The following is a 43,345-nucleotide window of genomic DNA, read 5'->3' on the forward strand; positions in this document are numbered from 1 at the left end:
TGGGGGTTAATGCATTGGCATCAACATTTATGGCACACTGTTGAGTTCTCAAGAACCGGACGCACCCACCCCGACCACACCCCGAACAGGGCCAGCGGAATAGGGGCAACTTCCCCACCTTAACCGAACATCGGGCCAACCTGCAACCCAACCCCGATCAAGACCTCCGGCGCCACCCCCTCCGACGCGGACCACCCAAGCTCGTGAGCTCCGGTTTTCCGCCCCGCCGGGGCGACATCGAGAACATTACGCGGCTCGCGGTCCAGCACCAAATCGCTGGCCCCTCGCCGCCGAATCTCGTTGCACTGCAGTGGATGACGCCCCTCGCTGCCCTCCCGACGGCTGTGCCTGAGCGCTGCGAGGACCCTCGCGCGTCGATCGAGGAGCTGGTCAGAGCGGTGGACGAGGCGCTGGACCGCCGGAGCCGTCATCGACCGGGGGCGGCGACCTCGCGAGGAGCCACCTCAAGGTCGGGCCGCCGCCTGCCGAGACCCCAGGGCGGTGCCAGCAGACACCGGAACCCGTCCCGGAGGAGCCGTCGTGCCCACCCTCGCCGTCCACGGCCGCAGCACCGCGACCGCCCGTCACCGCGTGCGCTCCCTCGGGCGCGCGGACGGACCCGTCCTGCTCCTCGTGCACGGCTTCGGCGGCGACCAGCACTCGTGGAACGGGCTGCTGCCGGCCTTCCTGGCCACCCACCGCGTGGTCGTGTTCGACCAGGCGGGCGCCGGCGGCTTCGACGCGACGACCTACGACCGGGAGCGGTACTCCTCCCTCGACGGGTACGCCGACGACCTCCTGGCGGTGTGCGAGGAGCTGGACCTGCGCGACGTCGTCCTCGTCGGGCACAGCGTGAGCTCCATGATCGCCGCCCGTACCGCACTGCGGGCCCCGGACCGGTTCCAGCGGCTGGTGATGCTCGCGCCGTCCGCGCGCTACATCGACGACCCCGCCACCGGGTACGACGGGGGCTTCTCCGCGGAGGACATCGACGAGCTGCTCGACTCCCTGTCCCGCAACTACCTGTCCTGGACGGCGGACGTGGGGCCGATGGTCATGGGCGTCCCCGACCGGCCCGAGCTCGGGGACGAGCTGACGGCGTCGTTCCGCGCGCTCCACCCCGGCACGGCCCGCGACTTCGCACGCGCCACGTTCCTCACCGACTCCCGCGACCTGCTGACGCGACTGACGACGCCCACGCTCGTGCTGCAGTGCCGCGACGACGCGCTCGCCCCCGACAGCGCCGTCCGGGAGGTCGTCGCCCGCCTGCCTCAGGCCACCCTGGTGCCCCTGGACGCGTCCGGCCACTGCCCCCACCTCAGCGCCCCCGCGCAGACGGCCCAGGCGATCCAGACCTACCTCGACGGATCGGCGTGAGCACCTTCGAGGAGCTGTTCCAGCACGCCCCCTGCGGGTACCTGACGACCGACGACGACGGGCGCATCACCCGCGTCAACGACACCTTCCTCAGCTGGTCGGGGCATCAGCGCGAGGACCTGCTCGGGACGGCCTTCGGGCGGTTGCTGCCCGTCGGGGACCGGATCCTGTGGTCCACGCACAGCGTCCCCCGGCTCGGGACAGTGGGCACCACCAGCGAGGTCGTCGTCGAGGTCATCGGCGCCGACCGCGAGCGCCGGCCCGCACTGGTCACCGCCACCCGCATCCCCGCGCACGACGACGCCGAGGCCGAGGTGCGCCTCATCGTGTTCAGCGCCCCCGAGCGCCTCGCCCACGAACGGGAACTCACCGCCGCCCTCGAACGCGCCGAGGAGTCGGAGAACCGCCGCGCCGCCGCGGAAGCCGACGCGCGGCGCCGGGCCCTGCAGGACCCGCTGACGGGGCTGCCGAACCGGGCCGGGCTGGTGCAGCACCTGGAGTCCACGAGCGCCTCCGGACCGCTGGCCGTGCTCGTGGTGGACCTCGACCACTTCGCCGTCGTCAACGAGAGCCTGGGATCCGCCGCCGGTGACGAGCTGCTGCTGACCGTCGCCCGGCGGCTGGGGTCCGCGGTGCGCGGGGACGCCTTCGTGGCGCGCTCGTCGGCCAACGAGTTCGTCGTCGTCGACAACTGCGCCGACCTCGACGCCGCCGCCAGCCTCGCCGAACGGCTCCTGGCGGAGCTCACCGTCCCCGTCGTGCTCGCCGGTCTGGAGGTCGTCACGTCGGCGAGCATCGGCGCCGCGCACGCCGAACCGGGCACCGCGGAGCGCGCGCTGCGCGATGCCGGGGTCGCGATGCAACGGGCCAAGGTCCGCGGCCGCCGGCGGGTCGAGGTCCACGACCCTTCGCGCACCAGCACCGCCGCCGACCGGCTGCGCGTGCTCGGCGAACTGCGACGCGGGATCCCCGACGGGCAGCTCCGCCTCCTGTACCAACCGCAGGTCCAGCTGGAGGACGGGCGCCTGCGGGGCGTGGAGGCGCTCGTGCGCTGGCAGCACCCCGTGCGCGGGCTGCTGCCGCCCTCGGAGTTCATCGACGTCGCCGAGCAGTCCGGGCTCGTGCTCGAACTCGGCGCGTGGGTGCTCGACGCCGCCGTGGAGCAGGCGGCCCGCTGGGCGCGCGACCCGGCGTGCGCGACGATCGACGTGTCGGTGAACCTGTCGACGCGCCAGCTCACCGACCCCGGCCTCGTGGGCCTGGTGACCGAGACGTTGTCCCGCCACCGGCTGCCCGCGCACCTGCTCGTCCTCGAGGTCACTGAGACCGCCCTCGTCGCCGACCCCGACGTCGCCGCGGCCACGCTGACCGCGCTGAAGGACCTCGGGGTCGGGATCTCCGTCGACGACTTCGGCACCGGGTACGCGAGCCTGACGTACCTGCAGCGGTTCCCCGTGGACGAGCTCAAGATCGACCGCTCCTTCGTCACCGGGCTCGGGGCGTCCGACGGGGACACCGGGATCGTCCGGGCGTGCGTGGAACTCGCGCACGCCGTGGGGATCCGGGCGGTGGCCGAAGGGGTGGAGACCGAGGAGCAGCGGGAACTGCTCGCGGGGATGGGGTGCGACGTGGGGCAGGGGTACCTGTTCTCGCGGCCCGTGGAGGCGGACGTGGTGCAGGGACGGGTCCCGGCCGGCGCCTGAGCACGCCCGGGCTCAGCGGCAGAGGGCGTCGTCGATGAGCTGCGTCGCGATGTCCCCGGCCGGGACCTGCACACCCGGCTGCGGCACCGGGGAGTCGGTGTTGAAGGACACGACGACGCTGCGCCGGCCGTCGGGGGTGACGCCGTTGCGGGTCATGAACCCCTGGATGTCCCCGCCGTGCGCCCACATGCCGCCGCAGGACGTCGGGACCCACATGATGCCCAGGCCATAGCGGGCGCCGGGCCAGTTGCTGCGGAACTCCTCGCTGGCCGGGACCGTCGCCGTCATATCCACCCACTGCGCCGGGCGCAGCACCCGGCCGCTCACGAGGGCCTGGAGGAACGTGTTGACGTCGTCGGTGGTGCTGATGATCGCCCCTGCCGCGCCCGCCCACGACGGGTTCAGCTCCGTCGCGTCGATCGCCTCGCCGTAGCGGGGGTCCTCCGGGGTGGCGCCCTCACCGGGGAACCGCTCGTACCCGACGGCGTGCGGGCCGTGGATCTCCGACGAACTGCCCGGCAGCGTGGTGTGCCGCAGACCCAGGGGGCGCACGATCCGCTCCCGGACCTCGTGCTCCCAGGTGTTCCCGGTGACCTGCTCGATGACCATCCCGGCGAGCACGTAGTTCGTGTTCGAGTAGTTCCAGCTCGTGCCCGGCGCGAACGTGGGGGTCTGCGTCATCGCCAGCGCGACCGCGTCCTGCGCGGTGAGGTTGTCGAAGCGGTGCTGCTGGAAACCTTCCCCGCTGAACAGCTGCGGCATCACGGCCAGGTACTCCGGCAGGCCGCTGGTGTGCTGCAGCAGCTGGCGGATCGAGATGAGTTTCCCGTCGTTGCCGTTGCCCTGCACCAGCCCCGGCAGGTGCTGCTCCACGGTGTCGTCCAGCGACAGGCGGCCCTCGCCGACGAGCTGCAGCAGCGTCGCCGCGACGAACGGCTTCGTGACGCTCGCGATGCGGAACCGCGCGTTCCACGGGACGGGGGTCTGCGCCGCGACGTCACCGAACCCGGCACGGACGGTGAGGTCGCGGTGGCCGGCGCGGTCCAGCTCGGCGAGGACACCGGGGGTCCCCAGCGTCAGCAGCGCGTCGGCGTCCTGCTGCAGCACCTGCCGCAGGTGGGCGTCGTGTTCGCGCGGCGGGGTGGCGGAAGCGGGCAACGCGGTCGTCAGGGTCGCGCAGGCCGCGGCCACCGCGACAGCGGCGACGGTGCGGCGAGTGCGGGTGGTGGTTCGCGTCGTCGTCATGCCGAGGACGCTAGGGAGAACGGCCGTCGCGGCGCGTCCCCCGAGGCGGGCAACTCCCCCTACCCCCGCAGGGGTACGCCGGGGGTCCGGACGGCCGATGGCGGCCGGCGCGGGTGACGTGCCAGGCTCACGGACGTGCGGAGACTGCCCGGTCCGTCCCTCGTCGATCCGGCGCTCGCCGCGCTGCTGACGCTGCTCACCCTCGGCCCGCTGGTCCGCGCCGGGGAACCCCTGCCCGGCCTCGTGCTCGCCGCGCTCACCGCCGCGCCCATCGCCGTGCGCCAGCGGGTGCCGGTCCTGACCGCCGTGCTCGTGCTCGCGGCGGTCACGGGGCACCAGCTGGTCGTCGGCGCCTTCCCCGGCAGCGGCCTCGGCATGGTCGTCGCGATGTTCACCGTCGCCACCCTGCGCCCGCGGCGTACCGCGGCCGCCGTGTTCACGGCCGCGGTGGCGGTGGTGTGGCTCGGCGGCGCCCTCGGCTTCGACCCCGAACCGAGCTGGTTCGACATCGGCCAGGCCGCCCTCGTCCTCGCCGGCGCGTGGACGCTCGGGGAGAGCACCCGCCGCTGGGCGTCGCGCACCGAAGCGCTGGCCGCGCAGTCCGCCCGCGCCGTCGCCGACGAACGCCGCCGCATCGCCCGCGAACTCCACGACGTCGTCGGGCACCACCTGTCGGTGACCGCCTTGCAGGCCGGGGTCGCCGGGTACGTCCTCGACGACGACCCCGCCACCGCGAAGACCGCCATCGCCACCGTCGAGGACACCACCCGCGAAGCGCTCGCCGAGATGCGCCGGCTGCTGGAGGTCCTGCGCGCCGACGACGAACCCGACTACCTCCCCCAGCCGGGACTGGCCGCACTGCCAGACCTCGCCGAGCGGACCCGCGCCGCCGGGGTCGTCGTCGACGTGCGCACCAGCGGGGAGTTCGACGACCTCGGCGCCGGGCAGGGGCTGTGCGCGTACCGGGTCGTGCAGGAATCCCTCACCAACGTCATCAAGCACACCGCCACCACCCCGCGCGCCATCCACGCCCAGGTGCTCGTGGAACGCCGCGACGGCACCCTGCACGTCGCGGTCCACGACGACGGTCCTGCGGTTCTGGGACCGGTGCGAGAGGGGCACGGCCTGCGCGGGATGCGCGAACGCGCCGCCCTCTACGGCGGAAACCTCACCGCCGCACCGCGCCCCGGACACGGGTTCAGCGTCGAACTGCAGTTGCCCGTGGGGGCCGAACCGTGAGCGTCCACGTCCTCGTCGCCGACGACCAGGCCCTCGTGCGCGCCGGCCTCGTCGCGCTGCTGCGCGCCGCCCCCGGCACCGAGGTCGCCGGAGAAGCCGCCGACGGGCAGCAGGCCGTCGACCTGACGCTCGCGGTCCGGCCCGACGTGGTGCTCATGGACATCCGGATGCCCGTGATCGACGGGATCGCCGCGACCCGAAGGATCCTCGGTGCCGAGCGGGCTTCCGGCGAGGAGCCGCCGAAAGTGCTCGTGCTGACGACGTTCGACCTCGACGAGCACGTCTACGCCGCCCTGCGCGCCGGCGCCGCCGGGTTCCTGCTCAAGGAAACCCCACCCGCGCGGATCATCGCCGCCGTCGAAGCCGTCGCCGCCGGAGACGTCCTCCTCACCCCCCGGATCACCCACCGACTCGTTGAGGCGTTCCGGCCGCAGCGGGTCAGCGGGTCCGCGGTCGTGGACGCGCTCACCGCGCGGGAACGGGAAGTGCTCGTCCTCGTGGGGCAGGGGCTGAGCAACGCGGAGATCGCGGAGAGGTTCGTGCTGAGCGAGGCGACGGTGAAGACGCACGTGAAAAGGGTGATGGGGAAGCTGGGGTTGGCGAGTCGGGCGCAGGCGGTGGTGTGGGCGTACGAGAGCGGATTGGTGGTGCCGGGGGATGGCACAGCCATCTGACGGAGACGTCGCCTGTGCCTTCCGGTGGCCGCAGCGGGTGGGGCGAGCGCGGGATTCGTTCTTCGCGTCGGCAACGCGACGGAGGCGAAGCGCTCAGTCGCCACCGTCAGCAGCCTGGCAGTACATGGCCGCGACCCCCTTGGAGCGAGCGCTGTCGGAGCGGCGGCCGTTCCACTGGATCCGTCGACCACACGGCGGGCACGTGTCCTGGTTGCGCGGAGGTGGGCAGGGCAGTGACCAGGGTGGCGCAGGCCGCCGCGGCGACGGTAGTGGCTGTGCGGGAGTGCGCCGGATGGTGACGCGTTGTCATGCTCAGGACATCAGGAGATCTGATGTCCCGACGCGTCGTCCCCCTCGGTGGGTGAACTCGCCTACCTCAGCGGAGCTACGGCGGGTAGTGCGAACGGCTGATGACAGACGGACGATGTGGAAGGTCGAAGTCGAGCGAGGCAGATCGATGTCGTTCTCCCACTCCGCACTGCTTGACGACTCGTGCGGATGAGCTCGCGAGTGGATCGTCACCAGTGGCACACCAGTCCAACAGCACAAGAAGACCCGCTGACCAGACGACCAGTGAGTGATCTTCGGTCGATGCAGACGACGCCTACCGTCACTCGCACGGGCGATCGACAGCGCGGACCGGAAGTCCGATGAACCTGGTGCCTGCATCAGGCGACGAGCGGCACCCACCACCTCCCCGCCGTCCAGGAGCACGTCGACGGTCGAGAGGAGCAGCAGTGACCACGGGAACGCCTGTCGACACTCCGCCTCAGACGCTCGCTGCTCAGCTCCTCGCACTGCCTGTCTGGCGCACGCTGGGCGCCTCGGTGCTCGTCTCAGTGGCGGTGATCACCGTCAAGTCGGATCCGTCGGTGCTCGCGGACGTGCGCGGGCTCGTGGTGCCGACCTTGTTCGTCGGTCTGTTCACCTTCACGGTGGCGACTGCTGTGTTGTCGTCCCGCAGCGCTACCCACGCCTCCGGCAGGGAACGCAAGGCGGCCACAGCAGCGCTCGCTGTGGGTCTGGTGGCCCTCTTCTTCCCCTTCACGGATCCGCCGGACGCCGCTGCCCCCACGCCGCCGGCCAGCGCGGTCGCGGCGACGCCGGAACTGAGCACTCCGAGCAGCTCTACGCCTACCACCACCACCACGACTCCCCCGTCCGCCCCGACTGCCACTGCGACCGCCGTCGCGAACACCGCACCGGCCACCGCAGCGACCAGCGCCCCGACGTCGTCCGCGGCGACGACCGCGGCGACGACCGCGGCGACGACCGAGCCGCGCGACGTGTTCGCAGCCACGGTCCCGCCTGCGCAGTCCTCCACACCGACGACGTCCACGACCAGTGCAGCCACCGACCCCGGCCGCCTCTCCAACGACGACGTGCTGCGCGCCGACCCGGACTGCGTCGGAGGCGTGTGCACTCTGCTGGCGCGCGCGGACCTGGTGAAGGGTGGGGAGCGGTACACGATCGCCCTCGTCCGCTTCGAGGACACCCAGGGCTACCCCGACCCGTGGACCCACATCGGGTACCTGGGGGTCGACGCCCGTACCCGACAGCTGGTGAGCGGCAACGGCCCAAGCGCGACGGACGTGCAGGTACCGACCGCAGAGGACATCCACATCGACGGCCAGGGCAACATCGCCGTCATCACCCGCTCCGCCAGCTCCTACGGCACGGGCCGATTGTCGATCATGGTGGCCGGTCTCTCAGACGGATACCTGTCCAACAAGTCCCTCTCCTTCGCCTCCACGTCCCCGTCGTCGATCACCTACCTCCCGGACGACGAGAGCGGTCGCCTGCAGTGGAAGGAGACCGTCGACGACGCGGGTGGCAGTTCCGTCACCACGACCGTGGCGTGGGGCGGCTACGACTTCCAGGCCCAGTCCTGCACGAAGACCCGCAACGGGGAGACGGTGCAGTACCAGCCCACGAACGGTTACTCGTGCTGAGCGGGAAGGTGGACTCGATGAGGAACGTTCTCCCGTGGGTGCGCCAGCACCCGTGGCTCACCGGCAGCACGCTCGGCGCGGTCACCGTCCTGACGGTGACGCTCCTAGGGCCTGAGGGGCGCGCAGCCCGTGCCGACGGTGGGATCGGGCGCTTCATCGTTGAGCAGCTGGAGATGATCTCCGTCCTGCTCTCGCTGGTCGGTCTGGTGTGGTTCCTGGTCGAGCTGCTGCGGCGACGGCCGTCGTTGGAGCGCCGACCGCGGGCGGCGCGGCAACCCGTGGTGGACCGCTGGCACAACCCGCGGCCGGGTCACCAGTACGTTCCGGGACGGGCTCGACGTTCACCGGGCGAGCCGCGTGCAGCGCAGACCGGCGTCGGCGGCACGGCCACTGGTCGCGTCGGCACGGTCCACGAGGTCCCCGCAGCCGAGTCCGCAGTGAACTCGGCGCCCACCGCTGCTGGTACGGGGGTGGCGGATGACCCGTTCACCGGCGAGACGCACGCCGAGCGGGTCGCCGGCGACGAGCACCTCGCGGAACCGCCCACCAGACGAGACCACTTCCCGCCGCGTCTGGCGCTGCTGCACGTCGACCGGGAGGTCGTCGGTCGCGGCCTGCCCGTCGAAGTCACCTGGGCGTTCGAGAACGCCACGTCCGTGAGCGTGGACGGCGTCCTGGAGCACCCGAGCAGGGGTTCGACCACGATCGTTCTGCCGCACAGCCGGGCGATCGAGGTCGTCGGCCACAACGCCGCCGGCCGCACCGTGGCCCGCACCCGCCTCGTGGTCGTCGTGCCCGCACCGACCATCGAGACCGTGCGGTTGCCGGCACCGCCCAGCATCCGGTTGCACGTCGACGTGAGCAGCACGATCGACGCCGGCCGCACCGCCAGTCAGCACTTGGACCGCTTGTTCGCCGCCCAGGACTCCTTGCGACCCGTCGCGAGCGACGTCGTGGGGCCGATCGGTGTCCCCCGCGCGCTCATCAGCTGGCTGCGCGGCGTCAGCCACGACCTGCCCCCCATCCGCACCGCACCGGCACGGAACGTGCCGCACCAGAAGGGATCCTCGTCGTGAGGCGCCTGCGCAGCTTCCTGATCACGGTTTCCGGCGCCGACCGGAGGATCCTGGCCCAGGCACCGTCCGAGGAGGTGAAGCAGGCTTCCCTCGGTGGTGCGATCCTCATGACCGCCGGGTTGGGTGCACTGTCCGCCGCGGTGGCGATCCACATGGCCTTCGACGCGCCGTGGTGGCTGGCGTTGCCGATGGGCGCCGTGTGGGGCCTCGCGATCCTGAACCTCGACCGGTGGCTCGTGGTCTCCACGCCGCGCATGTCGAACTGGTTCAAGACCGTCCTCATGGCTCTGCCCCGCATCGGCCTGGCCATCGTCGTCGGTGCCGTCATCTCGATGCCGCTGACCTTGCAGATCTTCCACGACGAGATCGACGAGCACCTCGCCGTCCAGCACCGCGCAGATCGCGCCGCCTTCGAGGTGGACCTCCAGACCGACCCGCGTTACGCGAAACTCGACGAGAAGCGACAGCAGATCAAGGACTTGCAGAAGACGATCAACACCAGGGGCACCGACTCCCTCGTCTTCAACGACCCCACCGTGACCGAGCTGCGCGACCAGCTCGCAACGGTGACTGATGACTTCCAGCAGGCGGAGAAGGACGTCGCTTGTGAGAAGGAAGGAACGTGCGGCAGCGGCAAGGCCGGCGTAGGACCTGCGGCCGCCGACAAGGAGGCGCGCCGCGATCGGCTCGCCGTCGAGCGGGCGGAGCTGCAACGCCAGCTCGACGCGCAGACCGTGGCGGTGCAGAGCACGGCTCAGGAGGAACTCACCGCCCAGCAGGGTGACGCATCCGAGGAACTGGGGAAGCTGCAGGCTGAGGTCATGGACCTGGAGCAGGAGCGCGCGGATCAGATCGCCGCGCACGACGCCGCGGTCGCCGCCGACGACGGCCTGCTCGCGCGCTTCGGCGCCCTGCGGGACATGCAGCAGGAGAACTCGAACATCGAGTTGATGCACGGAGGCCTGTTCCTGTTTCTCACCGTCATCGAGTGCGTGCCGATCATCTTCAAGACGATGCTGTCCATGGCCAAGCCCGGCTTGTACGAGTGGGTGGGGGACAAGGATGCCGAGCACGTCAAGGACCGCCTGTTCCTGCGCCACGAGACGGAGTACGCCGAGGCGCAATTGCTCGCCGACTCACGCCTCGATGCCGCGAGGGCACGGGCCGCCACCGAGCTCGACGCAGAGATCCGCGCTGCCAACGTCGTCCTCGATGCGCAGGTCGGTTTGGCTGAAGCCGCTGTCCAGCGGTGGCGAGAGGAACAGACCGAGAAGCTCGCGGACGAGGTGTCGCAGTGGCTGCGGACGACGAACGGGAACTACGACGCGGCGTTCGGTTCCGGAGAGCCACTGCCGGAGGACGGCCGGGGCTAGTGCAGGAGTGCCTGGAAGCCGCGCTTCGCGCGAAGTCGATGTCTACCCGGCGTTGGTGAACTGCTCGTGCCTCCAGGCCAGCCGAGCTCGATCCGGCCGGTCGCTGGCACGCTTCGGCAACGTCAACACCCGACCGTGCATCTCCTGCAGGCCGTGCTTGAGCATCGGTCCATCCACTTCTTCCAGCAGTGCTTGGTTGATCTCAACCGTGCAGTCCGGCGTGATCCCGAGGAACAGCCGGTCGTAGGCCCGGTGGTGGAGCGTGCAAAGGCTCAAGCCGTTGGACACCGCGGGCTGCCCCAACGCCTCATGGCTGTCGTCCACGATGTGGGCCGCGTCCAGGAGCTCGCCGTGTGCGAGGGAGCAGACGCTGCACCTCGTCTCGTAAGCGCGGATGACGCGGCCGCGGAACTCGGGTTGATGCAGGCGTTGCTTGGTGACTCGCTCGGCGTACTTCCGCTCCGCCAGCGTCGGGTTCAGGGGGTCGTGGAGGAAGCGCAGCGACTCGTCGAGAGCGATGACGAACTGCCGTGCCGCCGCGTCGTCCTGAACGACGTACACGGGGAAGACGGGGACGAAGACACCTCTCTCGATCTTCCGCAGGAGGATGATGGGCAGTCCGAGCTCCATCGCACGGCGGAGCTTGGTGTTCTGCCCACGAGAGGATCCCGTACGGTAGTCGTACCGGAACAGACCGCCGTCGACGTCCTTGTCGTCATACGGCCCGTCCGATGACGACATGATGCTGAGCGTCGCAGCGAGGTCCTTGGGGTTCCAAATGCCGGCGTTCCGGTCCAGCAGCTTTCGGCTCTCGCCGGCCCCGAACTGGAACGCTGTGAGCTCGTCACGGGTGACGACACCGCCGTTGGTGGAGACCACCTGCGCCAATCGATCCATGATGCGCGCACGCAGGTCTTCTTCGATCGGGCTGACCGGTCCGCTCACGACGTTATCGCTTCGTCGAGAGAGTCGAGAGGGCGGTCAGCGACAGTACGCACAACTCGACGGTACTACTCGCTCCGTGAGCCGTCCTGACCTCGTCAGCGCTCCGTCGTCAGGACGAGGTCAACCGCCCGTTCACCCTTCGCCGCAGCTCTCCCCGGTGCAGGAGCAGTGACACCGCCACGTCGACCTCCGTATGGACCTGCGGCAGCGACTCACCCCACAGGTGTCGCCGTTTCAACGCTGCCGTGAGCGCCGCCTCGGTCACCGCACCGTGGTGGACGAGCTGTCGGACGGCGGCGCGGATCCCATCGCGGGGGACGTAGCGCAGACGTCGGGCGTTGGTCGGGGTCGCGGGGAGCACATGCGCGCTCGCCCGCGCCGGCCCACCGTAGGAAGGCGCGGGGGTCCTTGGTCGCGGCCTTGGAGCGCAGGACGGCGGCGGGGACAGGTCGACCTGGTCGCGTCGGCTGAGGCTGAGCTCGCCGAACCATGGCGGGTCGCCACCTCGCGGGAGGAACGGCACGATTCGCAGGTACGTGGCGGCCACTTCTGGGCGGTCCTGCGCACGGTGGAGATGTCGTCGCCGGGTGGTCGCAGGCGCTCGCTGGCTCCTCGGAGGATCATGCGGACGATCTGAGGGCTTTTGCCGCCGGCGTTGAGGTGCACTCTGGCCACGGTCAGCATCGTCCCCGAGCACGTTCCCTCGGACGGACGGAACGGGGAGTCGTCACCCGTCCTGCGGAACCACGCTGCCGGCTCGCACCTCGTCGGCCAGGTTCCCCACCGCCTGCAACAGCGTCTCGGGGTCGCTCGCCAGGTCCACCGTCCGCACGCGGACGATCTTGTCAGCGGCGGCGATGCGGAGGTCCTGGGCTGGGGCTTTCCCCGCCGCGTACACGAGCATCCCCTCGTCCAGCCCGTGGGCCGTGAGGTACGCCAGCAGTTGGTAGACGTCGGCGTTGGGTACGTTCCCGTTCACCCGCTTGTACTTGCAGTCCCCGACGAACACGCACCGGCCGCCGTGCCACCACGTGAGGTCCGGCTCCAACGGCACCCGGTGGTCGACGTCGAGCCACCGTCGAGGGCTCGAGCTACCGCTGGGGAACTTGCGTTCACCGACACCGAGAGCGTCCCGCAACGCGGCCCGCAGGAAGTCCTCGAAGAGGGCGTTCATGTCGACGAGGACGCCGGCGGCGGCGCGCGTCCCCGCTCGCGCTTCCAGGCCACCGGTGAGCAGGGTCGCGGCGAGGGAGACGGCCGGTCGGTAGTGCGCGTTCAGCCGCGTCCACACCGGCTCGGGCACGCGCCGCGGGTCGGGCAGCGGGGAGACGCCGTGCAGCAGGTGGTGCAGCCGGTCCACGGTCCGGCGCGACACTTCGGAGCGGGTGCGCAGCCGCCGCAGCCGGTCCACCGCGGAACGGAGGACCTGGTTCTCCAGCACGTCGGGGGTGAAGTCGTCGAACTCGACTTCGACGGGGAGAGCCGCCCCGCGTCGCCGGCTCACCTGGTCGGTCATCCGCACGCGTCCGCGGACGGTGGTCAGCGCGTCCTGCTCGCGGCGGTAGGAGTGCAGCAGACCGGTGCGGGTGGCGTCGTGGGTGAAGCGGGCGAACAACCCGATCAGGGCTTCGCTGAAGGTCGCGTCGGGCGCGAGAGCGGCAGCCGATCGCCAGGTCGGTGGGGACGATCGGTAGGCCAGCATGAACATCAGCGGCGCCAGGCCGACCTTGGGTCGCAGCTCCACCGTCAGGTCACCGACCTGGACGATGCCGACCGTCGAACCGCAGGACAGGCGGTAGGTGTCGGCGGAGCCGCGCTCGGGCGCCGCTGAGAGCCCGTCGACCGCTGCGAGCAGGGCGCCCCGCTCGTCGACGGACAGGGTCACCGGATCGCTGAGCTGGTGCTCGGTGAGCACCAGCAGCCGTTCACCCACCCGCGCGGAGCCGGTCCAGCGCGAACCGCTCCAGAGCGGCCGGGTCGCCGTAGAAGTGCTCCTCGAGGAACGGGAGCACCGAGTAGGTCCAGGCGCGTTCCACCGCCTCCTCCGTCGGACCGGGACGGAGGAAGTGGCTGGGGCCGATGGCGAGGTTCCGGTCGGCGAGCTCCGCGTTCGCTCGGTCGACGACGTCGGCCACCCACAGCAGGTCCGGCGCGTGGTCGGTGAGCCAGCGGCGCAGCACCTGATCGATCGGGGCGGTGTCCGGGAAGAACGGCATGAAGTGGAAGCGCCGACGCAGGGCCGTGTCGACGAGGGCGATGGAGCGGTCGGCCGTGTTCATGGTCGCGACGATCTTCAAGTTCGTCGGCAGGGCGAACGGCGTCTCGGAGTACTGCAACCGGATCTCCTCGTCGCGGTACTCCAGCAGGAACAGCAGCTCCCCCAGGATCTTCGCCACGTTCCCACGGTTCACCAGAACGCCGACTTCCGCTTCGACACGCGCTTCCGCGCGCTCACCGGGGTCAGCCGCGGCGCGTTGCAGCACCAGGCCGAGCAGGGATTCCCCTTCCTGCCGGCGGGGTGCTCCATCGTTCTCGACGAGGTGGTGCAGGACCGCGTCGTCACGAGCATCAAGCGCCAGCTCAGCCCGCGCACCCCCGCGCTCGTCAACGAGGTCCGGGCGCACCCGAGCAGCAGCATCGCGGAGTTCCTCAGCGCCAGCGGGCTCAGCGTGCGCGAACTGCTCGGCAGCAACCGCTCGTGGACGGACCTGCGCCGCCGCGCGGGGACGGAGACGAGGCCGAGCGGACCCGTGGAGACCGCGCTCCTGAAGCGGGTGCGTGCGGTCACACACGTCGACGACCGGCTGCGCCGCGACGCGTACTCCCGACTGCTCTCAGACGACGTCACCGCCGAGGCGCTCTCCCCCGTCGAACAGCACCTCGCGGGGATGCTCACCGCGTCGCTCTGGCCGTCCGGTGCTCCCGGCGACCTGTCTGCGGTCTTGGACGTCCTGCGACGCGAACCCGCGGTCCGGGACGAGCTGGCGCAGCTCGTCGACATCGCCTTCGACGACGCCCGTCACCCCACGACCGCGCTCGACGGGGAGATCGCTGACCTGCCGCTCATCGTCCACGCCCGCTACTCGCGCGACGAGATCGTCAGCGCGCTTGGCGTCGCCACCGCCACGCGCCCGCCGATGTCCTTCCGCGAAGGAGTCGTCTGGGCAGCTGAGCACCGCACCGACGCGCTGCTCATCACCCTCGCCAAGTCCGAAGCCGACTACTCGCCGTCGACGATGTACCGGGACTACCCGCTGACGCAGCACCTCTTCCACTGGGAGTCGCAGTCGCGGACGACAGTCGCTTCCGCGACGGGGCAGCGGTACCTGAACCACCGGACGACGGGGACTCACGTCCTGCTGTTCGCGCGCCAGCGCAAGCAGGGCGACTTCGGGGTCGAGCCTTACCTGTTCCTCGGGCCGGCTGACTACGTCTCCCACGAGGGTGAGCGACCCATCGGCATCACCTGGCGGCTGCACCACGCGATGCCGACGGACTTCTTCAGCGAGGCGTCGCTCGTACGGGCAGGCTGACCGTCACGGACGCGTGTCGTACACGTACGCACGCCTCATCGGATGTACCGGCTCGCGCGCCGCTGACCGGATCGGATGGTCCCGTCAGAGGTCGTGCAACCCCACGTGGTGCACCACGAACCGCGCCGGGTCGCTCTGGTAGGCGAAGTAGATCCGCCCGCACTCGCTCCACCGCTTCGCGTCGCCGAGCTTCACGTGGGGCACGCCGTTGAGCCGCGCGCCCTCGAACTCGAAGGACGCGCGACCGGACTGCGTCAGCGCGAGGTCGGTCGTCGCGACGTCGAGGCCGAAGCCGTCGCGGAACCAGTCGGTGAGGCGGGCGGTGATCGTGCCCTGCTGCTCGGCGAACTCCACGGAGGCCTGCCCGAGCGTGAGCAGCGCGGAGCGCATCTGCGCGGGGTGCAGGTATCCGGACTTGCGCCACGTCCGGGCGGCGGTGGCGGTGAACCGCAGGTGCCCGCGGCTGCGCTGCTCCAGGAACTCCAGGAGAGGTTCGGCGTCGTCGGGGGTCAGCGCGGGGGCGTCGTGCCAGTCCACCGGGACGGGCGCGGGCCGGCGGCCGACCTGGCCGAGCGCGATCGTCAGGGACGACACGTCGTCCTCGAGCCGGTGGGCCTCTTCGACCCACTGGTCGATCTCGGCGCGGGCCTCGCCGAGCTGCCGGCGCAGCGCCGCCACCTCGGCGTGCTCGTCGCCGCGGGCGACGGCGGCCTCGACCTCCTGCTGCCGGGCGAGGGCGGCGAGCGCCCGCCCGGCCCGCTCCGCGGTGCGGAACGGCACGTCGATGCCGCGCGAGACCACTGACAGCGGCGCGGTGGTCGACAGGACGTCGGCGACGAGGTCGGAGTCGGGGTCCAGGCAGCCGTCGTCGTAGCGGGGGTGGCTCAGCGCCTCGAGGTGCGGCCAGACGAGCCGGGCGCCGCCGAGCGGCACCTCCAGGTCGATGCCGCGGGACACGGAGGCGATCGCCGCCTTGCTGGACAGGCGGACGACGTTGGCCAGCCCGGGCAGCTCGGCCGCCGCGGCGTCGACGACGTCGAGCTGGGAACGGTGGGTCGGGGCGACGAGGAGCACCGGCAACCGGTCGACTCGGCGCAGGGCGTCGACGAGGACCGCGCCCGCGGCGGGGGTCGTGATGTCGTCACGTCGACCGTCGACGCGCCGCCCGTAGGCGGTGACGACGAGGTCGCGGTCCTCGACGATGCGGCGCACGACGGCGGGCCGGCGAAGGAAGGACTGCGGGGTGGGGGCGATCCAGCCGCCGTGGGCCTCGCGGCCGGTGACGACGCGGACGGTGACGACGTCGGTGGCGTGGTCGAACGCGAGGGTGACACCGGTGACGTGGGTGGCGGGGACGCCGTGGACGGGGACGCGCAGGTCGATGCGCTGGGCGGAGGCCGTGGCGGTCCCGACCCGGTGCCAGGACAGCTGCCGCGGCCCGGGTCCGGACAACGACGGCATCCCGGCGCCGAGGTCGCGCCGTTCGAGGACGCACGCCCCGTCGGCCGTCAGGGCGGTGAGGTCGGGGACGCCGTCGTGGGCGAACTCCAGCCACTCCTGGACGTGCCGGAGCAGCGCGGCGTGCGCCCCGGCCGACGTGGGGTCGGCCGTGGAGCGGACGACGAAGTCGACGACGTACTGGACCTGCACCACGGCTCCTCTCGACGGGTTGTCGTCGAGAGGATCGGCAACCGGGCCGGGCGCGCTGACCAGGACGCCCGGATCGGAGCAGCGGCTACGGCAGGTCCACGCCGTACAGCCGCTCGACCCGCTCCAGCACGGCCTGCCGCTCGGCGAGCCAGAGCCGGCTGAACTCCGCCGCCTCCCGGTCGCCCCGGGCGACGGCCTGCTGGAGCGAAACCGCCGCCCGGTCCCGGTTCTGCACGACCATCCACATCCACGTCGGCACGTCCGACCACCTCCGCCGCGCATGGTGCACCGGGGGTCCGACACGGGCGCCGACCAGGATCGTCGGCGCCCGCTGTCGGAGGACGCGTCAGGCGCCCGGGTACCCCTGACCCGGGCTGGCCAGCCCGGCCCGGTCGGCGGCGGTCCAGTCGTCGGAGGTCCCGAGCTGCGCGCGCAGCCGCGCCCAGCTGAGCACGTCGGTGCGGGGGCGCGACGGGTCGAGGCTCCAGTGGCTGATCGGGTTGCCCCGCCAGGCGCGGCCGGTGCTGGCGCCGATGAAGTGGTGGACCTCCCCGCCGGCGCGCAGGCTGCGCAGGGCGTGGGCGATGCGCCTGGACGCGGAGTTGCCGGTGGGGCCGAACATGCTGTGCCCGGCCTCGGCGACGTGGCGGGCGAACACCGCGGGGGCGACCTCGCGGAGGCGGTGTTCCACGACGCCGTACTCGAGCCAGCCCTCGCCGTCGCGGAAACAGGCGCGCAGCGGGTCGACCAGGTCGGCGGTGACACCGGTCGCGGGGCGCGGGCGGTGGTGGTCGTGGGTCATCTGTTCCTCCAGGGACGGGGTGGGCAAGGAGTTCGTGAGCGGTTCGACGTGGAGCAGGCGGACGGCGCTGCGGTCACCGCAGTGTTCGCACGCGGACTCGGTGGGGGCCTGGACCCACGTCACGCACTCGGTGACGCACTCGGTGCAGACGTCCCTGCTCGTGCAGTTGTGGCCGCAGGGACGGACCAGCCAGACGCGGTGCGTCGCGGGGAACCGGCGGTCCGGTCCGTGGTCGACCTCGCACGCGGGTGAGCCGCCTCCGTGGTGGAACGGGACGGCGGCGCGGTTCGACAGGGTGATCTCCTCATCGGAAGGGTTCGGGGAACGGTCGGCCGGACGGGCGGGAATCCGCTCCCAGCGGGTTCCCGCGTCGGCGGAGTCCCGAAGGTGCGGCCGCGGGCCCGCGATGTCCAGGCCTTGTCACCCGGTCAGCGCAGCGCCCCGGGTGACGACACCGGGCAGCCACCCGCAGGAGCCGGGCAGGAGCTCGGCGCAGTCCTCGAACGTCAGCCACCCGAGGCGGCCGGCGACGGCGTCCCAGTCGACGCCGCGCCGGTGCGGCAGGTGCTCACCGAGCGCAGCGGGGTTGTTCTTGTACTCCCGGTGCAGCCAGCCGTACAACCGCGAGGACGGGTTGCGGTGGAACGTGCGGGGCGTCAGCAGCACCAGGCAGGTGCGGGCGGGGTCGCGGCGGGCCAGGGCGGGGCACAGCCGCGGGTTCGCGTCGAGCAGGACGTCGACGGTGCGGGCGATCTGGTTGCGCAGGACGTCGTGCGTGGTGGTCGGTGAGGCGTCGGAGAGCACCTTCGCCTCGAAGGCCACGGCGAAGCCGGTGTCCGCGAGGAGGATCGCGTCGACCTTGGTGGCCTGTTCCAGCCGGTTCCCCTTGCCGCGCGCCTCGGCGAGCAGGGTCGGGGTGAGGACCCGCTCGTCGAGGTGGCCGGCCAGCCAGTTCCGGTAGGAGACGGGCGACGGGAGGTTCGCCTCGAGGTACAGGTGCTGCTCGTCCCCCAGGGCGTCGCGCCAAGTCGGGAAACCCACGACGGCCGGATCGCCGAGGCAACGGTCGAGCAGGGCCGTCAGGGCGCCGATCCGGTCCTCGGCGTGGAAGGCGTGCAGCAGCGTCGCCGCGCCCCAGAACCGCTCGTCCCGCTCGATCTGGCGGACGCGCCGCAACGCCTTCTCGACGTCTGCGGCCGGCGCGTCCACGGGCAGAGGGACGAGGCCGGTGGCGTGGGCGATGCTCTCGCGGTAGTGCGTCAGGTGCCGGTCGCGGTCACCGCCGGAGGTCACGGGCGCGAAGTGGTTCCGCACCTGGTCCTCGGTGAAGGGCAGGTACACGGGGTGCATAGGTCGCGGCGTGGTGTCGGCCGAGGATTTCCTCCTGAGTGGGCGGGGTCAGTTCCAGTGGGGCAGTGCGGTGACGTCGAGCAGTTCGACGAAACTGCGGTCACCGCAGCGCCGGCAGATCGACGATCGGAGCGCCCCGCCGAGGGCCAGGGCCCGCTCGAGGCAGGACCGGCAGATCCGGGCCGACAGGTAGTCGTGGCCGCAGGCGCGGGAGTGCTCGCTGCGGTGCGTGGCCAGCGGGACGGGGTCGTCGTGGCCGGACATGACGCACCGGGCCGGCAGGTCGGTCTCGTCGGTCGTGGTGCTCTCCTCGCGTGGTTCCTGGTTCGGGGTCGTCAGCAACCGCAGGCGCCGCTGGGGGTGATCTCGTAGTTGCACTCCGGGCAGACGGGACGCGCGGTCTCCGCCGCGGCGGTGGCGCGCCGCGAGGAGCCGGCGCCGCGGGCCGGGCCACCGGCCCGCCAGTCCAGCGCCGTCGCGGCGTGGCGCAGCACTGCGTCGCGGGAGCGCTCGCAGACCGGCTCCCGGACGACCAGGTACGTGGTGGCGGTGGTGGGTTTCCTCAGCTCGGCCCCGGGCACGTCGAGCAGCGCGGCGTTCGCCAGTTCCGGGCGGACGGCGATCTCCAGGCGGTGGCGGTGGGCGAAGACGGCGATGGCGCCGATCGGGGAGGGGCTGACGCTCACGTAGTCCTTCTGCCGTTCGGTGCGCAGGCTGCGGGTGGTGGCGAGGTCGCGGAGCAGGTCGGCGACGAAGGGCGCGGCGCCGAGGCCGTTCAGGTCGTTCTCGTGGTTCACGGGTTCTCCGAGTGGTCGGTGGTTCAGGCGAGGGCGGCGCGGACGACGCCGACGAGGTCGGGCGCGATGCGGTAGACGGTCGTGTCACCGAGGGAGTGGGCGAGACCGTTGTCGCGCTGGAAGGGCTGCGGCGTGCCCGGGTAGTGCTTGTCGAGGTGCCGGGTCAGGGCCCGCCACGTGCTGCGGAACTCGTACTGGTCCAGGACGAGGAGGTCGCGGATGCGCGTGGAGGTCCACCACTCGGCGGGGTCACCGGCGAGCATCGCGCGGGCCAGGTCCGCGACGCGGGTCGTCGCCTTGTGCGGCTTGGCGAACAGCTCGCGGAACAGCGGCACCAGCGGGTCGGCCGCCGTCTCGATCACGGCGGGGGCGTGTCCCTGCTGCATCCGCCGGGCCAGCCACTCCAGGGCTTCCGGGTACAGCTCGGCGGGAACGTGCAGCGCCAGGTACGGCGTCGGGCCGGCAGCGGGCAGGGACACGGGGCTCCTCGGGGTGGTGGTGTGTTCCCACGATGCGCTCGGGAGCTCGTACGGGGAAGAGGAACGCCCGCGGATCACCCGTATGCGCCACACGAGCACCGTGTGCCCGCCGGGCGGGTGCTCCGTCCAGGTGGTTCCCGGAGCACCCCGAACTCTGCGCCGGCACAGAGAACCGTTGCTCCGCAACGACGGTGGTCGTCGCGCGGCGTCACGGGCGACGTTCCCCGTGTCCGTCGCGCCCGGCAGGATGACCCTCAGCCATCTGCCACACGGGACACACGGGAGCCCCGGCGACCCGGCCGACTCCCCACCGGACGAGAGGAAGACCGTGCCCACCACGCACACCACCGGCGACCTGTTCGCCCTCGACCTGCCCGCGCTCGCCCACGGCTGCAACTGCCGCGGATCGATGGCCGGCGGCATCGCCCGGCAGTTCGCGGACCGCTGGCCGGCGATGGAACAGGAGTACCGGCGGCGCTGCCGGGCCGGGGAGTTCACCCTCGGGGACGTCATGCCGTGGGTGACCGGCGAGGGGGTCGTGGTCTACAACCTCGCCACCCAGGTGGAGCGGGGCGCGGACGCGCGCCTGGACGCGATCGAGGCGACGGTCCGGACGGCGCTCGCGGACGCCGCGCACCGCGGCCTCGACCGGCTCGGGGTGCCGCGCCTCGGCGCGGGCATCGGTGGGCTGGCGTGGGCGGACGTCCGGGAGGTGCTGGAACGGGCCGGGCGGGAGTCGGCGGTGGAACTCGTCGTCGTCACCCGCCCGACCGCGGGGCGCCGTTAGCGCGGCGCCAGCAGCTCCCGCGCCTCCCCCGTCAGCACCGGCTCCACCCGCTCCCACGGCACGACGTACCGCCGCACCCCGTGCCCACCGAGCTGGTAGTCCTGGAAGGAGAACGCGAGGCCGTCCGGCCCGGACTGCCACGTCGCCCAGTTCCCCACCTCGGGGGCGAGCCCTCCCGGGTCGGTGACGGGTTCGCCCTGCGCGGCGGCGATCTCTTCGACGACGGGGCCGAGGTCGGCGAGCGCCGCCGCGGGGTCGGTGAACACGTCGCCGAGGGTGACGGGTCGCGCGGTGCGGACGTCGACGACGGTGGAGGCGAGGGTGGTGGTGGGGTGGGCGGTGCCTTCGGTGCTGTCGACGACCTCCAGCAGCACCTGGACGGTGCGGCCGTCGTCGGTGGTGACGGTGCCGCGGCCGGTGATCGTGCGGGGCGGGTCGCCGTCCTGGACGGTGGCGCGGGCGTCGTCCAGCAGGTCCTCGGCGGAGGCGGTCACGCGCCGGTTCACCTCGTCGGCGACGGGGGTCCCGTTGAGGCGGGGCACCACGACGTCCCAGGTGAGGGTCCGGTCGTCCCCGGTGAGGTGGGTGTCGGTCCAGACTGACGCCGACGTCGAGGCCGAGGTCGAGGCCGAGGTCGAGGCCGAGGTCGAGGCCGAGGCCGAGGCCGATGGGCTCGCGGTGACGGTGACCGTGGCCGCGGGGGCGGGCTGGTCGGCGCCGCAGGCGGTGATGCCGGCCACGGCGAGGAGCGCGGCGGTGCGCAGCACCGGGCGGGACGGGGACACGGCGGGGGCCTCCCTCGGCGACGGGCTCGTCAGCCTACGGATGGGCCGCGGCCCGCGCGGGCGTTTCCGGCGGGCGTGCACGACCCCGTGCACCCGGTCCGCCGCCGCGCGCGGGTCCTCGTGCTCCCACACCCGCACCACGCACCACCCCGCGGCCGCGAGCGCCGCGTCGGTGTCACGGTCGCGGGCGGTGATGCTCGCCAGCTTCACCCGCCACCAGTCCGCGTTGGCCTTGGGCCGGTGGACGTGCACGGGGCAGGAGTGCCAGAAGCAGCCGTCGACGAAGACCGCCACGCGGGCGCCGCGGAAGACGAGGTCGGCGCGGCGGCGGCGGTTGGTGCCGGGCGGGGTGGCGTCCACGAGGTAGCGCAGGCCGCGGCGGTGCAGTTCGCGGCGCAGGGCCAGTTCGGGGCGGGTGTCCTTGCGGCCGGTGCGGCGCATGATCCCGTCGACGGCGGTGTTGGAGGCGGGTGGGGCGGGGCCGGGTTCCTCCCACGCGCTCACCGCCGCACCGTACGGGAACCTCGCAGGGCGGACGGACGGTCGTCCACAACCGGTGCCGCACCACCTCACGGGCCGAGCAACGCCGCCGGGACGACCGCGATCCCGTCCCTGCGCCGGTACGCGTCCCGCCCGGCGGTGACGACGACCGCATCGAGGAGCCCGTCCCCCAGTTCCCGCTGCAACCAGTGCAGGTGCTTGACGTCCGCGTCGGTGACGACGCCGGCGAGCTTGACCTCGACGGCCAGAACTCTGCTGTCGCCGCGTTCGACGACGAGGTCGACCTCGTGGTCGCCTCCGCGCAGCCGCAGGTGCCCGACGCGGGCTTCGGCGGCCTGGGCGTGGACCCGGACGCCGAGGGTCACGAGGGACTCGAACAACTGCCCCAGCAGCGTGGCTTCCCGGCCGGCGCCGCGGGCCGGGGCGGCGGCGGCGAGGGCATCGGCGTCGACGCCGAGCAGCCGGGCGGCGAAGGCGGGGTCGAGCAGGTGGTGCTTGGGCGCGGCCGCGAGCCGCGCCAGGTGGTTGCGCGACGGCGTCCAGGCCGGGACGGGGTCGAGGAACCAGAGGCGTTCGAGGATGTCCCGGTACGCCGTCGTCGTCGTCTTGGCGGGTTTGTCGAGGTCGCCCGGGGTCGCGGCCTCGAGCAGCCGGTCGTACGCGGTGACCGTGGAGGTGGCCGCGGCGTAGGCCGTCATCCACCGCCGCAACGGCGCGGGGTTGCGGACGGCCCGGCCGAGGTCGGGGAAGTCCCGGTCGACGATGGCGTCCAGGTACCCGTCGAGCTGGGCCCGCCGCAGCCGGGGGGACAGCCCGCGGATCGCGGGCAGCCCGGAGCGGCAGATCTCGTCGGCGTACTCCTCGAGGCCGACCGTCGTCGTCCCGGCGACCTCGGGGCGACGGCCGGACAGGAGCGCGGCGAGGGACACCGTCGGTGCGGCCACCCCGCGCTCGGGCAGCGTCATGGGCCGCATCCGGACGCGGACGATGCGACCTGCACCGCTGTGGGTCCCGGTGTCCCGCGGCACGGCCGAACCGGCGAGCAGGTACGCACCGGGCGGGGCACCGGCGTCGACCGCGCGCCGCACCGCGTCCCACGTGGTGGGGACCTGCTGCCACTCGTCGACGAGGACGGGTCTCTGCCCCCGCAGGGCGCGGGCGGGGTCGACGACGGCGAGGTCTCGTTGCGCGGGGTCGTCGAGCTGGACGACGGTGGCTGCCCGCTGCAGGGCCGTCCGGGTCTTGCCCACGCCCTTGGCGCCCTCGAGGGCGACGGCGGGGAGCCCGGCCAGCAGTTCGTCGAGCTCGGCGTCCACCACGCGGGCGGCGTACGGGACGGTCGGCACGGCCGAACGCTACCTTTTGGCGCACTTCAACGCTACCTTTTGGCGTAGCCCTGCGCTCCCATCTGCGCCCGGACCGACGGCTGATTAGGGTCGAACCCCGACCACCGAGGAGGTCACCGTGGACCGTTCGCACCGCGTGATGGGGGCCCTCGTCGGCTCGGCCGTCGGGGACGCCCTCGGCGCCCCCTTCGAGTTCGGTCCGCCGCACGCCTTCTCCGCCCGCTTCCCCACCGCCGCCCGCGGTGTCGCCACGGAGATGTGCGGGGGTGGCTCGCTGGGCTGGGCGCCGGGTGAGTTCACCGACGACACGCAGATGGCGCTGCTGCTCGCGGAGTCGCTGGTCGAGCACGGCGGGCTGGACGAGGCCGACGTGTTCGCGCGGTTCCAGCGGTGGGCGCAGGCCGACCCGCCGGACATCGGCGTCCAGACCTCCGCGGTGCTGGGGTCCGGGCTCCCGTGGGACGCCGCGGCCGCCGAGCACGTCCGGGCCGGGCACCGCGCCGCCGGCAACGGCTCGCTGATGCGCACCACGCCGGCTGCGATCTTCTTCGCCCGCCGGGGCCGGGACGCCACGGTGGACGCGGCCCGCCGGATCAGCGCCCTCACCCACGGCGACCCGGCCGCGGGCGAGGGCTGCGCGCTGTTCCACGTGGCGCTGCGGGCCCTGCTGGACGGCGGGGACGCCGACGCGGCGATCACCGACGCCCTGCCGCTGGTCGCGCAGGAGCACCGGGAGAAGTGGACGCGCACGTGCCACCGGGGCTGGACGCCCGCGGACGCCACCGAGTCCAACGGTGCCGTCTGGCCGACCCTCGGCTCGGCGTTGTGGGCGCTGCGGAACTCGGTGACCTTCGAGGAGGCGATGCGCCTGGTGGTCGACCTGGGCGGCGACACCGACACCGTCGCGTGCGTGACCGGCGCCCTCGCCGGCGCTCGCGCGGGCATCACGGGGATCCCGATCCGCTGGACCTCCCCCCTGCACGGCCGCGTCCCCGGGTTCGGCGACCGCGTGTGGGAACTGCGGCACCTGCAGTGGCTCGCCCTGCGACTGGACGGGTCCACCGCGCCGCTGCACGAACCCCGCCCCACGACGGGGCTGGAACCCCGGGAGGTCTCCCCCGGCGTGTGGGCGTCCGACCTCGACGGCGCGCGCCGCAGCGACCCGGATTTCGCCGTCGTCTCGTTGTGCCGCACGGGCGGACGGTTCGGCCACGACGTGCAGCGCTTCGCGTACCTCACCGACGACGACGCGAACTCCGAGATCGTCACCGTCCTGGACGACGTCCTGGGTGACGTGGCCGCCCTGCGCGCCGACGGCCGCCGCGTCCTCGTGCACTGCCACGCCGGGGCGTCCCGCACCGGCCTGGTCCTGCGCGCGTGGCTGGTCCGCGAGGAGGGGTTGTCGGCGCGGGAGGCGACCGAGCGGGTCGCGGCCGCGTGGCCGCACCTGAGCGAGTGGAACCCCGCGTTCACGGCGGCGCTGGGCGAGCTGGCCCGGCGGGCGTAGGTGGACGCGCTCGACCTCGGCGCCCGCCTCGCCCAGCTGCTGGCGACGGGCCGGCGGGTGTCGACGTACAAGCTCGCGACGCTGGACGCACTGCTCCAGCACTGCCTGGAGAACCCGGTCGGGGAGCACGAGGGCCTGCGGGTGCCGATCCCGGACCTCGCCGAGCGGGTCGTCGAGGCGTACTGGCCGCAGGTCCGCGTGTACGGCGAGCACGGGGTGTTGCGCCAGGTCCAGCACACGCGCCCCGGGGCCGTGACGATCCCCTCGATCGTCCACGACCTGCAGCACGAGGCGCGGACGTGGGGGTTGTCGACGCCCGCGCAGCTGCGGCAGGCCGAACCGCGGCGGTGGTCGGCCGCCGTCGACCGGATCGCGGTGACGCTCGCGCGGCAGCCGGTGTTCCGCCTGCAGAAGAGCGGTGGCCGTGAACCGGGTGTCCCGTTCCTCTACGACGACGCCTGGCTGCACGACGACGTCTCGCGATCGACCCTGGCGCGGCACGACTGGTCGATCGACCTGTTCCCCGGCGTCGCGACGGCCCTGGCCCGCGTCTCCCCGCTCCTGCAACCGGTCGTCCAGCAGTGGTGGGTCGACGACGTCCAGCGTCACAACGCCGCCGAGCTCGACGTCCCGGATTTGCACGCGTTCCTGTTCGGGGCCGACCGGGCGGCCGTGGCCCGGCTGGCGCCGGGGTTGCGGGAGTTCCAGGACGACCGCTGCTTCTACTGCGGCCGGCGGCTCGGGGCGGGGGTCCACGTCGACCACGTGCTGCCCTGGTCGCGCCTGCCGCTGGACGGCGTCCGCAACCTCGTGGCGGTCGACCCGCGCTGCAACGGCGACAAGCTCGCGACGCTGCCCGCCGTGGACCACGTCCGCGACCTCCTGGCCCGTCCGGAGGCGGACCTGCAGGCCCTCGCCGCGCCGTTGCGCTGGCCGGTGGACACGGAGCGGGTGCGGTCGGCGGCGACGGGGTTGTACCGGGCGGCCTCGCCGGGGTCGCCGTTGTGGCGGGCGCCGGGGTTGTACGACTTCTTCGACGGCCGCCTCGTCTGGTGAGGTGCGTCCCGGCCACTCCCCGCGCACGCCGCTGCTCCGCACGGGTGGTTCCCCTGTGAGGCACCGTGCCCGACGAGTCGGACGATCTCCCGCTGCTGCAACGGAAGACGCTCATCGGTCCGCCCCGCGCACCGCGCCATCGTGTCGGACCCCGGCGAGACGTTCCCTCCCTCACGGGAGGAGGACGTCATGACCAGCAGGGGCCGCCGCCGCGCGCAGGTGCGTCGCGCCCGGGTCGTCCGGATGCGCCGCGGGGGGGGGGGGGGGGGGGGGGGGGGGGGGGGGGGGGGGGGGGGGCCCCCGTGGGTTAGGAGGAAACAATATATACTACACAACGCAAACACTTCCGGTGCGGGAAGGTCCGCAGCGGCAGCCGCGCCGAGGCCGAACGCTTGTACCTCGTCGCCAGCATCAACGGCGGGCACCTGAACCGCGTGCGGTTCTACCTCTGCGCGTTCGGCAGCTGGCACTGGACCCGTCAGCTCCCCCGCCCCGCCACCGGGAAGGCAGCACCCCCGATACCCGCGAGACCCGCGGAACCCGACGACGGCCTGACCCCCGACCAGCGCCTCTGGCTCGCCGACCTGACCGCGGCCGCCGCGTCACCCGCGACGGGTGACGGCCTCCCGGTGCGCGGCGGCGAGCGCCACGACGGTGAACAGGACCGCGCTGCCGAGCACCCACGCGACGTGCACGCCGAGCGGCTGGGTGTCGAGGCCGGTGAGCCAGCGGATGTCGCCGTCGTCGGCGACAGCGTGCAGGACGACCTGCCCGAAGTGGTAGCTGGGCAGGTACTGCGCGGTCTGCCCGATGACGTCGGGCAGTTCGGACAGCGGGACGAAGAACCCGGAGACGAACGACAGCGGCAGGAACAGCACGTTGGTGACGACGACGGCGGTGCGGGGCCGGGCGAGGTAGGCGATGGCGAAACCCAGCGGGCTGAACGCGAGGACCCCGGCGACGAGCAGCACGGCCAGGGTGGCCCACTCCCCCACCGCGAGGTTCACGTCCCCGACGAAACCGGCGAACAGGCACAGCGCCGTCACCATGAGGACGCCGTGGACGAACCCGGCGCCGAGCTTGCCGAGCTGGTAGGCCCCGGCGGGGACGGGGGTCGCGGCGAGGGTCCGCAGCCAGCCGCGGCCGCGGTCCTTGGCGACGTCCTCGCCGAACACGACGATGCCGAGGGTGAGGGCGCCGTAGCAGCCGATGCCGGCGAGCATGACGAGGCCGGTGTCGGTGCCGCCGGGCAGGGTGGAGTCGGCGTTGGGCAGGCCGAAGATCGCGTAGAGGATCACCGGCAGCGTCATGCCGAGCACGGCGAACTCGGGGCGGCGCAGCCCGGCGCGGGCTTCGGTGAGGACGGCGAGGCGGGAGAACGCGAGGCGTGACCCGGTGCGGGGCAGGGCGTTCGGGGCGAGGTTGGTCATCGCGGGTCTCCGGTGGCGGCGAGGGCGTCGGTGAGGGTGAGGTAGGCGGTTTCGAGGTCCCCGTCGCCGGCGAGCGCCTGCGGGGTGCCGTCGGCGACGCAGCGGCCGGCGGCGAGCACGACGACGCGGTCGGCGACGGCGGCGGCCTCGGTGAGGTCGTGGGTGGCGAACAGGATGGTCGCGCCGGCGGCGGTCGCGGCGCGGGCCTGCGCCCAGAAGGCGCGGCGGGCCAGGACGTCCATGGCGGCGGTCGGTTCGTCGAGCAGCAGCAGTTCCGGTTCCCCGACGAGGGCCAGGGCCAGCAGCAGGCGCTGCCGTTCCCCGCCGGACAGGGCGGTGACGGTGCGGGTGGCGCGGGTCGTCAGGCCGGTGCGGTCCAGGACGTCCGCGACGGGCAGGTGGTGGGGGTAGGCGTGCCCGACGAGCCGCACGAGTTCGCGCACGATGACCTGCTCGGGCAGGCCGGCGGACTGCAGCATGGCCCCGACGCGGGCCCGGGCGGCCGACGGCGGGCCGCCGAGGACGCGGACGGTCCCGGTGGTGGGCCGGACGAGGTCCAGCAGCAGTTCGAAGGTGGTGCTCTTGCCGGCGCCGTTGGGTCCGAGGAGGGCGACGACCTCGCCCTCGCGGACCCGCAGGTCGAGTCCGTCGACCGCTCGCACGGCGCCGTAGGTCTTGGCGACGCCGCTCATCTCGATGACGTCCACGGGTGGCTCCTCCGGGTCGGGGGTTGTGCGGTGCCGTCGACGCTAGGAGGCGGCGGGGTCCGTCCGAAGTGCCGGAGGTCACCGGCTGCACCCGTGACTCCTGGCACGGGTGCGGCCGGGCCGGTCCCTCCTACGATCACGGGGTGTTCACCGGGGCCCAGGACCGCGCGACGGCGGTGACGGGGTACGTCGCGATCGCCGCCGTGGGCGTCATCGCGCTGGTCGGGGGCGGGTCGTCGGGCACCACCGGCTGGTGGTGGCTGGCGTACGGGGTGTTCGTGGCCGCGTTCGTCGTCGACGACCTCGTCAGCGGCCGGGTCGCGCCGAACCGGCTGCCGGCCCGGGCCCTGCTGGCGGTGGGGGTCGCCTCGGCGCTGGTGACGTGGTGGCTGGCCCCGCAGGCGAGCTGGACGGCGATCCTGTTCGTGGTGACGGTGGTGCCGGCGGCGATGACGTCGCCCCCGTCGCTGACCGCGGCGCTGATCGCGGTGCAGACGACGGCCGTGGTCGCCGGTGCGGCCCGGGTGGGCGCGGCCCCCCACGAGGTGGTGGCTCTCGGCGCGCTGTACGGCGCGTTCCAGGTGTTCGCCGCGGTGGTGGTCGTCGCCGGGCGGCGGCAGGGCGAGCAGCGCGCCGCGCTGGCCGCGGCGCACGCGCAGCTGCGGGCCGCGTCGGCGTTGCTGGCGGCCACGAGCCGCGACGCGGAACGGCTGCGGATCTCCCGGGAGCTGCACGACGTCGTCGGGCACGGCCTGACGGCGCTCGCGCTGGAGCTGGAAGTCGCCGCGCACCGCGCGCAGCCCCCGGTCGCGGAGCACGTCGACCGGGCCCGGTCGATCGCGAAGGGTCTGCTGGGGGACGTGCGCTCGGTGGTGGGTGACCTGCGCGGGGAGGTGCAGGGGCTGGAGAGCGCCCTGCGGGAGGTCGTGGACCGGACCCCCGGTCTGCAGGTGGTGCTGACGGTGCGCGAGGAGGTCCCGGTCGGGCCCGAGCGGGCGCTGGTGGTGGTGCGGTGCGCGCAGGAACTGCTGACGAACACGTTGCGGCACGCGGGGGCGCACCGCTTCACCCTCGACGTGGTCGCCGACGCGGCCGGGGTGCGGTTGCGCGCGAGCGACGACGGGGCCGGGGCCCGCCGGGTGCAGCCGGGCAACGGGCTGACCGGGCTGACCGAACGGGTCGAGGACGTCGGCGGGACGGTGCGCTTCACGACGGCCCCGGGCCGGGGTTTCACCGCCGAGCTGGAGGTCCCGGCGTGAGCGGCCCGATCCGGGTCGCGGTGGTGGACGACCAGACGCTGGTGCGGCAGGGCATCCTGCGGCTGCTGTCGCTGAGCGAGGAGGTGACGGTCGTCGGGGAGGGCGAGGACGGCGACCAGGCGCTGGACCTGGTGGCCCGCGGCGACGTGGACGTCCTGCTGCTGGACCTGCGGATGCCCCGCCGCGACGGGATCTCGGTGCTGGAGGCGTTGCGGGACAGCGGGAGCGAGGTCCCGGTCCTGGTGCTGACGACGTTCGACGACGACGAGCTGGTCCTGGCGGCGCTGCGGGCGGGGGCCCGGGGGTACCTGCTGAAGGACGTCACGCTGGAGCAGGTGCTGTCGGCGATCCGCACCCTCGCCGACGGCGGCACCGCGCTGCGCCCGGCGCTGACGGACCGGTTGCTGCGCGCGGTCACGGCCCGGCCGTCCGCGCCGGCCGGTCCGGCCGACCTGGGCGCCCCGGCGCTGACGCCGCGGGAACTGGACGTGCTGCGGCTGGCGGCGGCGGGCTGGTCGAACAAGGAGATCGCGGCCGCGCTGCACCTGGCCCCGGGGACGGTGAAGAACCACGTCACGGCGGTGCTGCTGAAGCTGGGGGTGCGCGACCGCACGCGGGCGGTGCTGCGGGCGCTGGAACTGGGCCTGCTCGACGGCTGACCCGGCGACGCGGCGGCTCCTGCACGGGCGCGGGGGCCGACCTACGCTGGACCGGTGAGGTCGCTGCTGCGCCACCCACGCGCCCGGCACGACCCGCGCCCGGCGATCGCGGAGTTCTGGGCGTGGTGGCTGGCCGAGGGCGCCGACGGGTGCGCCGCGGCGCTGGACGCCGGTGACGTGCACGGGGTCGCGCCGCTGCTGACCGGCCGGGTGGGGCGCCTGCACCCGGCGCTGGCCTGGAGCGTGGGGTCCGGGCAGTGCGCGACGGGACGGCGGCTGACCGTCACCGCGAACGGCGACCCCGCGGCCCGCTCCACAGCCCACCGGTGGTTCCTCGCGGCCCCGCCGGAGACGGCGGACTGGTCCTACCGGGACGAGCGGGGACCGGCGCTGGACCTGGACTTCACGGTGGACGCGGTGGGCCGGACCCTGGCCTCGGGGGACGTGCGGGCGTCGTGGGAACCGCACGAGGACCGCGAGCACCTGGACGTGCGGCTGGTGCACCCGGCGTTCGCGGGGCTCGACGGCGACGCGGCGGCGCAGCTCGCGTTCGACCTGCTCGACGCGGCCGTGGGCGAGCGCGCGGTGGAGCTGTGGGTGGGGGCGGTGACGTGGGGCCCGGACCCGGCCGGCGGGCCGGGCGCCGGGGGGCTCGCCGAGCTGCGGGCCGCGGTCGAGGCGGTGGCCGCCGAGTTCACCCCCGCGCACGACACCGACGCGGTGTGGAAGCTCGCCGAGGGTCTGGACCGCCACGGGCGGCCGGTGCTGGTCTCGACGGTGGTGCCCTTGTCCCCCGCGGCGTTCCCGCTGTTCGACCGGCACCTCGCCGTGGAACTCGGCTACCCCGGCGCCCTGCCGGGCGCGACGGAACTCGCCGCGCTGCGGGGTTTCGAGGACGAGCTCGACGCGGCGGTCGGGCAGGACGCCGCCGTCGTGGCGCACGTGACCGTCGGCGGCACCCGCACGGTGCACCTGTACGGCGACGCGCTGTCCGACGTGGAGGACGTCGTCCGGGCGCAGGCGGCGCGCTGGACGACCGGCCCGCACGCGGTGTCGGCCCACGACGACCCGGCGTGGGAACGGGTCGCGGACCTCACCCGACCCGCGACGGGAACCCCGGGACCGGTGCGCCCACCCGGGTGATCCCCCTCAGCCCACCCCGAGCACGCTCCGAAACACCGGTGTGGGCATCGCCGGGGGTGGAGCGCAAGAGCAGGCGCGACGCGCGACGGCGCGCGTCGCGCGGCTGCGCCACGAGCTGAGCGCGGCGGAACTGCGCGAGCAGCTCGCGGCGGCGGAACGCTCCGAGCACGCCTGGTCGGCCGGGGCGGAGGGCGAGCGCCTCGTCGCGCAGACGCTGACGGGCCTGGACCGGCACGGCTGGGTGGTGCTGCACGACGTCCACTGGCCGGGGCGGCGGTACGCGAACCTGGACCACGTGGCGATCGGCCCGGGCGGGGTCGTCGTGGTGGACGCGAAGAAGTGGTCGGGGGACGTCACCCTCGACGACGGTCACCTGCGCCAGAACGGGTACCGGCGCGACCGGGAGCTGGACGGGGTGGCCCGGGCGACGGCCGCCGTCGCCGCGCTCCTGCCGCCGCGGCACCGGTCCGCGACGCGGGGCGTGCTGTGCCTGGTGGACCAGCCGTTCCGCCCGGCGCGCACCCGGTCGGGGGTGCGTGTGGTGGGCCGCACGCACCTCGTGGGGCACCTGCGGTCGCTGGAGGAGACGCTGACCCCGGGCGAGGTCACCGACCTCGCGGAGTTCCTGCGCGCGCAGCTGGACGGGGAACGCACCACCACGGCGGCGGTCCACGTCCCGGCGCCGCGGCGGGGGCTCCCGCCGGGGCGACCCGCGGCCGCGCGCCGGCCACCGGCCCGCCGGTCGGCCCGGAGGTTCCGCGAGGACCTCCTGGCGCTGCTGCTGGCGCTGGTGGTGCTGTTCCTCGGCTCGATGCTCCTCACGCACCTCCTGGCGCGGATCGCCGCACCGCTCGGCGCAGGCGCCTGAGGAGCCGGTCGAGGAACCCGCGCGGCGCGACCCGCACCAGCGGGAGTTCCACCTTCGCCCGCTGCGCGGCGGACAGTTCCTCGCGCAGCACCTCCACCAGGACGCGGGTGTCGTCGACGGCGTCGTGCGCGCGCAGCTGCTCGATCCCCCAGTGCGCGGCGAGCGTCGACAGCTTCAGGTTCGGCACGGGCAGGTCGAGCCGGCGGGCGAGCTTCCACGTGCACAGGCGGTGCCGCACCGGGAGCCGGACCCCGGCGGCGCGCATCTCGGCGGCGATGAACTTCCAGTCGAACGTCGCGTTGTGGGCCACGAACACGCGGCCGGTGAGGAGCGCGGCGACGGTGGGGGCGACCTGGTCGAAGGTGGGGGCCCCGACGAGCCGTTCGGCGGTGATGCCGTGGACGTCGACGGGCCCGGGGTCGCGGCGCGGGTCGACCAGGGAGGACCAGGACCTCTCGACCACGCCGCGGGCGTCCACGAGGCAGACGGCGATCTGGACGATCCGGTCGCCGGTGGCCGGTTCCCACCCCGTCGTCTCGACGTCCAGCACGGCGTACCTGTGCCGGTAGCGCCGGGCGACCGCCCGTGGGAGCGGCGGGGTGGGGTCGAGCACGGTCATCAGGTCTCTCCTCGCTGGTGGAACGGGGAGAGCGTGGCAGAGGGCTCCGACACGCCTGCGGCGCCCTGGGCCCGGGACGGGCCGAACGGGTGGTGCCGTCAGTGCGCGGCGCGGCGGCGGTGCACGGTGAGCGACAGCACGACCACGATCACGGCGCCGACGACGAGGCCGATCACCGCGCTGAACAGCGTGTTGACGAGCCACCCGAGGACCGCGCCGAACGCACCGGCGGCGTCGTGGACGGCTTCCTCGAGGTGGTGCACGAACTCGTACAGCGGGTGGAACCCGAGCTCGTCGGTGCCGACGAGCAGGATGTGCCCACCGACCCAGAGCATCGCGGCGGTGCCGACGACGGTGAGGAACGTCAGGAGCTTGGGCATGGCGCCCACCAGCCCGCGGCCGAAGCGGGCCACGCCCGCCGAGGGGCGGTCGGCGAGCTTCAGCCCGACGTCGTCCATCTTCACGATGAGCCCGACGGCGCCGTAGACGAGGACGGTGATGGCGATCCCGACGACGACGAGGATCACCAGCCGGGACCAGAACGGCTGGTCGGCGACCTCGTTGAGGGAGATGACCATGATCTCGGCGGACAGGATGAGGTCGGTGCGGATCGCCCCGGAGATCACCGTCCGCTCGTCCTTGGGCCCGGCGTCCTCGGCGTGCCCGTGGCCGCTGACCTTGGCCCACACCTTCTCCGCGCCCTCGAACGCCAGGTACGCCCCGCCGAGCATGAGCAGGGGCGTGAGCAGGAAGTCGGCGAACTGGCTGAGCAGCAGGATCACCGGCAGGATGATCAGCAGCTTGTTGCGCAGCGACCCGATCGCGATGCGCTTGATGATCGGCAGTTCCCGGTCGGGCGTCAGCCCCCGCACGTACTGCGGGGTGACGGCGGCGTCGTCGACGACGACCCCGGCCGCCTTGGCGCCGGCCTTGGCGGCCGCGGCGCCGATGTCGTCCACGGAGGCCGCCGCCGCCCGGGCGATGAGCGCCACGTCGTCCAGCAGGGCCACGAGTCCACCGGCCACGGCGGGTCCTCCACAATCGGTCGGGTCAGGTCTCCCAGTGCCCTCCCAGGTTGTCACGGGTCCCCACCCGCGACGACCCGCGACCGCCGCGTCCGCTCAGCGCGGGATCCGCAGGTCGTACTGGGCGACCTTGCGGTAGATCGTGGCCCGGCTCATCCCGAGCTCGACGGCGGCCTGCTTCACGGTCGTCCCCGGCGCCGTCAGCACCCGCACGATCTCGTCCCGCTCGAGCGCCTCCAGCCGCGTCAGCCGGTGCGTGGACCCGCTGAACACCTCCGACGGCAGGTGCCGCACGTCGATCCGGTCCGCCTGCAGCGCAGCGCGCCGCACGACCTGGTGGAGCTGGTCGACGTTCCCCGGCCAGGAGCACGACTCCAGCGCGCGCCCGGCGGCGGCGGTGATGTCGAGGTCGCGGCCGCGCGTCTGCCGGACGAAGTGCTGGGCCAGCGGCAGCACGTCGCCGGGCCGGTCCCGCAGCGGGGGCACGCAGACCACGGTGTCGACGAGCGCGGCCAGCCCGGCGGGCACCTCGGCCAGGTTCTCCGCCGTCAGGACGACGGGCAGACCGGGGCGCGCGGCCCGGGCGGCCACGACGAGGCACCGCAGCTCCTCGGCGGCCCGCGCGGGCAGCGCGTCGACGTCGCCCACCACGACGGAGGTGTCGGCCTTGCCCAGTTCCGGGGACCACAGCGCCAGCCAGGCGTCGAGGTCCTGCGGGGCGGGCGGGCTGGCCGACAGGATCCGGTCCCGGGGTCGGGCGCGCCGCACCCCCTGCGCGAGCACCGTCGAGCGCCCCGACCCGCGTTCGCCCACGGCCAGGACGACCCGTCCACTGCGCACGGCGTCCTCGCTGCGCTGCAAAGCCTCCCGCCACACCGCCGACAGCCCCTGGACCGTCCCGCTGCCCGGTTCCAGCGATCCCGGCTGCACGTGGAAGACCTCCCCGCGCGGCGCCGGGCGCGGGGACCGGCCCCGGGAGCGGGCCAGCATGAGCGCCGACGTGGCGCCCGCGGCCGACTGGGCCAGCGCCAGCAGGAGCTTGCCGGGCTGCTCGGACCAGGTGGTGATGTTGACGCTGCCCTCCAGCCGGCCGCTCAGCGGGTCCAGGACGGGCACCGCGGCGCAGGTGAAGCCGGCCAGGCTCGTCGAGTAGTGCTCCTCGGCGCGCACGACCGACGGCAGCCGGTCGGCCAGGGCCAGGCCGAGGCCGCTGGTGCCGGCCTCCCGCTCGGAGAACGCGAACCCGGGGGCGAGGTGGACGGCGTCGAGGCTGCGCAGCAGCGAGGTGTCCCCGGCGAGCCGGTTGAGGACGAGCCCGTCGGCGTCGGTGAGCATGAGGCTGACGGGCTCGTCGACGAGGGTGCGGTGCAGGTCCGTCAGCACTTCGCGCCCGCACTCGAAGAACAGCGAGTCCTGCTCCCGGGTGCCGGCGAACACCGGTTCGACGGCTTCGGTGGTCACGCCGTACTCGCTGCTGCGGCGCCACGACGCGGCCAGCCGGTCGGCGACCCGGGCCTCGACCTGCACCCCGCCGCGCAACGGGTGCGGTCCTGCACGTCTCGAAGCGTCTTCGCTCACGGCCACTCCCTTCGTGGTGGCACCACCGTACGGCTCCGGCGGGCCCGGGCCCAGGGCGTCCCGTCTCAAAGTGAGACACGCGAGCGGTCCCGCGCGGCCCGCGGCTGCCTACCGTCGTCCCAACGCACCGCCCCGTCACCGGAGATGGAGAGCAGCATGTACACCAAGGACGGCGAGAACTACTTCATCGTCGACGCCCACATCGCCCTGTGGGACGCCCGCGTGGAGAACCAGCGGAACGTCCACGGCAAGCAGTTCATCGACTGCTTCTACGACTACCACCGCAACCTCAGCCCGGCCTCGGAGCTGTGGCCGTACGAGGAGTACCTCTACCAGGGCGGCGAACGCCTCATGCGGGACGTGTTCGAGCTCGGGTACGCCGACCACGCGATCTTCCAGCCGGCCCGCCTCGGCGAGTTCTACAAGAGGGGTTTCGGGCAGACCGAGGAGGCGCTGGCGCTGACCCGCGCGAACCCGGACAAGCTGACGTACAACCACTACTTCGACCCCCGCGACGGCGAGCGCGGCCTCGACCGGCTGCGGCAGGACGCCGAGGAGATGGGCCTCAAGGGCGTCAAGCTGTACACCGCCGACTGGCACGGCGACTCCCGCGGCTACAAGCTGTCCGACCCGTGGACGTACCGGTACCTCGAGGTGGCCCGCGAGGTGGGCATCAAGAACATCCACGTCCACAAGGGCCCCACGATCCGCCCGCTGGACCGCGACGCGTTCGACGTCGCCGACGTCGACCACGTCGCCACCGACTTCACCGACCTGAACTTCGTCGTGGAGCACTGCGGCCTGCCGCGCCTGGAGGACTTCTGCTGGATCGCCACCCAGGAACCCAACGTGTACGCCGGCCTGGCCGTCGCCATCCCGTTCATGCACACCCGGCCGCGGTACTTCGCGCAGATCATCGGTGAACTGCTGTACTGGCTGGACGAGAACCGGATCTTCTTCTCCAGCGACTACGCGCTGTGGACCCCGAAGTGGCTCGTCGAGACGTTCGTGGACTTCCAGATCCCCGAGGACATGAGCGAGTACGCACCGCTGACGACCGACCAGAAGAAGAAGATCCTCGGCCTCAACGCCGCCGCCGTGTACGACATCCCGGTCCCCGAGGAACTGCAGGTCGCGAACCCCCCGCAGTTCGCCGAGCCGCAGGCCGTGGCGGTGGCCTGATGACCGCCACCTCCCTGGACCGCCGCGAGGAGTGCCTCGACGCGCTGTCGGTGGTGCTGGACCCCGAGCTCGACGAACCCATCACCGACCTCGGTTTCGTCCGCTCCCTCGACGTCGACGGTTCCGCCGTCACCGTGCACCTGCGGCTGCCCACCTCGTTTTGCTCGCCGAACTTCGCCTACCTCATGGCGTCCGACACCAAGGACGCCCTGACGGCGCTGCCGTGGACCGGCCGGGTCGTCGTCGAGCTCGACGACCATCACGACTCCGACCTCATCAACGCCGGGCTCGCGGCCGACGCCGGGTACCGGGGGACGTTCCGGCACGAGGCCGAGCAGGACCTCGACGAACTGCGCCTGACGTTCCGCCGCAAGGCCCACACGGCCGCGATGGAACGCGCGCTGACCACGCTGCTGCGCGCGGACCCGCAGCTGCAGGAGTCGCAGATCGGGGAGGTCACCCTCGCCGACCTGCGCGACGAGCGGACGACGGCCGCGCTGCTGCGCCGCCGCGTCGCGCTGGGGATCCCCACCGACCCCGGCGCGACCGTCCTCGTCGACGACCACGGGAACCCCTACCCGCACGACGAGGTCCCGCTGCGGCTGCGCCGGGCGCGGTCCACCCGCATCTCGATCGACGGGAACGCGCACTTCTGCCGCGGTCTGCTGGCCACCCGCTACCCGGGGTCCGAGGCCGACCAGACGTTCCGCCCCGAGGGCGCCGAACCCGCCGACCAGCGCGGCGGGCACCCGCTGCTGCCCCTCACCGTCACCACCAGGGAGTTCTCCGCATGAGCACCATGAGAGCCGTCCGCGTCGTGGGTTACCACCGCGACCTCGAGCTCCAGGAGGTCCCGGCCCCGGAGGTCACCGGCCCGTTCGACGTCGTTATCAAGGTCGGCGGCGCCGGGGTGTGCCGCACCGACCTGCACATCCTCGAGGGCCAGTGGGCCGAGAAGTCCGGCGTCGCCCTGCCCTACACGATCGGGCACGAGAACGCCGGCTGGGTGAGCGCCGTCGGGTCGGCCGTGACGAACGTCGCCGAGGGCGACAAGGTCATCCTGCACCCCAACATCACCTGCGGGTTGTGCCGCGCCTGCCGCTCCGGCGACGACGTGCACTGCGTGGCCAAGGTGTTCCCCGGCATCGACAGCGACGGCGGGTACGCCGAGTTCCTCAAGACCTCCGCGCGCAGCGTCGTGCGGATCGACGACTCCCTGGAACCCTCCGACGTCGCCGCGCTCGCCGACGCCGGCCTCACCGCGTACCACGCGTGCGCGAAGGCGGCCCGCCGCCTGCGGCCGGTGGACAAGGTGGTCGTCATCGGCGCGGGGGGCCTGGGTCACATCGGGATCCAGGTGCTCGCGGCGATGACGGCGGCCGAGATCGTCGTGGTGGACCGCAACCCCGACGCCGTGAAGCTCGCCCTGTCCGTGGGCGCGCACCACGCCGTCGTGGCCGACGGGACCCAGGTCGAGCAGGTGCTGGAGCTCACCGGTGGTCACGGCGCGGAGGTCGTCGTCGACTTCGTCGGGGAGGGCGGTTCCACCGCCCAGGGCGTGCGGATGCTGCGCCAGGCCGGCGACTACCACGTCGTGGGCTACGGGGAGAACATCGACGTCCCCACCATCGACATCATCTCCGCCGAGATCAACTTCATCGGCAACCTCGTCGGCTCCTACAACGACCTCACCGAGCTCATGGCCCTGGCCGCCCGGGGCCTGGTGAAGCTGCACACCGTCAAGTACGGTCTCGACGACTTCCAGACCGCGGTCGACGACCTCGACGGCGGGCGGGTGCGGGGCCGGGCGATCCTCGTCCCGTGACCCGCCGTGGTCGCCGCTCGACGGCGTGACGCGCGCCCGCCCCCGTGCGGGGCGGGCGCGCGAAACACGGACGAAACAAACGCGTAACACGCGGCGTCATCGCCGGTCCTACCGTCGGTCCGTCCTGCGGTCGTGAGCCGCACCCGCCGACGACACGTCCGGAGACAGCCATGAGCGGCAGCGCAGCGCGTCTGAAAGCCATCGACGCGGTCATCGCCTTCGAGGCCCCGCACCCGACCTTCACCCCCGCCGAGGCGCCCGGTGAGGTCTACGGGAAGAACGTCTTCAGCAAGGCCGTCATGCAGAAGCGCCTGCCGAAGGCCGTCTTCAAGTCGGTCATGGCGACCATCGAGAAGCAGGTGCCGCTCGACCCGGCCGTCGCCGACGCCGTCGCCTCGGTCATGAAGGACTGGGCGCTGGAGATGGGCGCCACGCACTACGCGCACGTCTTCTACCCGCTCACCCACTCCAGCGCCGAGAAGCACGACAGCTTCTTCGAGCCCGACGAGGACGGCGGCTCCATCGCCGAGTTCGCCGGCAAGACCCTCGTCCAGGGTGAACCGGACGCCTCCAGCTTCCCCAACGGCGGGCTGCGCTCCACCTTCGAGGCCCGCGGCTACACCGGCTGGGACGTCACCAGCCCCGCCTACGTCCTGGAGAACCCGAACGGGAACACGCTGTGCATCCCGACGGTCTTCGTCTCGATGACCGGCGAGGCCCTGGACCACAAGACGCCGCTGCTGCGCTCGCAGCAGGCCATGGCCGCGCAGGCCGCCCGCGTCCTGAAGCTGTTCGGCCACGACGACCCGGGCACGATCGTTTCCTACGCCGGTCCCGAGCAGGAGTACTTCCTCGTCGACCGCCACTTCTTCCTGTCCCGCCCGGACCTGCTGAACGCCGGCCGCACCCTCTTCGGCGCGAAGCCGCCCAAGGGCCAGGAGTTCGACGACCACTACTTCGGGGCCATCCCGGACCGGGTGCTGGCGTTCATGCTGCACGCCGAGCGCGAGCTGTTCAAGCTCGGCATCCCGGCCAAGACCCGCCACAACGAGGTCGCGCCAGGGCAGTTCGAGATCGCCCCCATGTTCGAGCGCTCGAACCTCGCCGCCGACCACCAGCAGCTGCTCATGGTCACCATGAAGCGCGTCGCCCGCGAGCACGGCATGGAACTGCTGTTCCACGAGAAGCCCTTCGCGGGCGTCAACGGCTCGGGCAAGCACGTGAACTTCTCGTTCGGGTCCTCGACCGTGGGGAACCTGCTGCTGCCCGGCGACACCCCGCACGACAACGCGCAGTTCCTGGTGTTCTGCGCGGCGATCATCCGCGCGGTCCACAAGTACGGCGGGCTGCTGCGCGCCTCGGTCGCCTCGGCCACCAACGACCACCGGCTCGGCGCGAACGAGGCGCCGCCGGCGATCATCTCCGTGTTCCTCGGAGACCAGCTGACCGACGTGTTCGACCAGATCGCCAAGGGCGGTGCGACCTCCTCCAAGGAGAAGGGCAGCATGCAGATCGGGGTCGACACCCTCCCGGTGCTGCCCACCGACCCGGGCGACCGCAACCGCACCAGCCCGTTCGCCTTCACCGGCAACCGGTTCGAGTTCCGCGCCCCGGGGTCGATGCAGTCCATCGCGTCGCCGGTCTACACGATCAACACCATCGTCACCGAGGCGCTGGACTTCATCGCGACCGCCCTCGAGGCGCGGCTGGCCGCGGGCGAGGACTTCAACCACGCCGTGCAGGAGGTCCTGGAGCAGATCATCACCGACCACGGCGCGGCCGTATTCAACGGTGACGGCTACTCCGACGAGTGGCAGTCCGAGGCCGCGGCCCGCGGGCTGAAGAACCTGCGCACGACGGTCGACGCGCTGCCCGAGCTCGTGACGCCCGAGGCGGTCGAGCTGTTCAGCCGGTACGGCGTGTTCACCGAGCGGGAGATGCACTCCCGCTACGAGATCGCCGTCGAGCAGTACGAGCTGAGCATCGCCGTCGAGGCGAAGCTCAGCGTCGAGATCGCCACGACGAGCATCCTGCCCGCCGCCGTGCGGTACCAGACGCAGCTCGCGCAGAACGTGGCCGCGCTCAAGGCCGCCGGCGTCGAGGCGGACGCCTCGCTGCTGGAGGCGGTCTCTGCGCCGATCAGCGCGCTGCGCCAGGCGGTCACCGCGCTGAAGGCGGCGACGTTCGAGCCGACCGGGCACGGCCCGGTCTACGCCCGCGACGTCCTGCTGCCGGCCATGACGGCCGTCCGGTCCGCCGCCGACGAGCTCGAGACCCTCGTCGCCGACGACCTGTGGCCGCTGGCGACCTACCAGGAGATGCTCTTCATCCGCTGAGCGGGACGTCCCGGGGCCGGCGGACCGTCGGCCCCGGGGGGCACCCTCCCGCGCCCGCGGGCGGTCAGCCGATCCCGTACCGGGCCCGCCACAGCGGGTCGGCGGCGGCGCCCCAGCTCCCGTCCGGGTTGAGCCGGTTCTCCCGGTCGAGGTCGCGGGCCAGCCGGTCGACCACGTACGCGAGGTCGACGCGGGTGAGGACCTGCTGCGGCAGCGCCGTCTCCCCGTGGGCGGCGCCGACGAGCGCTCCGGTGAGGGCGCTCACGCCGTGGGGGGCCGGTGCGGTGGCCGCCAGGGCCAGCGCTGCTGCGGTGCCCGGCCGGGTCGGGTGGCTCAGCGCGCAGTACGTCGCCCCCCACAGCACCGCCGCGGCCGTACCGTCGGCGGCTCCGGCGCGCAGGACCAGCGGGGACGCCGGGGTCTCGCGGGCGGCGCGGACGGCGTCGTCGACCACGGCGACGGCGGCGAAGTCGACGCCGGACAGGATCGCGTCGGTGACGGCGACGGCCACGGCCTGCACGGGGTCGCCGCAGCGCAGGGACGCACCGGCCAGCAGCACCGCCAGCGCCGCGGGGGCGAAGGTGCGCGGCCCGTGGGTCAGCGCGGCGGAGTCCACCGCGGCGGCCAGCGCAGCGGCGGGGTCGCGGTCGAGCTGGACGGCCAGGGGGAGCGCCCGGACGACGGCGTGCCAGCCGTCGGCGGTGGTGACGGGGTCGGTCCGCGTGCCCGCTCCGCCGGCCAGGCCGCGCACGGTGTCACGCGCCTCCTCGGCGGTGTGGACGAAGAGCTCCACCTCGTCGAGCCAGGCGGTGGGGTCGGCGGACGTGCGTCCGGCGCTGCGGACCCGCGCCCACTGGCGGTAGGCCTCGAGCAGGTCCGCCCGCGCGTCCCCGGCCCCGGTCACCGTCCGGCGCAGGGACGTGCGGATGCTCGCTGCGGCGGTGAAGCAGGCCAGCTCCGTCGCGACACCGTGGGGCAGGACCCCGCTGCGACGGGGAGCCGACCCCAGCACCTCACCCACGGAGAGTCCTTGCATCAAGCCGCGCACGCGCGAGCCGCGCGTCGGGCCGGGTGCCGTCGAGGGGGCGCTGGGCCCCACCTGCCGTCCTTCATCCACGGTGAGGGTGTCGACCGCCTCAGGGTCGGGGTCGAGGGGCGGGGGTCAGGTTCCACCCGGTTGGCGTCTTCGCGTCTCACGGGACCGGGCGAGCACGCTGAGCCAGATGCTAAAAGCTTCAACATCCTGTACGGTTGAAGGAACAATCACTAGGGGGCGTCATGCGCACGGCGGGTCGTCGACTCGAACTGGGATTCCTCACCTTCGTCGCCGACGGCGGATCGGGCGATGCCGGTGGGGCGCTGCGCGACGGGCTCACGCTCGTCCAGCACGCCGAGGACCTGGGGTACGACTCGGCGTGGGTACGGGTGCGCCACCACGAGCCGTACCTGTCGTCCCCGATGACCTTCTTCGCCGCGGCCTCCCAGGTCACCCACCGGATCGCCCTCGGCACCGGTGTCATCCCCATGCGCTACGAGGACCCGCTGCGGCTCGCGGAGGACGCCGGGACGGTCGACCTCCTCAGCGGTGGGCGCCTCGAACTGGGTGTCAGCAACGGCATCCCCTCGCAGGCCCCGACCCTGGACGCCCTCCACGGCGCATCGGACCGCGGCTTCGCCGGAGAGGCCCAGCACCGCATCGACGTCCTCCGCCGTGCACTGGCCGGCGAGCCCGTCGGCCGGGCCACCGCCCCGTACATGGACATCCCGGCAGGCGGGGACCTGAAGGTCACCCCGCACTCCCCCGGGCTCGCCGACCGCCTGTGGTACGGCGCCGGGAGCGAGAGCACGGCCGTCCGCACCGGGACCGGGGGGTTCGACCTGCAGGTCTCGACCCTGAACACCGAGGAGACCGGCGAGCCCTTCGACGTCGTGCAGGCCCGGCAGATCCGTAGCTACCGCAAGGCCTTCGCGGACGCCGGCCACGCCGGACGCCGTGAACCCCGCGTCTCCGCGGGCCGGATCGTCCTCCCCTTCCTGGACGAGCGGGACGCCGACGACCACCGGCGGTTCCTCGAGGGCTACACGTCGGGGATGACGGCGGACGGTCGGCCCACGTCCCCGGGCCCCTTCCCGATGCGGTTCAGCTCCGCCCTGAGCGGTGACCCGGACAGCATCGTCGAGCGGTTGCAGCGCGACGAGGCGATCGGCGAGACCGACGGACTGGTCGTCGTGCTGCCGGCCGAAGGTTCCCTCGACGTGCACCGGCGGGTGCTGAGCGCCGTGGCTGAGCACGTCGCCCCGCACGTCGGCTGGCAGCCCAAGGCCTGATCCGGGCTGGAGACGACGCAGGCCTCACCGGAAACGGTGAGGCCTGCACAGATGCGTGTAGGGGAGCGGCCCTCACGGGCTGCTCCCCTACACGATCTCACTACACAAGAGTGAGTGGCCGGCGGTGACCTACTCTCCCACCCAGTCTCCCGGGCAGTACCATCGGCGCTGGTGGGCTTAGCTTCCGGGTTCGGAATGAGACCGGGCGT

General features: G+C 73.1%; 38 protein-coding genes, 1 rRNA gene and 1 pseudogene. 20 read left to right on the forward strand and 20 right to left on the reverse strand.

Annotated features, from left to right (window positions below):
* Positions 1–540: 540 nt before the first annotated feature.
* Both ACRYRX_RS18560 and ACRYRX_RS18565 read left to right on the forward strand, forming a co-directional pair.
* Positions 541–1,377 carry an alpha/beta fold hydrolase gene (locus ACRYRX_RS18560; protein WP_432514251.1) on the forward strand — a complete coding sequence of 279 codons (837 nt, stop codon included), beginning with the start codon at positions 541–543 and terminating at the stop codon, positions 1,375–1,377.
* Complete coding sequence (locus tag ACRYRX_RS18565) at positions 1,374–3,080, forward strand: putative bifunctional diguanylate cyclase/phosphodiesterase (protein WP_432514254.1); 1,707 nt, start codon at positions 1,374–1,376, stop codon at positions 3,078–3,080. The genes ACRYRX_RS18560 and ACRYRX_RS18565 overlap by 4 nt, the downstream gene beginning before the upstream one ends.
* A 12-nt stretch (positions 3,081–3,092) precedes the next feature.
* Here ACRYRX_RS18565 and ACRYRX_RS18570 read toward each other — a convergent pair whose 3' ends face one another.
* Positions 3,093–4,325 carry a serine hydrolase domain-containing protein gene (locus ACRYRX_RS18570; protein ID WP_432514256.1) on the reverse strand — a complete coding sequence of 411 codons (1,233 nt, stop codon included), beginning with the start codon at positions 4,323–4,325 and terminating at the stop codon, positions 3,093–3,095.
* A gap of 135 nt (positions 4,326–4,460) precedes the next feature.
* On the opposite strand from ACRYRX_RS18570, the gene ACRYRX_RS18575 reads away from it, so the two are divergent.
* The 5 genes from ACRYRX_RS18575 (at position 4,461) to ACRYRX_RS18595 (ending at position 10,639) form a co-directional block, all read left to right on the forward strand.
* Positions 4,461–5,564 carry a sensor histidine kinase gene (locus ACRYRX_RS18575; RefSeq protein WP_432514257.1) on the forward strand — a complete coding sequence of 368 codons (1,104 nt, stop codon included), beginning with the start codon at positions 4,461–4,463 and terminating at the stop codon, positions 5,562–5,564.
* Positions 5,561–6,238 carry a response regulator gene (locus tag ACRYRX_RS18580; RefSeq protein WP_432514260.1) on the forward strand — a complete coding sequence of 226 codons (678 nt, stop codon included), beginning with the start codon at positions 5,561–5,563 and terminating at the stop codon, positions 6,236–6,238. The genes ACRYRX_RS18575 and ACRYRX_RS18580 overlap by 4 nt, the downstream gene beginning before the upstream one ends.
* Before the next feature lie 737 nt (positions 6,239–6,975).
* Entirely contained in the window at positions 6,976–8,190 is a 1,215-nt protein-coding gene (locus tag ACRYRX_RS18585; protein ID WP_432514263.1) for a hypothetical protein, read from the forward strand.
* 17 nt (positions 8,191–8,207) lie between these two features.
* Complete coding sequence (locus ACRYRX_RS18590; RefSeq protein WP_432514265.1) at positions 8,208–9,266, forward strand: hypothetical protein; 1,059 nt, start codon at positions 8,208–8,210, stop codon at positions 9,264–9,266.
* Positions 9,263–10,639, forward strand: a complete 1,377-nt coding sequence (locus ACRYRX_RS18595) for a DUF4407 domain-containing protein (protein ID WP_432514267.1) — start codon at positions 9,263–9,265, stop codon at positions 10,637–10,639. The genes ACRYRX_RS18590 and ACRYRX_RS18595 overlap by 4 nt, the downstream gene beginning before the upstream one ends.
* Before the next feature lie 42 nt (positions 10,640–10,681).
* On the opposite strand, the gene ACRYRX_RS18600 is transcribed toward ACRYRX_RS18595, so the two are convergent.
* The 3 genes from ACRYRX_RS18600 to ACRYRX_RS18610 form a co-directional block, all read right to left on the reverse strand.
* On the reverse strand, positions 10,682–11,584 hold the full coding sequence (locus tag ACRYRX_RS18600) for an HNH endonuclease (RefSeq protein ID WP_432514269.1): 903 nt from the start codon (positions 11,582–11,584) through the stop codon (positions 10,682–10,684).
* 727 nt (positions 11,585–12,311) lie between these two features.
* Positions 12,312–13,517 carry an McrC family protein gene (locus tag ACRYRX_RS18605; protein ID WP_432514271.1) on the reverse strand — a complete coding sequence of 402 codons (1,206 nt, stop codon included), beginning with the start codon at positions 13,515–13,517 and terminating at the stop codon, positions 12,312–12,314.
* Positions 13,510–13,980: a hypothetical protein gene (locus ACRYRX_RS18610; protein ID WP_432514273.1), complete on the reverse strand. Its 471-nt coding sequence runs from the start codon at positions 13,978–13,980 to the stop codon at positions 13,510–13,512. Before ACRYRX_RS18610 ends, ACRYRX_RS18605 begins: the two co-directional genes overlap by 8 nt.
* A 78-nt stretch (positions 13,981–14,058) precedes the next feature.
* Here ACRYRX_RS18610 and ACRYRX_RS18615 point away from each other — a divergent pair, with 78 nt between their 5' ends.
* Complete coding sequence (locus ACRYRX_RS18615) at positions 14,059–15,117, forward strand: DUF3427 domain-containing protein (RefSeq protein ID WP_432514274.1); 1,059 nt, start codon at positions 14,059–14,061, stop codon at positions 15,115–15,117.
* Positions 15,118–15,201: 84 nt separating this feature from the next.
* Here the strand turns inward: ACRYRX_RS18615 and ACRYRX_RS18620 are convergent, their stop codons facing one another.
* The 7 genes from ACRYRX_RS18620 to ACRYRX_RS18650 all read right to left on the reverse strand — a co-directional run bounded on the left by ACRYRX_RS18620 (position 15,202) and on the right by ACRYRX_RS18650 (position 20,195).
* Positions 15,202–16,767, reverse strand: a complete 1,566-nt coding sequence (locus ACRYRX_RS18620) for a hypothetical protein (protein ID WP_432514277.1) — start codon at positions 16,765–16,767, stop codon at positions 15,202–15,204.
* An 85-nt stretch (positions 16,768–16,852) separates the two neighbouring features.
* Positions 16,853–17,026: a hypothetical protein gene (locus tag ACRYRX_RS18625; RefSeq protein WP_432514279.1), complete on the reverse strand. Its 174-nt coding sequence runs from the start codon at positions 17,024–17,026 to the stop codon at positions 16,853–16,855.
* An 87-nt stretch (positions 17,027–17,113) separates the two neighbouring features.
* Positions 17,114–17,569, reverse strand: a complete 456-nt coding sequence (locus tag ACRYRX_RS18630; RefSeq protein ID WP_432514280.1) for a hypothetical protein — start codon at positions 17,567–17,569, stop codon at positions 17,114–17,116.
* A 420-nt stretch (positions 17,570–17,989) separates the two neighbouring features.
* Entirely contained in the window at positions 17,990–18,919 is a 930-nt protein-coding gene (locus tag ACRYRX_RS18635; protein ID WP_432514281.1) for a hypothetical protein, read from the reverse strand.
* A 48-nt stretch (positions 18,920–18,967) separates the two neighbouring features.
* A complete protein-coding gene (locus ACRYRX_RS18640; protein WP_432514283.1) occupies positions 18,968–19,261 on the reverse strand; it encodes a hypothetical protein in 294 nt (97 codons plus the stop codon).
* The gene (locus ACRYRX_RS18645; protein WP_432514286.1) at positions 19,255–19,716 is read right to left on the reverse strand and encodes a hypothetical protein; all 462 of its coding nucleotides are present in this window, start codon (positions 19,714–19,716) and stop codon (positions 19,255–19,257) included. The genes ACRYRX_RS18640 and ACRYRX_RS18645 overlap by 7 nt, the downstream gene beginning before the upstream one ends.
* A gap of 23 nt (positions 19,717–19,739) precedes the next feature.
* Positions 19,740–20,195, reverse strand: a complete 456-nt coding sequence (locus tag ACRYRX_RS18650) for a hypothetical protein (RefSeq protein ID WP_432514288.1) — start codon at positions 20,193–20,195, stop codon at positions 19,740–19,742.
* A gap of 328 nt (positions 20,196–20,523) precedes the next feature.
* Between ACRYRX_RS18650 and ACRYRX_RS18655 the strand changes: the two genes are divergently transcribed.
* Positions 20,524–20,982: a macro domain-containing protein gene (locus tag ACRYRX_RS18655; protein ID WP_432514290.1), complete on the forward strand. Its 459-nt coding sequence runs from the start codon at positions 20,524–20,526 to the stop codon at positions 20,980–20,982.
* Between the two features lie 857 nt (positions 20,983–21,839).
* Here the strand turns inward: ACRYRX_RS18655 and ACRYRX_RS18660 are convergent.
* Together ACRYRX_RS18660 and ACRYRX_RS18665 are read right to left on the reverse strand one after the other, a co-directional pair.
* A pseudogene (locus ACRYRX_RS18660) lies at positions 21,840–22,208 on the reverse strand (very short patch repair endonuclease); the annotation flags it as partial.
* Positions 22,209–22,336: 128 nt separating this feature from the next.
* Positions 22,337–23,614 carry an ATP-binding protein gene (locus tag ACRYRX_RS18665; RefSeq protein ID WP_432514293.1) on the reverse strand — a complete coding sequence of 426 codons (1,278 nt, stop codon included), beginning with the start codon at positions 23,612–23,614 and terminating at the stop codon, positions 22,337–22,339.
* A 118-nt stretch (positions 23,615–23,732) separates the two neighbouring features.
* On the opposite strand from ACRYRX_RS18665, the gene ACRYRX_RS18670 reads away from it, so the two are divergent.
* Together ACRYRX_RS18670 and ACRYRX_RS18675 are read left to right on the forward strand one after the other, a co-directional pair.
* On the forward strand, positions 23,733–25,121 hold the full coding sequence (locus tag ACRYRX_RS18670; protein WP_432514295.1) for an ADP-ribosylglycohydrolase family protein: 1,389 nt from the start codon (positions 23,733–23,735) through the stop codon (positions 25,119–25,121).
* A complete protein-coding gene (locus tag ACRYRX_RS18675) occupies positions 25,122–26,177 on the forward strand; it encodes an HNH endonuclease (protein WP_432514297.1) in 1,056 nt (351 codons plus the stop codon).
* 602 nt (positions 26,178–26,779) lie between these two features.
* Here ACRYRX_RS18675 and ACRYRX_RS18680 read toward each other — a convergent pair.
* Entirely contained in the window at positions 26,780–27,607 is an 828-nt protein-coding gene (locus ACRYRX_RS18680; protein ID WP_432514300.1) for an ABC transporter permease, read from the reverse strand.
* Positions 27,604–28,314: an ABC transporter ATP-binding protein gene (locus tag ACRYRX_RS18685; protein ID WP_432514302.1), complete on the reverse strand. Its 711-nt coding sequence runs from the start codon at positions 28,312–28,314 to the stop codon at positions 27,604–27,606. Before ACRYRX_RS18685 ends, ACRYRX_RS18680 begins: the two co-directional genes overlap by 4 nt.
* A 143-nt stretch (positions 28,315–28,457) precedes the next feature.
* On the opposite strand from ACRYRX_RS18685, the gene ACRYRX_RS18690 reads away from it, so the two are divergent.
* The 4 genes from ACRYRX_RS18690 to ACRYRX_RS18705 are packed head-to-tail and all read left to right on the forward strand — an operon-like array spanning position 28,458 to position 32,243.
* Positions 28,458–29,573 (forward strand): sensor histidine kinase, encoded by a 1,116-nt coding sequence (locus tag ACRYRX_RS18690; protein WP_432514303.1) that lies wholly within the window; start codon positions 28,458–28,460, stop codon positions 29,571–29,573.
* Complete coding sequence (locus tag ACRYRX_RS18695; RefSeq protein ID WP_432514306.1) at positions 29,570–30,232, forward strand: response regulator; 663 nt, start codon at positions 29,570–29,572, stop codon at positions 30,230–30,232. Before ACRYRX_RS18690 ends, ACRYRX_RS18695 begins: the two co-directional genes overlap by 4 nt.
* Positions 30,233–30,286: 54 nt before the next feature.
* Positions 30,287–31,375, forward strand: a complete 1,089-nt coding sequence (locus ACRYRX_RS18700; protein WP_432514308.1) for a hypothetical protein — start codon at positions 30,287–30,289, stop codon at positions 31,373–31,375.
* Positions 31,376–31,415: 40 nt separating this feature from the next.
* Positions 31,416–32,243 (forward strand): nuclease-related domain-containing protein, encoded by an 828-nt coding sequence (locus ACRYRX_RS18705; protein ID WP_432514309.1) that lies wholly within the window; start codon positions 31,416–31,418, stop codon positions 32,241–32,243.
* On the opposite strand, the gene ACRYRX_RS18710 is transcribed toward ACRYRX_RS18705, so the two are convergent.
* The 3 genes from ACRYRX_RS18710 to ACRYRX_RS18720 form a co-directional block, all read right to left on the reverse strand.
* A complete protein-coding gene (locus ACRYRX_RS18710; RefSeq protein WP_432514312.1) occupies positions 32,194–32,862 on the reverse strand; it encodes an exonuclease domain-containing protein in 669 nt (222 codons plus the stop codon). The two genes, ACRYRX_RS18705 and ACRYRX_RS18710, sit on opposite strands and share 50 nt — an antisense overlap.
* A gap of 98 nt (positions 32,863–32,960) precedes the next feature.
* Positions 32,961–33,887, reverse strand: a complete 927-nt coding sequence (locus ACRYRX_RS18715; RefSeq protein WP_432514313.1) for a DUF808 domain-containing protein — start codon at positions 33,885–33,887, stop codon at positions 32,961–32,963.
* A 96-nt stretch (positions 33,888–33,983) separates the two neighbouring features.
* Positions 33,984–35,465, reverse strand: a complete 1,482-nt coding sequence (locus ACRYRX_RS18720; RefSeq protein WP_432514315.1) for an AAA-type ATPase lid domain-containing protein — start codon at positions 35,463–35,465, stop codon at positions 33,984–33,986.
* 156 nt (positions 35,466–35,621) lie between these two features.
* Between ACRYRX_RS18720 and ACRYRX_RS18725 the strand changes: the two genes are divergently transcribed.
* From ACRYRX_RS18725 to ACRYRX_RS18740, 4 genes are all read left to right on the forward strand, one after another.
* On the forward strand, positions 35,622–36,647 hold the full coding sequence (locus ACRYRX_RS18725) for an amidohydrolase family protein (RefSeq protein ID WP_432514318.1): 1,026 nt from the start codon (positions 35,622–35,624) through the stop codon (positions 36,645–36,647).
* Positions 36,647–37,441, forward strand: coding sequence for an iron-sulfur cluster assembly protein (locus ACRYRX_RS18730; protein ID WP_432514320.1), 795 nt, complete (start codon positions 36,647–36,649; stop codon positions 37,439–37,441). Before ACRYRX_RS18725 ends, ACRYRX_RS18730 begins: the two co-directional genes overlap by 1 nt.
* Before the next feature lie 5 nt (positions 37,442–37,446).
* Complete coding sequence (locus ACRYRX_RS18735; protein ID WP_432514326.1) at positions 37,447–38,472, forward strand: NAD(P)-dependent alcohol dehydrogenase; 1,026 nt, start codon at positions 37,447–37,449, stop codon at positions 38,470–38,472.
* Positions 38,473–38,642: 170 nt separating this feature from the next.
* Positions 38,643–40,808 (forward strand): glutamine synthetase III family protein, encoded by a 2,166-nt coding sequence (locus tag ACRYRX_RS18740; protein ID WP_432514322.1) that lies wholly within the window; start codon positions 38,643–38,645, stop codon positions 40,806–40,808.
* Positions 40,809–40,872: 64 nt separating this feature from the next.
* Here ACRYRX_RS18740 and ACRYRX_RS18745 read toward each other — a convergent pair whose 3' ends face one another.
* A complete protein-coding gene (locus tag ACRYRX_RS18745; RefSeq protein ID WP_432514323.1) occupies positions 40,873–41,829 on the reverse strand; it encodes an ADP-ribosylglycohydrolase family protein in 957 nt (318 codons plus the stop codon).
* A 257-nt stretch (positions 41,830–42,086) separates the two neighbouring features.
* On the opposite strand from ACRYRX_RS18745, the gene ACRYRX_RS18750 reads away from it, so the two are divergent.
* Positions 42,087–43,136, forward strand: a complete 1,050-nt coding sequence (locus ACRYRX_RS18750) for an LLM class flavin-dependent oxidoreductase (protein WP_432514324.1) — start codon at positions 42,087–42,089, stop codon at positions 43,134–43,136.
* A 116-nt stretch (positions 43,137–43,252) separates the two neighbouring features.
* Here ACRYRX_RS18750 and rrf read toward each other — a convergent pair.
* Positions 43,253–43,345, reverse strand: a 5S ribosomal RNA gene (gene rrf / locus ACRYRX_RS18755); the annotation flags it as partial.

It is taken from the genome of Kineococcus lubricus (assembly GCF_050871965.1).
Classification (GTDB): domain Bacteria; phylum Actinomycetota; class Actinomycetes; order Actinomycetales; family Kineococcaceae; genus Kineococcus.

Excerpts from the sequence above, each read along its gene's own strand:
- ACRYRX_RS18710 (WP_432514312.1), bottom strand. The coding sequence starts at position 32,862 with ATGACCGTGCTCGACCCCACCCCGCCGCTCCCACGGGCGGTCGCCCGG.
- ACRYRX_RS18725 (WP_432514318.1), top strand. The coding sequence starts at position 35,622 with ATGTACACCAAGGACGGCGAGAACTACTTCATCGTCGACGCCCACATC.
- ACRYRX_RS18590 (WP_432514265.1), top strand. The coding sequence starts at position 8,208 with ATGAGGAACGTTCTCCCGTGGGTGCGCCAGCACCCGTGGCTCACCGGC.
- ACRYRX_RS18740 (WP_432514322.1), top strand. The coding sequence starts at position 38,643 with ATGAGCGGCAGCGCAGCGCGTCTGAAAGCCATCGACGCGGTCATCGCC.
- ACRYRX_RS18630 (WP_432514280.1), bottom strand. The coding sequence starts at position 17,569 with ATGACCCACGACCACCACCGCCCGCGCCCCGCGACCGGTGTCACCGCC.
- ACRYRX_RS18735 (WP_432514326.1), top strand. The coding sequence starts at position 37,447 with ATGAGAGCCGTCCGCGTCGTGGGTTACCACCGCGACCTCGAGCTCCAG.
- ACRYRX_RS18635 (WP_432514281.1), bottom strand. The coding sequence starts at position 18,919 with ATGCACCCCGTGTACCTGCCCTTCACCGAGGACCAGGTGCGGAACCAC.
- ACRYRX_RS18750 (WP_432514324.1), top strand. The coding sequence starts at position 42,087 with ATGCGCACGGCGGGTCGTCGACTCGAACTGGGATTCCTCACCTTCGTC.
- ACRYRX_RS18680 (WP_432514300.1), bottom strand. The coding sequence starts at position 27,607 with ATGACCAACCTCGCCCCGAACGCCCTGCCCCGCACCGGGTCACGCCTC.
- ACRYRX_RS18570 (WP_432514256.1), bottom strand. The coding sequence starts at position 4,325 with ATGACGACGACGCGAACCACCACCCGCACTCGCCGCACCGTCGCCGCT.
- ACRYRX_RS18730 (WP_432514320.1), top strand. The coding sequence starts at position 36,647 with ATGACCGCCACCTCCCTGGACCGCCGCGAGGAGTGCCTCGACGCGCTG.